47 protein-coding genes, 6 tRNA genes and 1 pseudogene (1 of these 54 cut by a window edge) are annotated in these 51,860 nt (G+C 58.5%); 1 reads left to right on the top strand and 53 read right to left on the bottom strand.

Annotated elements, in window-relative coordinates; genetic code table 11:
- Positions 1-471: 471 nt before the first annotated feature.
- From ABCP74_RS04390 to ABCP74_RS04135, 53 genes and pseudogenes are all read right to left on the bottom strand, one after another.
- A tRNA-Pro gene (locus ABCP74_RS04390) sits at positions 472-548 on the bottom strand.
- 80 nt (positions 549-628) lie between these two features.
- The gene (gene coaBC, locus ABCP74_RS04385; RefSeq protein ID WP_343000775.1) at positions 629-1,843 is read right to left on the bottom strand and encodes a bifunctional phosphopantothenoylcysteine decarboxylase/phosphopantothenate--cysteine ligase CoaBC; all 1,215 of its coding nucleotides are present in this window, start codon (positions 1,841-1,843) and stop codon (positions 629-631) included.
- A gap of 2 nt (positions 1,844-1,845) precedes the next feature.
- A complete protein-coding gene (locus tag ABCP74_RS04380; RefSeq protein ID WP_161154700.1) occupies positions 1,846-2,565 on the bottom strand; it encodes a zinc ribbon domain-containing protein in 720 nt (239 codons plus the stop codon).
- Positions 2,562-3,371 carry a Nif3-like dinuclear metal center hexameric protein gene (locus ABCP74_RS04375; RefSeq protein ID WP_343000776.1) on the bottom strand — a complete coding sequence of 270 codons (810 nt, stop codon included), beginning with the start codon at positions 3,369-3,371 and terminating at the stop codon, positions 2,562-2,564. Before ABCP74_RS04375 ends, ABCP74_RS04380 begins: the two co-directional genes overlap by 4 nt.
- Positions 3,368-4,546 (bottom strand): cysteine desulfurase family protein, encoded by a 1,179-nt coding sequence (locus tag ABCP74_RS04370; protein WP_343000777.1) that lies wholly within the window; start codon positions 4,544-4,546, stop codon positions 3,368-3,370. The genes ABCP74_RS04375 and ABCP74_RS04370 overlap by 4 nt, the downstream gene beginning before the upstream one ends.
- A 6-nt stretch (positions 4,547-4,552) precedes the next feature.
- Positions 4,553-5,224: a ribulose-phosphate 3-epimerase gene (gene rpe, locus ABCP74_RS04365; RefSeq protein ID WP_055250140.1), complete on the bottom strand. Its 672-nt coding sequence runs from the start codon at positions 5,222-5,224 to the stop codon at positions 4,553-4,555.
- Between the two features lie 18 nt (positions 5,225-5,242).
- Positions 5,243-6,250 carry an NAD(P)H-dependent glycerol-3-phosphate dehydrogenase gene (locus ABCP74_RS04360; RefSeq protein WP_055250142.1) on the bottom strand — a complete coding sequence of 336 codons (1,008 nt, stop codon included), beginning with the start codon at positions 6,248-6,250 and terminating at the stop codon, positions 5,243-5,245.
- Between the two features lie 9 nt (positions 6,251-6,259).
- Positions 6,260-6,943 (bottom strand): glycerol-3-phosphate 1-O-acyltransferase PlsY, encoded by a 684-nt coding sequence (gene plsY, locus ABCP74_RS04355; RefSeq protein ID WP_055250144.1) that lies wholly within the window; start codon positions 6,941-6,943, stop codon positions 6,260-6,262.
- Positions 6,936-8,270: a ribosome biogenesis GTPase Der gene (gene der / locus ABCP74_RS04350; RefSeq protein WP_117776260.1), complete on the bottom strand. Its 1,335-nt coding sequence runs from the start codon at positions 8,268-8,270 to the stop codon at positions 6,936-6,938. The genes plsY and der overlap by 8 nt, the downstream gene beginning before the upstream one ends.
- Positions 8,271-8,280: 10 nt before the next feature.
- On the bottom strand, positions 8,281-9,723 hold the full coding sequence (locus ABCP74_RS04345) for a DUF512 domain-containing protein (protein ID WP_343000778.1): 1,443 nt from the start codon (positions 9,721-9,723) through the stop codon (positions 8,281-8,283).
- A gap of 2 nt (positions 9,724-9,725) precedes the next feature.
- Positions 9,726-10,625 (bottom strand): 4-hydroxy-3-methylbut-2-enyl diphosphate reductase, encoded by a 900-nt coding sequence (locus tag ABCP74_RS04340; protein WP_343000779.1) that lies wholly within the window; start codon positions 10,623-10,625, stop codon positions 9,726-9,728.
- A gap of 2 nt (positions 10,626-10,627) precedes the next feature.
- The gene (locus ABCP74_RS04335; RefSeq protein WP_343000780.1) at positions 10,628-11,356 is read right to left on the bottom strand and encodes a lysophospholipid acyltransferase family protein; all 729 of its coding nucleotides are present in this window, start codon (positions 11,354-11,356) and stop codon (positions 10,628-10,630) included.
- A gap of 3 nt (positions 11,357-11,359) precedes the next feature.
- Complete coding sequence (gene cmk / locus ABCP74_RS04330) at positions 11,360-12,046, bottom strand: (d)CMP kinase (RefSeq protein WP_343000781.1); 687 nt, start codon at positions 12,044-12,046, stop codon at positions 11,360-11,362.
- 66 nt (positions 12,047-12,112) lie between these two features.
- A complete protein-coding gene (locus tag ABCP74_RS04325) occupies positions 12,113-13,081 on the bottom strand; it encodes a pseudouridine synthase (RefSeq protein WP_343000782.1) in 969 nt (322 codons plus the stop codon).
- A complete protein-coding gene (scpB, locus tag ABCP74_RS04320) occupies positions 13,068-13,787 on the bottom strand; it encodes an SMC-Scp complex subunit ScpB (protein ID WP_343000783.1) in 720 nt (239 codons plus the stop codon). Before scpB ends, ABCP74_RS04325 begins: the two co-directional genes overlap by 14 nt.
- 11 nt (positions 13,788-13,798) lie before the next feature.
- The gene (locus ABCP74_RS04315) at positions 13,799-14,608 is read right to left on the bottom strand and encodes a segregation and condensation protein A (RefSeq protein WP_343000784.1); all 810 of its coding nucleotides are present in this window, start codon (positions 14,606-14,608) and stop codon (positions 13,799-13,801) included.
- A gap of 84 nt (positions 14,609-14,692) precedes the next feature.
- Positions 14,693-15,376 (bottom strand): site-2 protease family protein, encoded by a 684-nt coding sequence (locus ABCP74_RS04310; protein WP_343000785.1) that lies wholly within the window; start codon positions 15,374-15,376, stop codon positions 14,693-14,695.
- A 9-nt stretch (positions 15,377-15,385) separates the two neighbouring features.
- Positions 15,386-15,682: a hypothetical protein gene (locus ABCP74_RS04305; RefSeq protein WP_343000786.1), complete on the bottom strand. Its 297-nt coding sequence runs from the start codon at positions 15,680-15,682 to the stop codon at positions 15,386-15,388.
- Entirely contained in the window at positions 15,669-17,702 is a 2,034-nt protein-coding gene (locus ABCP74_RS04300; protein ID WP_343000787.1) for an ABC-F family ATP-binding cassette domain-containing protein, read from the bottom strand. Before ABCP74_RS04300 ends, ABCP74_RS04305 begins: the two co-directional genes overlap by 14 nt.
- A 75-nt stretch (positions 17,703-17,777) precedes the next feature.
- Positions 17,778-17,850, bottom strand: a tRNA-Ala gene (locus ABCP74_RS04295).
- 447 nt (positions 17,851-18,297) lie between these two features.
- Positions 18,298-18,373, bottom strand: a tRNA-Ile gene (locus ABCP74_RS04290).
- Positions 18,374-18,570: 197 nt separating this feature from the next.
- A tRNA-Ala gene (locus tag ABCP74_RS04285) sits at positions 18,571-18,643 on the bottom strand.
- Between the two features lie 367 nt (positions 18,644-19,010).
- Positions 19,011-20,168 (bottom strand): hypothetical protein, encoded by a 1,158-nt coding sequence (locus ABCP74_RS04280; RefSeq protein ID WP_138340976.1) that lies wholly within the window; start codon positions 20,166-20,168, stop codon positions 19,011-19,013.
- A gap of 379 nt (positions 20,169-20,547) precedes the next feature.
- Positions 20,548-20,622: transfer RNA gene (locus ABCP74_RS04275), tRNA-Val, on the bottom strand.
- Between the two features lie 138 nt (positions 20,623-20,760).
- Positions 20,761-21,549, bottom strand: coding sequence for a DUF3825 domain-containing protein (locus ABCP74_RS04270; protein ID WP_343000789.1), 789 nt, complete (start codon positions 21,547-21,549; stop codon positions 20,761-20,763).
- 753 nt (positions 21,550-22,302) lie between these two features.
- On the bottom strand, positions 22,303-22,602 hold the full coding sequence (locus tag ABCP74_RS04265) for a nucleotidyltransferase family protein (protein ID WP_343000790.1): 300 nt from the start codon (positions 22,600-22,602) through the stop codon (positions 22,303-22,305).
- 28 nt (positions 22,603-22,630) lie between these two features.
- Entirely contained in the window at positions 22,631-23,011 is a 381-nt protein-coding gene (locus tag ABCP74_RS04260) for a hypothetical protein (RefSeq protein ID WP_343011780.1), read from the bottom strand.
- 195 nt (positions 23,012-23,206) lie between these two features.
- A complete protein-coding gene (locus tag ABCP74_RS04255) occupies positions 23,207-24,070 on the bottom strand; it encodes a hypothetical protein (protein WP_343000792.1) in 864 nt (287 codons plus the stop codon).
- Positions 24,071-24,509: 439 nt separating this feature from the next.
- The gene (locus ABCP74_RS04250; RefSeq protein WP_343000793.1) at positions 24,510-25,652 is read right to left on the bottom strand and encodes a hypothetical protein; all 1,143 of its coding nucleotides are present in this window, start codon (positions 25,650-25,652) and stop codon (positions 24,510-24,512) included.
- A 170-nt stretch (positions 25,653-25,822) separates the two neighbouring features.
- Positions 25,823-26,584: a TIR domain-containing protein gene (locus tag ABCP74_RS04245; RefSeq protein WP_343000794.1), complete on the bottom strand. Its 762-nt coding sequence runs from the start codon at positions 26,582-26,584 to the stop codon at positions 25,823-25,825.
- Between the two features lie 1,689 nt (positions 26,585-28,273).
- Positions 28,274-28,909, bottom strand: a complete 636-nt coding sequence (locus ABCP74_RS04240; protein ID WP_055287434.1) for a HEPN domain-containing protein — start codon at positions 28,907-28,909, stop codon at positions 28,274-28,276.
- 762 nt (positions 28,910-29,671) lie between these two features.
- Positions 29,672-31,126, bottom strand: a complete 1,455-nt coding sequence (locus ABCP74_RS04235) for a sugar nucleotide-binding protein (RefSeq protein ID WP_343000795.1) — start codon at positions 31,124-31,126, stop codon at positions 29,672-29,674.
- Between the two features lie 14 nt (positions 31,127-31,140).
- Complete coding sequence (gene rfbB, locus ABCP74_RS04230; protein ID WP_271755818.1) at positions 31,141-32,160, bottom strand: dTDP-glucose 4,6-dehydratase; 1,020 nt, start codon at positions 32,158-32,160, stop codon at positions 31,141-31,143.
- Positions 32,161-32,172: 12 nt separating this feature from the next.
- The gene (gene rfbA, locus ABCP74_RS04225; protein ID WP_195503351.1) at positions 32,173-33,072 is read right to left on the bottom strand and encodes a glucose-1-phosphate thymidylyltransferase RfbA; all 900 of its coding nucleotides are present in this window, start codon (positions 33,070-33,072) and stop codon (positions 32,173-32,175) included.
- 341 nt (positions 33,073-33,413) lie between these two features.
- Positions 33,414-33,830, bottom strand: a complete 417-nt coding sequence (locus ABCP74_RS04220; RefSeq protein ID WP_343000870.1) for an acyltransferase family protein — start codon at positions 33,828-33,830, stop codon at positions 33,414-33,416.
- 151 nt (positions 33,831-33,981) lie between these two features.
- Positions 33,982-34,368, bottom strand: a complete 387-nt coding sequence (locus ABCP74_RS04215) for a hypothetical protein (protein WP_195503353.1) — start codon at positions 34,366-34,368, stop codon at positions 33,982-33,984.
- Positions 34,369-35,586 carry a Coenzyme F420 hydrogenase/dehydrogenase, beta subunit C-terminal domain gene (locus tag ABCP74_RS04210; protein ID WP_343011726.1) on the bottom strand — a complete coding sequence of 406 codons (1,218 nt, stop codon included), beginning with the start codon at positions 35,584-35,586 and terminating at the stop codon, positions 34,369-34,371. It abuts the gene before it with no gap.
- Positions 35,587-35,594: 8 nt separating this feature from the next.
- Positions 35,595-37,100, bottom strand: a complete 1,506-nt coding sequence (locus ABCP74_RS04205) for a lipopolysaccharide biosynthesis protein (protein WP_052044164.1) — start codon at positions 37,098-37,100, stop codon at positions 35,595-35,597.
- Positions 37,093-38,166, bottom strand: a complete 1,074-nt coding sequence (locus ABCP74_RS04200) for a polysaccharide pyruvyl transferase family protein (protein WP_117774364.1) — start codon at positions 38,164-38,166, stop codon at positions 37,093-37,095. Before ABCP74_RS04200 ends, ABCP74_RS04205 begins: the two co-directional genes overlap by 8 nt.
- 2 nt (positions 38,167-38,168) lie before the next feature.
- Positions 38,169-39,443, bottom strand: a complete 1,275-nt coding sequence (locus ABCP74_RS04195) for a hypothetical protein (RefSeq protein WP_343000797.1) — start codon at positions 39,441-39,443, stop codon at positions 38,169-38,171.
- 94 nt (positions 39,444-39,537) lie between these two features.
- Positions 39,538-40,815 carry a glycosyltransferase family protein gene (locus ABCP74_RS04190; RefSeq protein WP_343000798.1) on the bottom strand — a complete coding sequence of 426 codons (1,278 nt, stop codon included), beginning with the start codon at positions 40,813-40,815 and terminating at the stop codon, positions 39,538-39,540.
- A 1-nt stretch (position 40,816) separates the two neighbouring features.
- The gene (locus tag ABCP74_RS04185) at positions 40,817-41,755 is read right to left on the bottom strand and encodes a glycosyltransferase (RefSeq protein ID WP_082421944.1); all 939 of its coding nucleotides are present in this window, start codon (positions 41,753-41,755) and stop codon (positions 40,817-40,819) included.
- Positions 41,756-41,801: 46 nt separating this feature from the next.
- On the bottom strand, positions 41,802-42,632 hold the full coding sequence (locus ABCP74_RS04180) for a Coenzyme F420 hydrogenase/dehydrogenase, beta subunit C-terminal domain (protein WP_231501640.1): 831 nt from the start codon (positions 42,630-42,632) through the stop codon (positions 41,802-41,804).
- A gap of 117 nt (positions 42,633-42,749) precedes the next feature.
- Positions 42,750-42,875: pseudogene (locus ABCP74_RS09460) on the bottom strand (4Fe-4S binding protein); the annotation flags it as partial.
- A gap of 58 nt (positions 42,876-42,933) precedes the next feature.
- Positions 42,934-44,037 (bottom strand): polysaccharide pyruvyl transferase family protein, encoded by a 1,104-nt coding sequence (locus ABCP74_RS04175; protein ID WP_343000799.1) that lies wholly within the window; start codon positions 44,035-44,037, stop codon positions 42,934-42,936.
- A 72-nt stretch (positions 44,038-44,109) separates the two neighbouring features.
- Positions 44,110-45,246, bottom strand: coding sequence for a radical SAM protein (locus ABCP74_RS04170; protein WP_035138273.1), 1,137 nt, complete (start codon positions 45,244-45,246; stop codon positions 44,110-44,112).
- Positions 45,247-45,249: 3 nt separating this feature from the next.
- Positions 45,250-46,533, bottom strand: a complete 1,284-nt coding sequence (locus tag ABCP74_RS04165; protein WP_343000800.1) for a glycosyltransferase family 4 protein — start codon at positions 46,531-46,533, stop codon at positions 45,250-45,252.
- The gene (locus ABCP74_RS04160) at positions 46,533-47,636 is read right to left on the bottom strand and encodes a glycosyltransferase family 4 protein (RefSeq protein ID WP_195503356.1); all 1,104 of its coding nucleotides are present in this window, start codon (positions 47,634-47,636) and stop codon (positions 46,533-46,535) included. Before ABCP74_RS04160 ends, ABCP74_RS04165 begins: the two co-directional genes overlap by 1 nt.
- Before the next feature lies 1 nt (position 47,637).
- Positions 47,638-48,432, bottom strand: coding sequence for a sugar transferase (locus ABCP74_RS04155; protein WP_198019959.1), 795 nt, complete (start codon positions 48,430-48,432; stop codon positions 47,638-47,640).
- A 53-nt stretch (positions 48,433-48,485) separates the two neighbouring features.
- Positions 48,486-49,031 carry an antiterminator LoaP gene (gene loaP / locus ABCP74_RS04150; RefSeq protein ID WP_343000801.1) on the bottom strand — a complete coding sequence of 182 codons (546 nt, stop codon included), beginning with the start codon at positions 49,029-49,031 and terminating at the stop codon, positions 48,486-48,488.
- 785 nt (positions 49,032-49,816) lie between these two features.
- Positions 49,817-49,892: transfer RNA gene (locus ABCP74_RS04145), tRNA-Ala, on the bottom strand.
- Positions 49,893-50,007: 115 nt separating this feature from the next.
- A complete protein-coding gene (locus ABCP74_RS04140; RefSeq protein ID WP_343000802.1) occupies positions 50,008-50,649 on the bottom strand; it encodes a thiamine diphosphokinase in 642 nt (213 codons plus the stop codon).
- 9 nt (positions 50,650-50,658) lie between these two features.
- On the bottom strand, positions 50,659-51,348 hold the full coding sequence (locus ABCP74_RS04135) for an HAD family hydrolase (protein WP_343000803.1): 690 nt from the start codon (positions 51,346-51,348) through the stop codon (positions 50,659-50,661).
- 331 nt (positions 51,349-51,679) lie between these two features.
- On the opposite strand from ABCP74_RS04135, the gene glgB reads away from it, so the two are divergent.
- Positions 51,680-51,860: the 5' end (the start) of a 1,4-alpha-glucan branching protein GlgB gene (gene glgB, locus ABCP74_RS04130; RefSeq protein WP_343000872.1), read on the top strand. 2,081 nt of this gene lie beyond the right edge of the window; the window shows 181 of its 2,262 coding nt (coding positions 1-181); the start codon lies at positions 51,680-51,682; the stop codon falls past the right edge of the window.

The raw sequence follows: 51,860 nt of genomic DNA, 5'->3' as shown, positions 1-51,860 counted from the left end.
CGCAACCGGTGAAACCGCCTTTGCGCGAACGGCGCGCCTGTTTAGCGAAACTGGTGAAAAATAGATTGACGCTAACATGGCTCTCAGAGCGTCTGCCACACTCCCCCGCCATTACCTCTGCGGGGTCCTCGTGTAGAGCTCATCCTGCTTGGCATTTCGCTGCAACAGCCCACTTGTCCACCGATCAAGTGAACTACTGGAATAAATACAGCGACACGCTTGTCCGTTATAGTCGCTATATCTGTGTTAATCGCCGCGATAAATACAGCCTGTACTCGGCTGCATACCAGCTACGCGTATGTAGATTCATATTGCGTTAATAAATCGGCTCAAGCGTGTGCAAAACGCGCAAGTAGCCGCAAAAGGCGATTATCGCGCAGGTAGATTTTTGGCACCCTGTTGCTTAAACAAAATTAAGCAATTGCATAAAACAAAAAAGGTCAGGCACAAGGTGCCTGACCTGCAAACTTCTGGTCGGGACGACTGGATTCGAACCAGCGACCCCTTGACCCCCAGTCAAGTGCGCTACCAAGCTGCGCCACGTCCCGAAGCTTTTGTTTGTTGCTCTGCTCTCGCTCGCAACAGGGAGTATATTAACCCGAAACTTTGTCCTTGTGCAAGAACTTTTTTACAAATTTTGAAGCAAGTCCAAAATTGTATCTGCGAGCTGGGGTTTTGTTAGAACGGGAAGTTCTTGCGTACCCGTTGTGCTCACGATCCAAGCCTTGTTGGTGTCGGTTCCAAAGCCCGAATCGGCGCGTGAGACATCGTTGGCGATAATGGCATCGCAGCCTTTGCGGGTCAATTTGCGCTCGGCGTACTCGACGACGTTATCAGTCTCGGCTGCAAAGCCGATTACGAGGCGATCGCCCTTTTGGCGTGAAAGTTCGGCCAAGATGTCAACGGTCTCGACGAGCTCGATTCGATCCAGGCGCTCGTTGGCCTTTTTGAGCTTATGGTCCGCCGGGGCCGCCGGCGTGTAGTCGGCGACGGCGGCGGCGCAAATGGCCGCGTCGGCCGTCTGGAAGGCGCTCAGCGCTGCCTTGAGCATTTCTGAGGCGGTCTGTACGTGCACGCACTCCACACCGCGGGGAACGTCGAGCGATGTCGGTCCCAGCACGAGCGTGACGGCGGCACCGCGACGTGCGGCCTCCCCCGCCAGGGCGATACCCATCTTGCCCGAAGAACGGTTGCCAATGAATCGCACCGGGTCGATCGGCTCGTGCGTGGGGCCGGCGGTGATGACGATGCGCTTGCCCGTCAGGTCTTGCGGCACGGGGTTGAGCACCTCACAGACAGCCTCGACGATGTCCTCGGGCTCGCTCATGCGGCCCGTGTCCACGTCGCCGCACGCAAGGTAGCCGCTGCCGGGTCCCACCACGTGAACGCCGCGGTCGCGCAACGTGGCCATGTTGGCCTGCGTCGCCGGCGCCTTCCACATGCCATTGTTCATGGCCGGCGCGATCACGACGGGCCGCGGCGTCGCAAGCAGCGTGGTGGAGATGAGGTCGTCGGCGATGCCGTTGGCCATCTTGGCGATGATATTGGCCGTCGCGGGCGCCACGACCACCAAGTCGGGCTCCTGCGCAAGCGAGATATGGTGGATGGGGTCAGACGGGTCGTCGAATAGCCCAACCGCGACCGGCTCATTGGTGAGCGCGCGGAAGGTGAGCGGACCCACAAACTCGGTAGCATGCTCGCTCATAACGACTTTGACACGTGCGCCGCGCTTTTGCAGCAGGCGCACGATATTGCACGACTTATAGGCGGCGATCCCGCCGGTAATGCCCAGCAGGATCGTTTTTCCCTCAAGTTGCATTGAATTGTTGGATGCTGCCGTCATCGCTAGGCTTCCTTGCTCGGGAGCACCAGGAGGCGGTGGCAGTACGGACAGTGCGTAATCTCGCTACCGTCGTGGTTGAGGTCGCTCATGGACGATGCCTGCAGCGCGGTGTGGCAGACCGTGGGGATGTTGCCCTTGATGGTCTCGACGGCCAGGCCGCGGAACTGCTTGAGCAGGCGCTCGTAGTCGCTGAGCACGTCGGTGGGCAGCGTAGCGGCCAGCGCGGTGCGCTCCTTGGTGGCGGCATCGATCTGGGCCTGGAGGTCGGCTGCCTTGGCGCGGGCGGCCTTGGTGTCGGCCTTCACGCCCTCCTCGAACTTGGCGATGATTGCCTGTGCGCGAGCCTCGCGGTCGAGTGCCTCCTTGTGGGCGACTACGACGTCCTTGCGGGTGTGCTCGATCTTGTCCAGGCGCTTGGCCAGGGTGGCGAGCTCGTTTTCCAGGTCCTGTACCTCGCGGTAGTCAGAGCCGTCGACGTGGCGCTTCTTAGCGGCCTCAATGGCGTTATTGGTCTGGATCTCGGTGGTGTTGAGATCGTCGAGCTCAATATCCAGGTCCTTGCGCTGAGCGTAGAGCTTGGTCATTTCGGACTTGAGCTTTACATAGGTCTTGCGCTTGGAAGCGAGCTCCTTGAGCTCCGGCATATTGGCAAGTTCGCTCTTGTTGCGGGCGAGCTCCAAATCGATCTGTTGCAGCTTGAGTAGCGTAGCGCCGGCGCTCATAAGTTCTCTCCTTTTGTCACAGTCCACCATTGGCAAGGGTTCAGTATTTTAATCGCATGACGGGGGTCAACTCCGGCGTCAACTGCAGAGTTCATCAATATATCAACGAACGGCTCCTCGGAGCGGTCGTGGCCGAGCAAGATCACCGGCAGCCCGCGCAAGGCAAGGTCTTGCGCCACGTGGTAGCCCGCCTCGCCCGTCACGACAACATCTGCGCCCGCGGCGATGGCGAGCTCTCCGAAGTCGCCCAGGGAGCCGCCCAAAATGGCGACGGTGCGGCACGGGCGATCAGCTTTGCCCCACACACGCGGGTCGCTGCCAAAGGCCGTGGCAGCACGGGTGGCAAGATCGCGCAGCGTGCACGGGTCGTTGAGCGTTGCAAGTGCGCCCAGGCCGGTGGCCTCGGGGTCGTCCACGTGCTCCAGTGAGCTCACGGGTGCGGCACCCAGCAGCTTGCTCAGGCAGATACGTGCCTCGTGCGAGCGGTCCAGGTTGGTGTGGAGCGAGATAATGCTCACGCCGCAACGGGCTGCCTCGTAGAGCGCCGCGCTGCATTGGGGGCGCGTCGCGCCGGGCGGGCAAAACGCCTCGGGCGCCTTGATATAGATGGGATGATGCGTTAGCAGCACGTTGGCGCCGGCCTCCTGGGCGCAGTGCACATTGGCTTCGGTCGCATCGAGTGCGCAGGCAACACCGGTAATCTCCGCGGCAGGGTCGCCGACGGAGAGTCCTACATGGTCCCAACTCTCGGCATTGGTCTTGGGATAGCGTGCCAGCAGCGCGCGCTCAAGCTCGGCGACGATCATGCGGCGCCTACGATCGAGAGCAGCGTCTGGGCAAACTCGTCCAGATCGTCCGGATTCACGCGGTCGTCGAAGGAGATGCGCAAGGCACCCAGCGCCTGTTCGCGGCCGATGCCCATCGCGCTGAGCACGTGGCTCGGGTCCATGCTGCCACTCGAGCATGCCGAGCCTGCCGACACCTCAAAGCCGGCGGCGTCGAGCTTGATGATGAGCTCCTCGGAGTCCATGCCGTCAATGTAGATCGATACCATGCCGGGCAGACGGTCGGCTTGCGCGTAGTCACCCATGGTGGCGTGAATGCGCGGGTGGGCCGTAAGCGTGGCGTAGAGCTTGTCGGAAAGGGTTTGCAGCTTCGCGCGCTCCTGAGCCACATGGGGCGTCAGAGACGAGGCGGCAGCGGCAAAGGCGAGCTGCGTGCGCAGGTCTTGCGTGCCGGCACGACGACCGGCCTCCTGTCCGCCGCCGAAGATGCGCGGGCGCAGCGGCGTGCGGCTCTTAAGGTAGAGTGCGCCAGATGCCACGGGGCCACCGATCTTGTGCGCGGCAACGGTCATGGCGTCAACTCCCAGCTCGGTGACATCGAGTGGAATATGCAAGTAGCCCTGGATGGCATCGGTGTGGAACAGGGCACCTGCGGTGTGCGCAGCTGCGGCAAGCTCGCGGATGGGCTGCACCACGCCGGTTTCGTTGTTGGCGACCATAATGCTCACGAGCGCCACGTCGTCGCCTAGCAGCTCGACAAGCGTGGCAGGCTCAACGTAGCCCGCGCGGCAGGGCTGCACCAGGTCGACGGTAAAGCCGGCGGCACGCAGCAGCGGCAGGTTGTCCAGAATCGAATCGTGCTCGATGGCCGAAACGATTACGCGACCGCGCTTGCGATCGCGCTGACGAGCGCCCTCGGCAAGACCGAGCAGCGCCAGCTGGTTGGCTTCGGTGCCGCCGTTGGTCAGTACAATCTCGGACGGGCGGACGTGCGCGCCAAAGCTGCGGGCGATCTCGCGACGTGCAACCTCCAGACGCGCGGCAGCCTTGCGGCCGAGCGAATGCAGCGAGTTGGGGTTGACGCCGGCAAGCTCGCTGTCGTCGTACTCGCGCTGCGCAAGGAGCGCCTCGGCGCGCATTGGCGTCGAGGCGGCATAGTCAAGATTCACGGGTATGCGGTTTTGACCTGCGGTCATAAGGGTTTATGCCTCCTGTGCGGCCTCGTTGCCCAGCTTCTGCAGCAGCGCAACCTCGGCAGCGGGATCTTCGGACTTAAATACGGCGGAGCCGGCCACGAGCACGTTGGCGCCGGCCTTGACGACCTCGGCGATGTTCTTGGAAGAGATACCGCCGTCGACCTCGATCAGGGGCGACACGCCGTGGCGCTCGCACATGGCCTTGAGCTCGTGAAGCTTTGCGATGGTGCCCGGGATAAAGCTCTGGCCGCCAAAGCCCGGGTTCACGCTCATGAGCAGCACCATATCGACGACGTCGATGATGCTCTCGAGCACGCACACGGGGGTGGCGGGGTTGAGCACCACGCCGGCCTTGACGCCGCGCTGCTGCAGATGCGTGAGCGTGCGGTGCAGGTGCGTGGAAGCCTCGTAGTGCACGGTGATCATGTCGGCACCGGCGTCGGCGTACCAATCGACCGTCTCGTCGGGGTTCGTCACCATGAGGTGCGCGTCGACCGGTACATCGGTGGAGCGCTTGACGGCCTTAAGGATGTCAACGCCAAAGGTGAGGTTGCCGGTAAAGTGACCGTCCATAACGTCGAAGTGCACGTAGTCGGCACCGGCGATCTTGTCGAGTTCGCCCTTGAGGTTGGCCATGTCGGCCGAAAGGACAGACGGAGCGATTTTGATGGAACCCATGGTAGAAGCCTTTCTGCGCTAGTCGGTGAGTCCGTAGAACTCTTGAGAAGGGACGCGATCTGTGAGAATCTCGAGCGCCCTATCCAAAGTAACACCGTTGTAGAGCGTTTGCTCCACGGCAAAGGTGAGCGGAATGTCTACGCCCAGTGAACGGGCAAGCTCACTGACGCTGCGGGCCGCGACGGCGCCCTCGACCACCATATGCGTACGTGCCTGGTACTCGTCGAGCGAGATGCCGTGGGCAAACTCGTAGCCAAAGGTGCGGTTGCGCGAATGCTCGGAGGTGCAGGTGGCAATGAGGTCACCCATGCCGGCAAGACCCATGCAGGTCATGGCTTGACCGCCGCGGGCGTGCACCAGACGGCTGATCTCGGCCAGGCCGCGCGTCATGATAAGGGCAAGCGTGTTGTCGCCCGCACCAGAACCGGCGGAAATGCCGCACACGATGGCGATGACATTTTTCATGGCGCCGCAAACCTCGACGCCGGTCATGTCCTGCGACAGGTAGATGCGGAAGGCCGTGGATAGGAGCAGGTCCTTAAAGGTCTCCCCTACCTGTGGATCATTGCTGGCGATGACGGCGGCAGAAAGCCCGCCGCGGCAGATCTCCTCGGCATGGTTGGGGCCCGAGAGCGCCGCGACACGCGACTCGTTGCCGATCTCACTGGCGATTACCTCACTCATAAGCAGGCCGGATTCGGGCTCAATACCCTTGGTGAGGCAGAGTGCCGGGGTGTCGGCGGCGATGAAGGGTGCTGCCTGATGGCATACGCTGCGCAGGTGCGTGGAGGGCACGGCAAAGATGATGGCCTCGGCGCCGTCGAGCGCCTGCGACAGGTCCGTGGCGGCGACAACGTTGCCGGGCAGCTCGTAGTCCACCAGATACCGGGGATTGCGGTGCTCGGCATTGATGCCGGTGGCCGTCTGCTCGCTATGGGCCCACATGGTCACGCGCTCGGCTCGCTCGGCGGCGAGGCCGGCGACGGCGGTTCCCCAGGAGCCGGAGCCAATCAGCGCAACATTCATGACTCTCTCCTACTTATCGTCGGGCTCGGTGACGCGCTTGGTAAACGAGAGCTTGGACTCCTTACCGGCCATGAGCTTTTGGATATTCGAGCGATGGGCCCACACCACGGTGATGCCGATCATCGCCATGCAGAACTTGAGGCCCAGGCTGCTGTACGGAAAGACCGCGCAAGCAGCGATAGGAAGTCCGATGGCCGCGGCAAGCGAACCCACTGACACATACTTGGTGATGGCGACGGCTACGATAAACATGCCCAGCAGCGACAGGCCAATAGGCCAGTACCAGGCGAGGATGACACCCAGACCAACTGCGATACCCTTGCCGCCGTGGAAGTTGAGATAGGGCGAGAAGATATGGCCCCACACGGCTGCCAGGCAAATGACACCGAGCATCCAGTCGCCGGGGGCTCCGGGCGCCATGATGTTCGGCGGAAATCCATAGCCCACGCTCGCGATGAACGGACGGGCGATGACAACGCAGATGGCGCCCTTAAGGCAGTCGAGCAGCAGCGTGAGCGCGGCCACCTTGGGGCCGGCTACGCGCAGGGCGTTGGTGGTGCCGATGTTACCGGAGCCCGCCTTGCGAATGTCGGTGTGGTTAAACACGCGGCCCAAGATCAGGCCAAACGGAATCGCTCCGATAAAGAACGAGACCACGGCGCAGATGGCGGTCAGCAGAATCGGATTATGCATCCTTTTGCTCCTTCTTCCTAAAGAAGAGTCGAATGGGCGTGCCGGCAAAGTCGAAGGTCGAGCGCATGCGGTTCTCCACGTAGCGCTGGTAGGTGTCGTTGACCAGGTCACTGTGGTTGACGAAGAACGTGAACGTCGGCGGGTTGACGCCCGTCTGGGTCACGTAGTGCATGCGCAGGCGGCGCTTGCCGTCCACCACGGTATGACCGAACTCGCGCAGGTCGGTGAGGAACGCGTTGAGGCGCGAGGTGCTAATCTTCTGCGAGCGCGTCTTTTCGGCGGCGTCTACCATCGCCCAGATCTTCTCGACGCTGCGGCCGGTGAGAGCAGAGATGCGCAGGTACTGGGCCCAGGGAGCCATGACGCCCAGACGGCGGTCGATGGTCTCCATGCAGGCCTCGCGCTTACGGTCGTCGTCGAGCAGATCCCACTTGTTGAGCAGCACAACGATGGCGCAGCCGCGCTCGATGGCAAGACCCATGACCTTCTGGTCCTGCTCGGTAACGCCCACGGAGGCGTCGACGACGAGCAGCGCCACGTCGGCGCGGTCGATGGCGCGCAGGCCGCGGACCATGGAGTAGTACTCGATGTTCTCGTACACGGTGCTCTTCTTGCGAATGCCCGCGGTGTCGACCATGCGGTAGTGCTTGCCGTTACGCTCGACGACAGTGTCGATGGCGTCGCGCGTCGTGCCGGCAATGTTGGACACGATAGAACGGTCGGCGCCCAGGATGCGGTTGAACAGCGACGACTTGCCGGCGTTGGGGCGGCCGATGATGGCCACGTTCAGCGCGTCGGGGAACTCATCGGCGACCTCGTCTTCTTCCTCGGGAAGCAGGGCCACGATATCGTCGAGCAGGTCGCCCGTGCCATGGCCATGCAGGGCCGAGAGCGGCGTGGGCTCGCCGATACCGAGCGAATAGAACTCCCAGATGCTGTCGTTTTCGCGATCGGGGTTGTCGAGCTTGTTCACCAGCAGAAAGACCGGCTTGTCGCAGCGCTTGAGCATGCGGGCGACCGACTCGTCCTCTTCGGTGACGCCGGTGCGGCCATCGACTACAAACAGGATGACTGCGGCTTCCTCGGCGGCGGCGAGCGCCTGGTCGCGGATGGACGTGGCAAAGACGTCGTCGCTCTTGAGCGGCTCGATACCGCCCGTGTCGACGATGGTGAACTCGCGGCCGTTCCAATCGGCCGTGTGATACGAGCGGTCGCGCGTGACGCCGCGAGACTCGTGGACGATGGCGTCCGAGGTCTGGGCCAGGCGGTTAACGAGCGTGGATTTGCCCACGTTGGGGCGTCCGACGACGGCGACGATAGGTTTCATCTGCTCTCCTTTAATGGGTAGGTTCAGTGGAAGTGTTAGAGTCGGCAGGCACAATGCCAAGGATATGCTCCAGGGTATCGAGCAGCTCATGCGGCATGGTTGACACCACATGAACCTCGGCGCCGCGACTGGTAAGGCTTGCGAGTAAATCGTCACGATGATACTCGTCAAGCGTCATGCCGTCAGCGTTGAACATGAGCTTAGGCACAAAGAGCATAACCCCCGACAGATCTTGGGGCAGCTGCTCCAAGATGTCACACGCGACGATGAGGCCGGTCACGTCCACGTTGCCGCCAAAGTAGCGGTTCTTGATGGCCGTGACAGTGCCGGCGAGTCCCTGGGGCGACTCCACAAAGCGGGCCACCGTGTCGCGTGCGCTGGCGCCCGAGAGGCACAGCAGATGCTGGCTGCGGGCGGCGATGGCCTCGCGGACGCGGGCCAGACGCTCGGTATAGGCGGCAAGCACGTCGTCGGTCTCGTCTAGATACGAGCGGATCATGCCGATGCCGTCGTAGTACTGCGGGTAACCGTCGTAAAAGTCTGCCTCTGGAGGATCGATGCCGGCGTCCAGATAGAACTCGTCGCTCATCTGGAAGGTGTGGCGGCCAAAGCGCTCATAGGCGCGGTCCTGGAACGGTCGGATCATGGCAATGGTCTCGCGCGCCAGTTCGGGCTTGTCGCTGTATGACCAGCTAAAGCGGTTTTGGTGTTTGGTAAAACCGAGCGGCACAATGCCCAGGCTTGTGATTTGCTCGTGCTCCTCGCAAAAGCGCAGGGTCTTTTCCAGCTCCTCGCCGTCGTTCATGCCGGGGCACAACACGATCTGCGCGTGAATCTCGATGCCGGCGGCCATGATGGTCTCGAGTACGTCCATGCCTCGCTGGGCGTTACGGCCCATCATACGACGGCGGACGTCGGGGCTCACGGCATGGACCGACACGTTCATAGGGCTCATGTTGCGTTGGATGACGTTTTGCACGTCCTCGTCGGTGAGGTTCGTGAGCGTGACGAAGTTGCCCTGCAAAAAGCTCAGGCGGTAGTCGTCATCGCGAATATAGAGCGTTGAGCGGCCGCCCTTGGGGAGCATCGTCATAAAGCAGAACACGCAGGCGTTCACGCAGGTGCGCATGCCATCGAAGATGGGGCCATCGAACTCAAGGCCCCAGTCCTCTCCCGGGAAGCGGTCGAGCTCGACGGGGGTGACGGTGTTGTCGCGCGGGTCGAAAACCTCGAGGTCGACGGTATCATCGTCGGCCTCCCAGAGCCACACAATCATGTCGGTAAGCTGCTCACCGTTGACCGTGAGCACGCGCATGCCCGGCTCGATACCCACATCCCATGCGGGCGATTCGGGACGCACGTTCTTAACGAGCGCGCCCTCACCCGGCTCGGGGTCGCGGCTGCGCCCGTAATCGGCCACCTCGGCGGCGTATGCGGGTACGGTCTGGTCCATGATTAGCGGCAAAGCTCCTTGATGCGCGCGACGGCGCGTTCGATGTGTTCTTGCGGTGTGGAAGCGCCGGCGGTGATACCGATGTGGCGCGCGCCGGCAAACCACGCGGCCTGGAGCTCGGAAGCTTCCTCGATATGATACGTGCGCTCACAGGCGTCTGCGCAAATCTGCGCCAGGCGGCGGGTGTTGCCCGAGTTCTTGCCGCCCACCACGACCATGCAGTCGCAGCGGTTGGCAAGTGTGGCTGCTGCCTGTTGACGCTCACTCGTGGCGGCGCAGATGGTGTTGATCACACGCAGCTCCTGCACGCGCGGGGTTATGGCGGCCACGACCTCGGCGAGGTTCTGCGCGGTCTGGGTGGTCTGCACGACGAGGCCTACCTTGCCCTTGAGCGGCAGCGCGTCCGCATCGGCAGCGCAACTCACGACCTGCGCGTTATCACCAGCGTGGCCCAGGATGCCCTCCACCTCGGGATGGCCCGGCTCGCCCACGACGAGTACGCGGTAGCCTTCGCGCACCAGGCGCTCGGCCGCCACATGAACCTTCTTCACGTAGGGGCAGGTGGCGTCGACCACGTTGTGGCCGCGTTCACGAGCGGCATCGATGACCTGCGGCACCACGCCGTGGGCGCGGATGATCACGGTGCCGGTTGCGGCGTCGTCCAGGGTTTCGGCCAAGCCAACGCCTGCCTCAGCGAGCTCGCGTACCACGATGGGGTTATGGATGAGCGGCCCCAAGGTATGGACCTGAGCGCACTCACCTGCCTGCGGCGCGGCGGCCAGCGCCATATCGAGCGCACGCTGTACGCCGTAGCAAGTGCCGGCGTGGGCGGCGATCTCGATGGTAGGCGCGGTTGTCTGGTCGGACGTAGTCGCGGCGGTGTTCGTCACGTTCTCGCTCATGGCTAGAACCTGCCCGGATGCTCGGCGCACAGATCGTCTCGCATGGCGTAGACGCGGTTCATGGCCTCGGACTCAAACCAAGCCAGGCGCTCAGTGCGCTTAAGCCCGGCCGGTGCGTCGGAAAGCGAGACGGCCTTGCCGGCGCGGATCCAGCACTTCTTGGGACGCATGATCTTTTTGCCCGCGGGCGTGATGTCGGACCAGCCGCAGATGGCGAGCGGGTTCACAGGTGCCTTGCCCATCTGAGCGATGAGCGCAAAACCGCCGTGGACCTCGGGCTTGATCTCGCGCGAGCGGATGCGCGTGCCCTCGGGGAAGATCAGGACGTCCTCGCCGCGCTGCAGCGCATGTTGGGCGGCGCGCAGGCACTTCATATCGGCAGTACCACGCTCCACGGGGATGCCGCCAACGCGGCTAAAGGCCCAGCGCACAATCTTGCTCTTGGCGAACTCGGACTTAAAGATGGGACGAATGCGGCGCCCCCCAAAGAACAGCGCCGTCTCCACGGCCAAGAGCTCGGCCATCGAGGTGTGGTTGCAGATGACCACGCTTCCGCGGCCGTCCTGGCGCTCAAACAGCAGATTGGCATCCTCGACCTTCCAACGCCACATGAGCTTGGAGAAGGCCCAAAGAATAGCCATGACCACGACGACGGTGCCGCGGATGAGCGCCGGGAACTCGGCGTAGGGGGCGTTGTAGTAATCCTCGGGCGTCTGCTTAAACAGGCGCATGGGCTACCTCCTTTGGTTGATGAGGTCCTCGATAATGCGGACGACCTCGTCGATGGTGTGGGCGGTGGAGTCGACATGCACCGCGTCCTCGGCGGGAACGAGCGGCGCGACCTCGCGGCTGCTGTCGAGCTTATCGCGCTGCTTGAGGGCGTCGAGGGTCTCGTCGACCTCGGCTTCGAGCTGCTCTTCGGAGAGCGGCTGAGCGTCGTTTTGGTGACGCTGCAGCACACGGCGACGGGCACGCTCGCGCGGGTCGGCGGTTAGGAATACCTTGACCTGTGCGTTGGGGAACACGACGGTGCCGATGTCGCGACCCTCGGCCACGATATCGCGGTCTTCGGCTGCGCGGCGCTGATGGATGAGCATGGCGGCGCGTACGCCCGGGTAGGCCGAGACCTTGGAGACGTTGGCGTCCACCTGCGGGGTGCGGATGGCAGCCGATGCGTCCTGACCGTCGATGGTCAGGCGCGTGTCCTCGCCGGTGCCGTTGGTAAAGCGAATCTCGATCTGCTCGGCGAGAGCGTCGATGGCCGCCTCGTCGTCCAGATCGATGCCGCGGTCGAGCGCGGCGAAGGTGACAGCGCGATACATGGCGCCCGTGTCGAGCTTGTTAAAGCCCAGCTGGCGGGCGATCTCCTTGGCGATGGTGGACTTGCCGGAACCGGCAGGGCCGTCGATGGCGACGATCATGTAATGCTTCCTTTCGGTGGTTGACGTGCTGGTATGGGACGCGGGCGCTAGGGCTTGGCGAGTTGCCTAGCCCGTGTAGCGCTCGCGGTAGGTGTTACGCTTGGGTGCGGAACCGTGGCTGCCGTGGTGGCGGGTGCGGCTCGCGGTGTTGGTCGCGGGCACGGCGCGCTTAGAGGCGGCCTGCTTGGGCGGGATGCCGCCGGCCTTGAGGATCTGTACCTCGCGATCGGTGAGCTCACGCCACGAGCCCTTAGCCACGTCTTTGAGCTCCAGGCCGGCAAAGTTGCAGCGGTGCAGGCGTATCACCGGATGGTGGATCTTGCTCAGCATGCGCTTGACCTGGTTCTTGCGTCCCTCGCGGATGATGACCTCCACGGCGGTGGTGCCGGGCTTTACGCCTTGCGGAGCCACGGCCTCGGCCTCGCGCGCGGTAATAACGCGGCAGATCGCCGGCTGGCACAGGCCGTCGTCGAGCTCGATGCCGCGACGGAGTGGTTCCAAGTCGCGATCGGTCAGGTGGCCGTCCACGAGCGCCTGATAGGTCTTATAGACGTGCTTGCTGGGGTGCAGCAGATCCTGCGACAGGTCGCCGTCGGTGGTAAAGAGCAAAAGGCCCGTGGTGTCACGGTCCAGGCGGCCCACCGGGAAGAGCCCCGGAAAGCGGTCGCGCGGGACCAGGTCGGCCACGCAAGGGCGCTCCTGCGGATCGCTCATGGTGGTGAGGTAGCCGGTCGGCTTGTAGAGCATCAGGTACACAGCGCCTTGGTTGAGCTTGACGGGCATGCCGTCGACCTCGATATGGTCGCGATCGACGTCGACCTTGGTGCCCAGTTCGGTCGCGACCTGGCCGTTGACGGTCACGCGGCCGGCGATCATCAGGTCCTCTGAGCCGCGGCGGCTCGCCACGCCCGCGCGCGCCAAAAAGCGCTGCAGGCGCATGGTGTGCGGGTAGACGGGTTGGGCGCCGCCTGTGGGCGCCGTAGCACCCGCGACGCGTGCGGTGCACGTCTCCTCTACTTCGTTAGTCCTCGTCATGCATGTCCTCCGAGGTATCGCCAGTGGGCAGAAGCTCATCGCCATCGGTGTCCTCAACATCGGTATCGAGCAGTTCGCGCTCTTCGTCAAGGTCCTCGGCCTGCTCCTCGAGCGTGGACTGAATGCTGCGGCCGCTCAGGCGCTCGCGGATAAACTGGCGCGACTGCTCGTCGGGGGCAAACTGCTCCAGATCGGGCAGGTCGAGGGTGGAGCGCAGGCCGAACTTTTCCAAAAAGGCGTTGGTCGTGCCGTAGATGATGGCCTGACCGCGCTCGGGGTCGCGGCCGAGCTCGCGCACCAGACCCTTGTCCACGAGCGACGCGATGACGCCGTCGGAATTGACGCCGCGGATGCCCTTGACCACCTCGCGCGTGACGGGTTGGTGGTAGGCGATCACGGCCAGGGTCTCGAGCGCCGCCTGCGACAGCTTTTGCGTATCCCAGCTCAGCACGTAGGCCTCGACCACGTCGTGGTAGGCGGGGTGCGTGAACAGGCGCCAGCCGCCGGCGACCTCGCGCAGCTGAAAGCCGCGGTTGGCCTCCTCATACTCAACTTTGAGCTCGGCCAACAGCGATGCGCACTCGCCGGGGGCGATGTCGAGCGCACCTGCCAGCGCGGGTGCGCTCACGGGGTCGCTCGACACCAGCAGCAGCGCCTCGAGGGCGCCTTTGAGGCTGTTTGCCTCCAACGTGGAAAGGGTTGACATGGTAGCCGCTCCTATTCGGTGAGCTCGGGGCCCTCGCCGGGAACGTATGCCTCGGCGCCCTCGACGCGGTTGATTTGAATGGTTCCAAAGATCTCATCTTGGCTCAGCGTGAGCGAGCCGCGTTTGGCGAGCTCGAGCATGGCCAGGAAGGTAACGACGAGCTGCTCGGTGGTGGCGTCGCCGTCCAACAGCTCGCGGAAGGTGCAGGTTTGGTGCGCCATGGTAAAGCGGTCGACCGAGGCCACCGTCAGGTCGAGCGGCACGCGATGTGGTGCCACGTGCTCGGCCTCCAGCAGGAAGGTCTGACGCTTGCCGTCCAGGTCGGCGCAGATGACGGCGAGGCCGCGCAGGGTGATGCCGGCCAGGTAGTCGGGCATAAGGCCCAGGAACTCGGGGTCGGGGCCGGCAACGCGCGGATGCATGCGGCTCTCGGCCTGCATGCGCGCACCGAGGGCGGCCGCCGCACCCTTAAACTGCTTGTAGGCGATCAGGCGCTGGATCAAGACCTCGCGCAGGGCGTCGCCGTCGAGGGCGCTGAGCTCCTCGAGGTCTTCGTCGTCCTCGTCATCGTCGACGGATTTGCTGGGGGCCTCCTGGGGTACCAGCGAGGCGGCCTTGATGTCCAAAAGGGTTGCCGCGACCAGCAAAAAGTCGCTCGCCACGTCCAGGTCCAGCGCCTCGATGCGCTCTACCTCGGCCAGGTACTGTTCGGCCACCTCGCTGATCGAGATGGCACCGATATCAACTTTTTGGCGGGTTACCAGCTGCAGCAGCAGGTCGAACGGTCCGCTGTAGACCTGCGTCGACACGCGATACGACATTTTCGACCTCCTTTGACGGCGCCTTCGCGGCGCGGTTTGGGTGCATGTTGCGACCGTTTTGCACGGTCGACCTGTAAGTTTACCCTAGATGCCGGCGATTGCGAAGTTGAGCAGCCGCTCAGCCAGCGGATACACGGTAACGTCGAAATAGCGGCCGATCACGTCGATGCCGGTCCACATGGGCAGCAAGTACAGCACGATGATAAGGATCGGCATGGCGTATTGCTGCAGACGGTAGTAGTTAGCGAGCGCCTTGCCCTTGAGGAACGGCACGATGATCGACGAGCCGTCGAGCGGCGGGATCGGGATGAGGTTAAAGAACGCGAGCGACAAGTTGACAACGATAAAGGTGGCGCCGAAGTTCATGATTTGGGATGCCACGGCAAAGGACATGCTGGCGTAGAGGTTGCCGTATGCCGCGTGCATGAGGGCCGCCGCCAGGCACGCGAGTGCGATGTTCGATGCGGGGCCGGCCGCGCTCACCAGGACCTCGTCGCGCTTGGGGTGCTTGAGGTTGTTGAGGTAGACGGGCACCGGCTTGGCAAAGGCGAACACCGGGCCGCCGGCGGCAAGCATAAGCAGCGGCAGGATGATGGTGCCAAACGGGTCGATGTGGTTGAGCGGGTTGAGCGAAACGCGGCCGCGCGAACGCGCCGTCTTGTCGCCGAGCGCCCAGGCCGCGGCGGCGTGTGCGCTCTCGTGGATCACGATGCCCACGATGACGGCGACGGCGCTGGCGAGCAGGTTCATGAGGTAGCTGCTGGACATGGCGCTCCCCTAGCGGACGCGGCGCGAGGCGCGCGTGAGCAGGTAGTCTGCCACAAACAGGATGACGGCCACGATGGCGTAATCCAGGCGGAACACACCGCCAAAGGGCGATGTGATGACGCCGTAGCCGGCGATAGCACTCGGCAGCGCGCGCGAAAGCTCAACGACAAAGCCTACGATCTGCAGCTTGGCGGTGAGGCCGCTAAAGCACAGCAGCACGGTCATCGCGCTCATAGAGATGCCGCAGATGCGACAGGCGATGGCGATGATGCTCATCGCCACGGCGGTGGCTTTACGAGAGTTCACGCGCGGTCTCCTCTTCGATCTGGGTGGAAAGCTCCAGCCATTCGTCCTCGAGCTTGGGCAGCTCTTGCTTAAGGCCGTTATATTCCCCCAGCGCGGCGTTGAACTTGTCCTGATCGGCATAAAGCTCTTCGCTTGCCATCAATTCCATAAGCTCGTCATAGCGGGCACGCTTTTTGTCGAGCTCCGCCTCGATCTTCTTAAGCTGGTTGCGCACGCCCTTGAGCTTTTTGTTGAGCGCGGCGCGGGCCTGGGCCTCGGCGCGCTTTTGCTCCTTGGTCTTTTTGCCCTCGGCCGGCTTAGGCGCCGCGGCGGGGGTGTCGACATGGGCGGCGCTGGCTTTGGTGGACTTGGCCGCGGCAGGCACGCTCTCCCCTGCCGCCTCGGCGGCGGCGCGGGCTGCGAGGTCTTCGCGCTTGTAGAGGTAATAGTCGTAGTCGCCGTCGTAGACCGTGACTTTGCCGTCGCGGATGTCGATGATGCGGTTTGCCACGGCGCGTACCAGGTGCTCGTCGTGGCTGATCAGCACGATGGTGCCGGGGAAGTTTTGCAGGGCGTTCTCGAGCATGTCCACCGAGTCGATATCCAGGTGGTTGGTGGGCTCGTCCAGGCACAGGAGCGCCTCGGGGGCCACAAGCATCTTGGCGAGCGCCAGGCGCGCCTTTTCGCCGCCGGAGAGGACGCGGACCTGCTTTTCGATGGAATCGTTATCGCTAAACAGGAAGGCGCCCAGCAGGCTGCGCTGCTGCGGCACGGTCCACTTGGGCGTGACGGTGTCGATTTCTTGCAGGACGGTGTTGGACTCGGTCATGCCTTCGAGCGCGTGCTGGGCATAGTAGGCCACGCCCACGTTGGTGCCCAGGTCGCGGGTGCCGGTGGTGGGCGGCTCAAGGCCGGCGAGGATCTTCATGAGGGTAGACTTACCGGCGCCGTTGGGGCCGACGAGCGCCACGTGCTCGCCGCGGTAGAGTTTGAGGTCAATATCGCTGTAGATGTGCTTGTTGCCGTAGGACTTGGACACGCCCTCGAGCCCTACGACCATGTCGCCTGAGCGCGGCGGATCGGGGAACTTAAAGTCGATGTGCTTGTGGCCCTCGGGCAGGATGACGAGCTCCTTTTTGATCTGCTCGATCTTGCGGATGCGCTCCTGCGCCTGGGCGGCCTTGGTGGGCTTGTAGCGAAACTTGTCGACGAAGACCTGCATGTGGGCGATATCGCGCTCCTGGGCGGCACGCTTGGCGCGCATCTGTTCCAGGTTGTCCTCGCGCTGCTTGAGATAGCTGCTGTAGTTGCCGGTGTAGGTGGTCACGCGGCGGTTCTCGAGCGCGGCGACGTGGTCGACGCAGGCGTCCATGAAAGCACGGTCGTGGCTGACGATAAGCACGGCGCCGTCGTAGTTCGCGATAAAGCCGCGCAGCCACTGGACGCTTTCGAGGTCCAGGTGGTTGGTGGGCTCGTCCAGAAGCAGCAGGTCGGGGTGGCGCAGGAAGAGTTTGGCGAGCGCGATGCGCATCTGCCAGCCGCCCGAGAACTCAGAACACGGGCGCTCAAAGTCGGTGACCTTAAAGCCCAGGCCGGACAGGATTTTGCGCGCGTTGCTCTCGAGCTCGTAGCCGCCCAAGTGCTCAAAGCGGTCCTGGACCTGGCCGTACTCGTTCAGGAGTGCGTCGACGTCCTTACCCTGCTCGGAGAGCTCGGTGATCTGGGCCTGCAGCTCGTTGGCGCGTTCGCCCATGCGGCGGATTTCCTTGGCCGCCGCCATTACCTCGGCGAGGATGGTGGTGTCCTTGTTCTCTAGGTTGGTTTCCTGCTCTAGGTAGCCCACCTGGCAGTCCTTGGCGTACTGGACCTGGCCGGCGTCAGGGCTGTCGATGCCCATGATGATTTTGAGCATGGTGGTTTTGCCGGCGCCGTTGGGTCCCACGAGCGCAAAGCGTTCGCCGGGGTTGATCTGGAAGGACGCGCCGCTAAAGAGGACGCGCGCGCCGAAGCTTTTTTCGATCTTGTCGACCAGGAGGATCATGGTGCCGCCTTTGACCTTGTGTGCCTATATGAAAAAAGGCCCCAACTTGCGTTGGAGCCTCATTCAATGCTCGGGTGGAGACGAGGGGGATCGAACCCCTGACCTCTTGACTGCCAGTCAAGCGCTCTCCCAGCTGAGCTACGCCCCCGTGCGAAGAAGTACTATACGGGAACTCCCCCGGCGATGCAAGGACAATTTTGGAAAATTTCGCAATCGCGGCGCGGGCCGCCATCCGCCCAACGGCCGTCTTGCCGGCGCCAGGCCCATTACCGGGGCCAATCGCGCTCCCGCCGACCCGGCGATTTCAAAACCATGCCGGTTTACGGGGCCAGGCCGGGAACCCCCGAGCATGCCGTCATCGGTAAAATCAAAACCGCAGGTAGACGGCTTGCGCATTCCGTGAAATGCAGGGTATGGACGGCCGGTCCGGGTCCAGCCCCGTAATCCGGCATAGTTTTGAAATGGTTCTTGTCAACCAGCATAATCTTTTACGTGGATTTGAACTGCAAACGTTTATCAAAGCAATTTGGCAGGCATATGGAGTGGGAACTATGGCAAAAAGAAGCCGGGCTATTTGCCCGGCCCCTTGATTCTCTGGTGGGCCCTCCGGGATTCGAACCCAGAACCCAGGGATTATGAGTCCCCTGCGCTAACCGTTGCGCCAAGAGCCCTTATAAAATGGCGTGTGCGATAGAGGCCAATAGAACAGATCCTTATCTTGAACCACGTCGTGAAATACTACCATGCACGCGGCGCCCGTTCAACGGACGATCTTGTCGGCCAGGAGGATCATGGTGCCGCCTTTGACCTTGTGTGCCTATATGAAAAAAGGCCCCAACTTGCGTTGGAGCCTCATTCAATGCTCGGGTGGAGACGAGGGGGATCGAACCCCTGACCTCTTGACTGCCAGTCAAGCGCTCTCCCAGCTGAGCTACGCCCCCGTGCGAAGAAGTACTATACGGGAACTCCCCCGGCGATGCAAGGACAATTTTGGAAAATTTCGCAATCGCGGCGCGGGCCGCCATCCGCCCAACGGCCGTCTTGCCGGCGCCAGGCCCATTACCGGGGCCAATCGCGCTCCCGCCGACCCGGCGATTTCAAAACCATGCCGGTTTACGGGGCCAGGCCGGGAACCCCCGAGCATGCCGTCATCGGTAAAATCAAAACCGCAGGTAGACGGCTTGCGCATTCCGTGAAATGCAGGGTATGGACGGCCGGTCCGGGTCCAGCCCCGTAATCCGGCATAGTTTTGAAATGGCAATAATTCGCTAGCAGGCAAACTAGATCTTTCTAGTTCCTTATCGCCGGCTAATTTCCGATTTCCAACCAGTTGCACAAAACATTTGCTCGCAGTCGCGTCTCGGCGCACTTCATTGCCTCGGATTTGGCTTTATATTGAATCCCCAAACGACTGCAGACGCTTTTGATTATGGTGTCTAACTGCTTTGAATCGTTGAGCATATCGTGAGTCACCAGGAATACATCGAATCCCATGCTCTGGAGCGCAGTCATGCGCTCCGCATCGTGATCAAGTACCGCGCCTGAGCCATGGATGACTTCACCTTGGATCTCGATAATTACTGCCTTCATTAGGATTGGGTTTACAATCACGATGTCGCCGTAGCAAACCTTTTGACCTGCGATGCTTTGGGCTGCCACGGATAGAGGGGTTAAATCGTTGAGGTACACGTATCTGAATCCTGCACCACCTAGACGTCGAGAACGACTTAGAAGCAGGACCCCGGCGACCTCGAGCGGAGACGCAGCAATGCCGATAACCTGCTGAGTGGCATCATAAAACTGCTTTCCCCACATTTGACTTTTGATCTTGTCGGCGAATCGATGCAGATCGCTTAGCTCGATGAGCGGCTTTCTCATCCAAAGAGAAGTACCTTTGAGTTTCGTAACCTCTCTTTCATCCTTACGCTTGCTCGTTTGGCCATCATTATCTGGGTCCTTTACGGTTGCGCGGGCATAAACTCGTTTCCATGGAACCTCGTCTTCGCCCTCTCCAAGTTCGAACAAATCCTGCGTGCTGGAATTGCGATTCTCCTCTACCGCCATTTTTAGCTGCATTTCGGCAGCGGGAGCCGGCTCGAATACAGAAAACCAGCCGCAAAGTTCGTACATAGCCAGTACGAGATCTATTTGGGACACAAAGCGCGTCATAGTAAATAACGTGTTAAGCGGATTGGTGACACAAAAGCCTAAATGAGTGTCGATTGTTGTGCTGACATCCGATGCCCCTTCCCAGCGAATAGTGGAGCGCAATCCCGAGTGGTGATTACAACAACCTGGCGAAGCAACAGCGATAATCGGGGTCTTGAGGACGTCGGTTACGAAAGGGGCTTGGGATAGAGCTCGCCAGCCTTCTTCGGAGTTGGGTAGGCACGGGTAGAGGTCGCGCACCTGCGGTGGGCAGCGCCAATAGCGGAATGCGGTGTTTGCGCAGACGATTTCGTCCATTTGCGCCTCCCCTGGTATCGGCCGTAGACCATGCGGTTGTGGTCGTGGACGATTATCTAACGGGGCATCATGCGGGTAAGTACGGGAGGCTGACCAAATACTGACCAAATACTTGACGAGTTCCGCCGAAAAACCTTCGTGTGATAGAAATCCGCTGGAAGGCGCTCTGGGCGTGTGATCTCTTTCTTCACATTTGCGCTTGGATCACACGGGGAATTCAATGAAAATACGCATGCATTTTATGCAAAACGTGCAATGGCGTCAGCAAAAAGGGTGGAATAAAAATCTCGCCTTAGACGACTGCGATTGGTTTTGGTGTCAGATTTAGTGTCAAAAAGAAAAAGGCCAGAGGCTTAACACCTCTGGCCTGCTCTTTTGATGGTGGGCGATACAAGATTCGAACTTGTGACCCCATCCGTGTGAAGGATATGCTCTACCCCTGAGCCAATCGCCCGTCGCCTTTCGGCAAAAGAGATACTAACATAGCCGCGCGAGGTTTTCCAAGAACTTTTTGCCCTCGATTTTAAATTCGTGGGTGCTAGCCAAGTCAAAACAACCAAAACAATCGGCAAAACCGCAGCTAAATCACCCTTTATCGTTTAATCCACGAGGTTTCGGGGCGGCAGATAAGTCGCGCGTTGTTGTAGGCCATGTCGAGCGTGAGACAGGTGCGCGCGGCGTAGAAACCGTCCTCGCGTTGGATGGTCAGCGCCAGCTCGGGCTTGTCGCCGGTCAGGCACAGCGGTAGGAGTAGCTGGATCCGGCCGCCGTAGAACTGCGGCACCGCGAGCGTATAGTTGGCTGCGGCGCGGCGGGCGGCCTCGACGACGGCGCCCTCAAAGGCACGGCGCAGCAGCAGCGAGTTGTCCTCCCCCATCAGGCTAGCAGGAATGCGCGTCAGGTTCTCCTCGTCGCCCAGAATGTGGTCGATGTTGGAGCGGATGGGCAGGCGGTAGTCAAAGACAAGCTCGGAGGGGTCCTCGGCAAAGCGCACGCGGCACGGCAGGTACTCAAACGAGACCAGCATGGGGTCGCTCTCCTTAAAGAAGCCCTTCAAAAACCAGCGCTGGCGCGCGTCGGGCTTGGTGTTGGGCTCAAACAGGCCGTAGATGGTCTCGTAGCGGCGCGTGTACAGGCCGGTGTTAAACAGGCATCGGTCGTCGTCGAACACCAGCGGCAGGTTGGACGGCGCGGTCTGGTCCACGTCGCGCTCGGTCAAAAATACTGCGCGGCTAAACGAAAACGACAGGTAGTTTTTGAGGATGCGGTTGCCGGGACCCCAGTCCTCGGGGTCGGCGAGGTCGGCCAAGCGGTCGTAGCAGGGCTCGGGGCAAAACGCGAAGTCGTACACATTGCTGCACAGGGTGCCTGGGATTTCCATGTGGTGTCCAATCCATTCAATAACTGGCGTGCGGATGGTTTGATTCTATACGGGTGACGGGTCGCCCGCGCCCACAATGCAACCGCGGCGCAACTCTTCGGCGAGTCCACTGGTCGTGCGGCTTCCGGAAACGAGGTCCTGGATCCAAGCGTAGTACTGGTTTCGTTAGAGCGATACCCGTTATCAGGCGCGTTCGACCGCCACCTTTGCTCCTGGCTCTCCGGCAGAGTAGATATCTCTTGGTATTAGAGGCGCCTCCAATCAATGCGATTGAAAGCGCCTTCTCCGCGAGCATTGTTTTGATTGCGTTGGTCGTGCTCTGCGACCAAGGTCTTCTCGGCAGGCTTTCTTTTGATTCCGTTGGTCGCGCCTTACGACCAAAATCAAAGTCAAGCATACAAATGAATGGGAAGAGCTGCAAGGCAAACCCAGAAGTCACACGGTCGCGCTCGTCGGCTCTCGGGCTATGCCAGAAGGCTGGATAGTACCGCTATCCGTCGAAGGACAAAAATGGCGAGGTACGTACCTCGCCGATCTGGCACCTCCAAGACGGCCGTCTCTTTGGTGATTGAGTTTTCTCACATTTCAGGGGCATTTAGAGCTGCATTGATAAGGTCGGCGGAGTTGTCGAAACGACCTAGTTCTCCACTGGCAAAGAACGCATCCCCTTCGCGGATGGCCTCTAGGCTTTCGGCGTTAGGTTCTTTGGGAGGACAGGGCTGTAGGGTTGTATCCGTAAGCTCATCGTTTCGTTTATGTTGAGACATAAAGGCGTATCTCTTCCTGCTTGATGCTTTTGCGGAATGCTGGGCGCATGTGCTCTGGTGGGTTGGCGACGATTTTAACCTTTCGCCCAAGTTCCCTCTCGAGCTCATGGGAGAGTTCGTAAAGCGTGCCGAACGTCATGGTGTTGCCGCAAACTAGGCGCAAGTCAATATCGCTATCGGGCGTTTGCTCGCCTCGGGCAAACGAATCAAATAAATAGGCTACGCTGACGTCGTATTGAGCCAGCACGCGGGTGACGGCAGTGGATATGTCGGTAGGCGAAATCATGAGTTAATTACCGTTCAACAGTAGAGCGTCAGAGGACCAGCGCCGATGCCGCCGGTCCGGCCTTTTGCCGTTCTGCAAGCTCAAAGACTAATGGGGCGTTTGATCTAACGAACTCGGTCAAAAAATCCAGATCGTCAATAGAAAATCCTTCGACATTGAACCAATTAACCGCAGGCAAGAAGCATTCTGCATGGTCAAAGCCAAGGTCAACCGGACGCTCGACGGCTACGCGAACGGTCCCGTCATCTCTTGTCTCTGAGTAGGCAAACTGAGTGCCGTCATCAAGCTGAACATAGCTCCAAAACACGTCTACCTCCTTAGTGTTTATATCCGAGTATAAAGAGCAGACTAGATGGTTTGGATGTTCTTTGTAGAACGAGTTTGTCAAAAAGACATTTTTAGAATTCATGCAGACTCTCCGAAAAAGAAAATGCCTCCAACCCAAAGAGATTGAAGACATCTTCTCAGTGGGCTTTCTTTTGATTTCGTTGGTCGCGCCCTACGACCAATTTCTGATTTAAGTATGCCCAAGTAATGAAGGAAATGAGTGAGATTTTGAAAATGAATTTGGCAGAGTCAAATAACGAATGCCTCGTGTTATTTCTTACCCCTCGTTCGGAAGCAGAAGCTTGGTATATATCTGGAAGACGGCAAGAAGAAATAGGTCTTCCATGGTCTCGATTCTCTCGCCATCGAAACCGCCGGGGCACCCGTAGTCCCTATCGTTGGTCTCGTCGCCAGAGCCGTAGGTTGCCGCGTAGAATGCAACGGTCGTCGCGAACCGGCAGGCCTCAATCTCGGAGCTCGCTTGGAATTGATATTCCTTTTTTAGATGGGAAATGGGGGTGAAGGAAGCGCCCCTCGACTCGAAGGCCTCGGAAAGGACCTTACGGATAAGGTAATCGTACTCCGGGGCACAGCCATCAGGGGACAGGAAGGAAGAATCCAAGCGCTCGGGAGGAAGGTCAACCCGAGGTGCTGGCAGTCTCTCCCCCGCATACCTTTCGAGGCTGCGAAGCACGTATTTCCCATCTTCATAAAGAATAGTTTTATCTTCTGGAAAGCGGTCACGGAGGGCGGCTTCGACTGCGGCGATGCAACGGACGAACAGGTCGTCCTCTCCCCTGACCCGCAAGTCAAGATCACAGTATTTAAGAATCAGATTCTGCACCTCCGGCACAAGGCAGCAGAATTCCCAATACATCTTACGTGAATAATGGAAAAGATCATTGTACATGGCGGCGACAGCGCAAAGCGGAATTAAGCCTCTGTCTGTGTAATACTTCGAGATAAACTCGACCGCCTGCGCCTTATTCCCTTCGGCGTGTCTGCGTTCGTCTCTTTCGTCCTGGCGACGCTCGAATTCTTCCATGCGCTTACTCTGGCAATACTGTTTCATGCCAATGATGGCTATTACAAGTAAAGAGATAACCGCGCATATTAATTCAGCCCATTCGTTAAACTTCACAAGATGCTCCCAGAATACTTAATGATGTTGCAATTCTATATACCAAGCAATTCTACGCATGGGACGTAGACTTTGACTGCATCAGCCGGGTATACGCAAAAGAGGGGCTATACCATACTGCTCGCACTAAAAATGAACTCAGCGAATTTAAATCCGCCTTGTGCCCGACCATGATCGCCGTATTGCGGAGCTCCGTGTACTGCCGATATTGTGCTTGGGCACCGGAGCCTACATAGGTCCCGGTGCCCTTATTGTTGCTTGTGGTATGCCCCACTTTATTGTTAATTCTTTTCTCGCGTATATTATCCCGGGTCTCGTTGTCACGATTCGGCCCATGGCTGCGTCCGTATGGCCTCTGCCTTCGATAATTGGACGCCTATACGCAAACAAACAAATAGCTATCCTTGTGGATGTCCCTTTCTTCCAAAAGGCAGCTATCTCAATAGCGACATGCGGCAGCTAGAAGCACTGCACCAAGCAGGAAACGCATCACGGAAGCGGGGGTCCAGCAGTTGTCGCCGGTCTTGGGGAGCGTCGCAGTGGTCGCGGTGGCGGCCTTGGGCCTGGAGGACGTGGACACCGTGGTCTTGGCTACTGTCGTTGTTGTCTTGGTTGTCGCGGCCGCGGGCTTCGGCGCGGGATTTGCCTTGGGCCCCGTGGTGGGCTCTCCGGCAGCGGGGTTAGCATCGATGGGAGACTTGTCCGCGCTATCGCCGGGCACGTCGTCTCCATCGGTCTCCCCCACCGGAGGTGTGGCCGCATCGGGCTCAACCACCACATGCGGTGCCACAGCATCGGAGGCATCCACCACGCCGCTAGCACCAAAAGCCCCACCGGCAGGCATCACAAGCCGCGCGGACACAAGCGACCCGCCCGTGCACGCAACACCGCCGTCGGCACCGGTCGCATCAAGCCACGAGGCGTTGACGGAAAGCCGGCAGCTGGCACCGGTCGCATCAAGCCACGAGGCGTTGACGGAAAGCCGGCAGCTGGCCGCACTATCGCCAAGGCCAGCATCTTGCAGATACACGCCATAGGCGTGCACGTCCGCTCCGCCATCGGCGCCCGCGGCAACGACGCGCCCGCCGCCGCGCACGGCCATGGCGCCTGCGATCACGCCGGCGACCGCCTCGTCCGTAATATCGGCCCCGTCCGCCCGGGCATCGACGGTGCAGCCGTCCACCGCGAGCGCCTGCGAGACGTGGATCCCGCACTGCGAGCCCGTCGCCGTCAGGGTCCCGGTGCCGCGAAGCGTCAGGTTGCCCCACACCTCCATGCCGCACAGCGTGATGTCCGCATCGGGCGCATGCGACTCCGTCACGGAGTTCTGCCCGGCAAGCGTCAGCACCAGGTCGCCCTCGGCGCCGATGGCCTCGCCCGCGTAGCCATTAAGCTCCAGGTGGTCGGCATCGGTCCAGACCCAGCCGGGGCCCGACGCGCCCGGCTCGTAGTACGTCGCGCCCGCGATGATGAGGCTCTCCGCGCCAGCGGCATAAGAAGGCCCGCCCAGCAAAACGCATAGGCAGGCCATGGCAACAATCGGAATGTAATGACGGCTGGTGTGGGACTTGGCAGCAAACATACCTGCTCCGATCTTCGCAGGAGCCAATAGAATGTGCACCAGAAAATGCCCTGGTAGCAGCAATTAATAGTTTAGCGAGATCAATGCGGGAGCAAAGAGAAATCGTGTGGGCAATGTCCACAATTAGGTGTAAATCGTTTTGCCAGTCGGTGAAAGGAGGGATCAACGGATTAGATACCCATCTTATTAAAGTCGATGGAATATCCCATGGACTTGAGTTCTTTCAAGAGGCCGAACTCCCAACTGTCTGTTCCGGTATAAACGACGCCCTGTAGATCGGAGGGAATCTCGATACCTTTGTCAACAAGAATTGCAACGTTTTCCCTGCCAAGCCGACCAATAAAGTATCCGGCTTCAAATACAACATTTTGTCTAGCCCTGGGCTTTTCCGACTGTTCTGCCTGGGCTCTTCCTTCGTCGTCCGCCGTAAAAAGGCATACCGCTCCTGCTGCATCGCCTTCAATTTCCAGCTTTTCGATGATTGTCTTGCCCTGATTTGACTGCTCGTTTAGGACAACCGCCGTCAGGCCCTGCCTTTCGATGATTCTCGCGACCCTTTCTCTAAGCTCTCCGTTGTGACCATGAACGATAAATACCTTCGAATAATCTCCAACATTTGCAGTCGATCCGGTTTCCCCTTCGTCTGAAAACTCATCAAGGTATGTCTCCAGCACAGCTTTTGCACTGCGCAGGCCGTCCGCACAGGCTTCAACGAAAGCCGAGTCGGGCGTACCGGAGGTGAAGAAAGACAACGAGTAGCTGATTTTGTTAAAGCTTTTAAATTCGTAGCTGTCTTTTCCAAATCGCCTAATTAAAAGCCTGTCCGCCCTTGTCTTCCATGCTTTAAAGTCAGGCGAACTAGAGCTGATGTATTTCTTTGAAAGTTCGTCTGCTGTTTCGCACAACTGCTGCAAAATTTCAAAATCAGACATTAAGCCTTCTTTCTATAACCAATAACGGAGCTAAGAAGCATCTTATTCCAATGAGCGGCCAAATCTCTTTACTGTTTCCTCGGTGCCCCTATCGGAGATGGACTTGCCCAGTGCGAACTCAATAGCGTCCAGCAAAGCCATGACGCGAGCTTTGAAATAGGCATCAAAGTCATCATTAATGAACGCATCCCAGTCAATGAGATTCGATTCGATGACGGAGTTCACAGTGTTCGATGTCAGCTTTCTTAACGAATTTCGCTGAGTAGACGCTGGGGGCCGCGCCTCCAATTTCTGTGCCCGAATAGGAGTACGAGCACGTCGGTCAAGATGCATTCGGTGGTCAACATGGCGGGATCTATCTGCGAGCGGAAAACAAGCGGCGCTGCTAATGGTAGCGCCGCTCGCATCATCAAAGAAGAATCGTTATCGATTGTCTCTGGGACTTTTCGTTCAAAACCAGAGCATGTCGACTACTGCTTATCGAAGTACATCCACCCTACAGGCTGCATTAGATCGTAATAATCGACGGGCGTTTTGAAGCGAATCCTGCCCAAATAACCACGCTTTTCAGCAACCAACTGCATCTGTCTGCGTCACGGCAAACTCTTTGAATTGGCGTCGCGGCAAGTTTGTCTTAAGAAAATAAGGCTGTTAAGACAAACCCATTTTGACGTTTACGTAACGTCGACCATCGATCAAGCCGTATTATTCGGAGTTAGAATTATCGCCCCACGACGCTGAGCCGGTGACCATCCAATGATTTTTGGCATCGATATAGACATCGCCAATCTGATTGTCCAAGCATTCATCGGATTCTTTACCTTGGGGACCTTGATTGCCGCATTGCGGCAAAGCAGCCAGAACAAAAGGAACAGGGAGGACGACATCAAGCGGTATCAGCCATCCCGCATATCGGCATGGTACGAAGGGGGTCGAAACCGAACCGATCAGCCCAAGGACAATCGATTCGTCTGGCAGTTAGTCGTGCTTCGAAACGAAAGCGAGTCCCCCGTCTACGACGTAATCGTCACCTGTGTCGGGATTAGCGGAGCCGGCCCCTCTTTCAAAGGAGAGGACAACCGTCCCGCTTTTCCCGACCGCGTCTGCGTCGGCACGCTTCCTCCTGGAGCATGGTACACATGGCTCCCGACGGAAGGGCACGGAATGGGAGTACGCACGGCACCCGAAACGGCTTTCACCGACGCAAACGGAACTTCGTGGGTTCGGCGAGGCAACGGAAGTCTCGAGGAGATCCCTATGGAGCCGACCTCGTTCTACAGGCTGCCCCTCCCCTTGACCTGGTACGGATGCAAGAAGCTGACCGAGTAGCCCCTTGGCATCGTCGCTTTAAGCATTGGGTTTTCCGGACTGAGACGCGAACTTTCCCGGCCGTTCCGGATAACGGGAAAGTCAGAATCATTCGGGTTTGCGGGGCGGGAACGCGAGAGCGACTCCGCCCTTATTTTTCGATACACCCATAAATTGAAGCGAGATCGGCATCATCATCTCGAAGCACTTACTCACAGATCCATATGGTAAAGGTAGCAATTCACTACCTTTTATGCATAAATTACAGGTATCTTAATTAAGCTGTTAAAAAATAATCAACAGCTGTTCTGATTAACCGGCTAATACAACCATGATTCCAACCAATGGTTTTACAAACGATAAAGAGCGGTCTCCAGCTGCTTATTTACCATTCTCGACAAGATAATCGAAGTCAATCAGCTGAAGCTGCTCTACGAACTTCTCCAAATACGAGACAACTTCCTCGTCATTCACGAATAGCGGCCTGTCCTGCGTCAGTCTGCCTGATTTGTCCTGCGGATAGCGGAGACTGATGCCGTTGTCATCGATTTCGGCAATGGCTTTTACAAAAGCACCCATGTTCTTGATGGTTGTATTGTCTTCACGGCACTTTTGCCCCGGAAACCTCGAGAGCAAGGAGTTCCACAGGTTTGTAAGGCTGTGGTCTTTCTTAGGCTTAGCCCCACATCTTTTTATCGCCCTCTTAATTGAAAGCTCAATACAGTGCCTTGTGAGGAACATCACCGGAATCGCGTAGGAATGTTCCAGCATCACATACATGCCCGGCCTGTCGGTCGCTCTCCTCCCGGCGGCCGCAAGCTCCTTGGCGGCATTGAGGAAGGATCTAATGAACTCATCGTCGAACCTGTCGGCTTTAAGCTCGTCTTTCACCAGGGCAGACGAGTCCAACAGCATGAAATTCCTCAAAGTGGGGTCATTGAAGCCATGCATCTGAGGCTTCATGACCTGTTGATCCTTGTATTTAGGGAACACATGGTCATTGAACACGCTATCCATCAGAGAATCCCTCCTGTCTTCGCGTCTATCCTCGCCCCGACTTCGAGTCGATGAACTCGTCCACAGCCTCGCCATAATAGACCAATAGATAGTACATCTGAGCTGATGCGGTGCCCACAGCGATGCCAGAAACTCAGACGCCCATGAATGGCGGGGAAACGTTACGAGATGGATAACGCTCCAGAGCGCATAAGGTCCGGCTACTTTGCTCGACCGGCGACGAAGCCCCATTACAGTCAGAAACGAGCTATTCGATACCCCGTTGATGCATTTCCCGGTGTCGCATACGATGCAAGCAAGCCCGTCTGGGCCGCCGATCGGGCGCCCGCGTACGGCCGTCTTTCCCTGCCCCGAAGAGGTCCCGGGGGGGTATTGCCGACGCAGGCGTCGCCGTTTCAGACGACTGATAGGAAACTGCCGGACCTCAGGGAAGATGGCCACGGCCAGGTAATGTGGGTGTCGCGGGAAACGGCTTCCGATCGACCGACGATTGGAGGATACCATGGCCAACAACGCAGCGCCCGCGAGGAGGGCCGTCCTCTAGCTCGATGTCGGGAAGTCCTTCCACTGGGCCTGCATGCTCACCCGGGACGGGCAGGTCGCCGTCAACCGCCCCGTCGCGAACTCCTAGCATGAGCTCGACAGGCTGTTCTCGCTTGGTGACCACCGCCGCACTTACCGGCACAGAGCTATACGCCAGGCACAAGAAAAGCCGCCGTTAAAGAACGGCGGCTTTGATTCTCGCATATTTATTAAGAGCGACTAGAGCGTCTTGAGGTACTCCCCCAGCTCTTCCTCCCAGTCGGGCATGTGGAAGCCTGCGGACTCCAGCTTGGACAGGTCGAGCGCGGAGTGGACCGGGCGCGGTGCGATGGGGCCGGCGGCGCCGGCGTAGTAGTCGGCCGTGGAGACCGGGACCACCTTGCCGCCGTTGCCGTTGGCGGCCTCGAAGACCTCACGCGCGATTTCGGCCCAGGAGGCGACGCGGCCGCTGCCGGTGCAGCCGTAGGTGCCGTAGGGGGCCTTGTTCTCCAGCACGTGGAAGATGGCCGCGGCCATGTCGCGCGTGAAGGTCAGGCGTCCCAGCTGGTCGTCAACGACGGTGATCTGGGTGAGCTTATCCCCCGGGTCGGCGACGCGGTCGGACAGCGCCTTCATGGTCTTGACGAAGTTGTGCCCCTCGCCGATGACCCAGCTCGAGCGCATGATGTAGTGGCGCGGGCAGCCGGCCACGGCGATGTCGCCTGCCGCCTTGGTCTGCCCGTAGACGGACAGTGGGCTGAGGGGCTCGTCCTCGTCATGGACCTCGGCGGTGCCGTCAAAGACGTAGTCGGAGGAGACGTGCACGAGCGTGATGCCGTGCTCGGCGCAGGTGCGGGCGAGGAGCGCCGGGCCGGTCGCGTTGGCCTTCCAGGCGATGACACGGCCCTCGGGGGTCTCCGCTTTATCCACGGCCGTGTAGGCACCGCAGTTGATCACGGTGCCGTAGAGCGACCAGTCGTATTTTGAGTAGGCGTCCGGGTCGGACATGTCGAAGGTGTCGATGTCGCAGAAGTCGAAGTCCTTGGCGACGCCGCGCTCCTCGGCGAGCTTGCGGACCGCATGCCCCAGCTGGCCGTTGCAGCCGGTGACGAGGGTGCGCCTGGGAGCCATCGGGACGACGTCCTTGAGGTACGGGTGGTTGAGGTCGGCCTCGGAGACGGTGGCCTGGTCGAGCGGGATCGGCCACTGGATGTCGAGCTCGGGGTCGGCGAGGTTCACGAAGGTGTAGGTCCTCTTGAGCTCCAGCGACCAGTGGGCGTCGACCAGGTAGGTGTAGGCGGTGCCGTCCTCGAGCGCCTGGAAGGAGTTGCCCACGCCGCGCGGGACGTAGATGGCCCTACTCGGGTCGAGCGTGCAGGTGAACACCTTGCCGAAGGTCTCGCTGCCCTCGCGCAGGTCCACCCATGCGCCGAAGACCGAGCCGCGGGCCACGGAGATGAACTTGTCCCAGGGCTCCGCGTGGATGCCGCGGGTGACGCCGCGGCTGTCGTTGTAGGAGATGTTGTTCTGGACGACCCTGAGGTCGGGGATGTCCAGGGCGGTCATCTTGGCGCGCTGCCAGTTCTCCTTGAACCAGCCGCGCGAGTCGCCGTGGACGGCGAGGTCGACGACCTTCAGGCCCTCGATGCCGGTCTCGGCGACGGAGAGGTCCTTCTCGAATGCGATGTCTGCCATGTCTCTCTCCCCTCCTACTGGCCCTGTGCGCGGTAACGGGCCTCGGTGGCCTCCTTGGCCGGGCGCCACCAAGACTCGTTGGCCACGTACCAGTCGATGGTGGCCTTCAGGCCCTCGGCGAAGTCGGTGTGGGCCGGCCTCCAGCCCAGCTCGCGCTGGAGCTTGGTCGAGTCGATGGCGTAGCGGCGATCGTGGCCGGGGCGGTCGGCGACCCAGTCGAAGTCCTCGGGGTCGCGTCCCATGGCCGCAAGGATCATGCGCAGCACGGTGATGTTGTTCTTCTCCCCGTCGGCGCCGATGAGGTAGGTCTCCCCCATGCGGCCCTTCGTGAGGATGTCCCAGACGGCCGAGGAGTGGTCCTCGGTGTGGATCCAGTCGCGGACGTTCTCGCCGCGGCCGTAGAGCTTGGGGCGGACTCCGTCGATGATGTTGGTGATCTGCCTGGGGATGAACTTCTCCACGTGCTGGTAGGGGCCGTAGTTGTTGGAGCAGTTGGAGATGGTGGTTCGCAGCCCGTAGGTGCGGGTCCAGGCGCGCACGAGCATGTCGGAGGACGCCTTGGTGGAGCTGTACGGCGAGGACGGGCGGTACGGCGTCTCCTCGGTGAACTTCGCCGGGTCGTCGAGCGCCAGGTCGCCGTATACCTCGTCGGTGGAGACGTGGTGGTAGCGGATGCCGTGCTTGCGGACGGCCTCCAGCAGGCGGAAGGTGCCCTCGACGTTGGTGCGCAGGAACGGCTCCGGGTCGGCGATGGAGTTGTCGTTGTGGCTCTCGGCGGCGTAGTGCACGATCGCGTCGTGACCGGGGACGATCCTATCGAGCAGCCCGGCGTCGCAGATGTCGCCGACGACGAGCTCCACGCGGTCCGACGGCAGCCCGGAGATGTTCTCGGGGTTGCCGGCGTAGGTCAGCTTGTCCAGGACGGTCACGTGGACGCCCGGGTGGTTGTTGACCACATAGTGCACGAAGTTGCTGCCGATGAAGCCGCAGCCGCCCGTGACGATGATGTTCTTGGGTTCGAAGATCTCAGACATGAGGGGTTCCTCCTAGTACTCGCGCGGGCTGTTGACGATCTCGCCGGCGGCGACCTTCTTCAGGTGCCGACCGTAGACCGACTTGCCGTAGGCCTTGGCCGCCTCCTCCAGCTCGGCGGTCGTGATCCAGCCGTTCTCCCAGGCGATCTCCTCGGGCACCGAGACCGGTAGGTCCTGGGAGTGCTCGACGGCGCGGACGAACTCCGCCGCCTCGTGGAGCGACTCCATGGTGCCGGTGTCCAGCCACGCGTAGCCGCGGCCGAGGGTCACCACGGAGAGCGTCCCCTCCTCCAGATACATCTGGTTGAGCGTGGTGATCTCCAGCTCGCCGCGTGCGGAGGGCTTCACCTCGGCGGCGCGGGAGGACACGTCGCCCGGGTAGAAGTACAGGCCGGTGACGGCGTAGGAGCTCTTGGGCTCGGCGGGCTTCTCCTCGATGGAGACGGCCCTCCCCTCGCCGTCGAACTCCACGACGCCGAAGCGCTCGGGGTCGTCCACGTGGTAGCCGAAGACCGTGGCGCGGCCCGACTCGGCGTTCTGGACGGCGCGCGTCAGGTGGCGCGACAGGCCGTTGCCGTAGAAGATGTTGTCGCCCAGCACGAGCGCGCAGGGCTCGCCGCCGATGAACTCCTCGCCGATGGTGAAGGCCTGCGCCAGGCCGTCCGGCGAGGGCTGCTCGGCGTAGGAGAGGTTCACGCCGAAGCGCGAGCCGTCGCCCAGCAGGCGCTGGAAGTTGGGCAGGTCGGTCGGCGTGGAGATGACCAGGATGTCCTTGATGCCCGCCAGCATGAGCGTGGACAGCGGGTAGTAGATCATGGGCTTGTCGTAGACCGGCAGCAGCTGCTTGGAGGTCACGAGAGTGAGCGGGTACAGTCGCGTGCCGGACCCGCCCGCGAGGATGATGCCTTTCATTTAATCTGTCCTCTACAATCGAAATGCGCTTTAGATCGAGTGATAAATAAGACTTGGGTATCCTATTTTGCTAAACCCCCTCATTCTTAACGAAATAGGCAAGGTAATGACTGCGGAATATGGCTACCTGAATTGCCCCTTCCATTTTTCGATGCTCGACCAAGGGAGATTGATTCCGGTTATTTCAGGTTGGTTAATCCAATCAGCCATTTTGAGTAAAAAGTCATCTTCTCGTTCGAAAACAGGAAGTCCGGTATCTTCACCGATGATCGCGTGCCAAATGTTGGTAATGGACTCACTTTGCTTCAACGCTATGAAAAGCGCCAGTATCGAAAATCAATTTATAATCCCACAATGATGTGAATTCGTTCGGGCAAATAACGACCGCAAAGTGATACAAGCGAATAAGATCCGGCAAGAGTTAGCGCCCAAACAGCAAATGTCGAAACACCAAGTGGAATGACGAATAATCCAAGCAGTTTCCAAACGGCCTTGAGAACAAGTATATGGCAGAGGTAGATTCCAAAAGAGGCGTTCCCAAGGTCAACAAGCAAAGTAGAAGATAATCGCGACTTGAATGATCCCGGAACCGCCATAAGAAGCGCGATCACAGCTAAAGAGGTCGCGGCAGAACCGAGCTTAAGCTGAGTTGTGGCCATATTGAAATCGCCAGTCAAATACCACCAGAAGCCTGCGACCTCCTGAATTATTAAAAATATAAAGAGCACTGCAACAAGCTGAGTGGTTCGTCCTTCAATGAGCGCAGCCCAACGCCTTCAGTCGAGACCGAAAACATAAAAGATGAGCCACATGGGGCAGAAAACCTGTATTAGAGGCAATGCGATACCGGCAACGGCAGCGAGCTCCCTTAGAAGCAAGCAAGCCGGTGTCACACAATAGACAAAGAACCTATACCGTGAAAGGAGCCTGAACAGTACCGGAGTAAGCAGCACAAGCTGTGAATAGACCAATAGATAGTACATCTGAGCCGATACGGAGCCCACGGCGAACGCCAGAAACCCAGACGCCCATGAAGGGCGGGAAACGCCGCAAGATAGATAACGCTCCAGAACGCATAAGGTCCGGCAACCTTGCTAATGCGGCGTCGAAGACCCCCCCCGCATTAAATTTGCGCTCGTCGGTAAGAACACCGGATAAAAACAAGAACAACGCAACAGAAAAGTTGAGGAATGGGCGAATGGCGACCGACGCGGCACATTGAGGAAGACAGTGGATAAGCACCACTGCGGAAATCGCAAGCCCACGAAGAGCTTGAAGGTAGCGATCCTTGGCCATCTAGGCTCTCCTTCCAACGAGTCTCTTTAGTCGTCGTTTAATACCACCAAGCTTGCCGCGGACACGCTGCCAGAGAGTGGGACGGAAATCCCACTTGTCCATGAGATCTGGGATGGAAAGCCCGGCAGACACGTCGTTCAAGAACTCGTCGCGCTTTGGATAAGGCGTGACAGAATGGACGAGGCTAGGGTTGCCCGCGATTACCCCATCAAGCGTCACCGGACCGTTTGCAGTAAGCCCAGAAATAGCCTCGAATGCCCGCACGCCCTTCTCGGTATTGCATAGGACGGCAGATACGCCCTTGGAGTTGTCGACCTCGGGATGGGTATTCTGGAACCCCCAGAAATCACCGAGCGTGATATCGGCGCCGCTGGAGCGCTTTGCTGGACATGCCAGACAGGACGAACGAAGGCTCGCATTGGCCAGAAACGCTTTCATGTACCAGTCTTTGCCGAATATCTGGGACTCGGTGTCCCCGGTGTTGTCTTTCTCCGCTATGTGCTTGTACATAGCGGAGAAAGACAACCATCCGGTTGTCTTACTCCGCATATTGACGTCGCAGACGTCCGACCCGAAGGCCTCACCACGGTAGTCGACCCAGCGCGACCAGAGCTCTGGAGACGGAACACCGTGGCAGATGACGTCGACGCCGAGGAAGAGGTCAGAGTCGGCGAGTTTCCCCAGGTATGAGCGCATGCCAGCCACCTGGCATGCAGTACCGGCAAAGAGCGCCGGCCTGCCTTCACGCAGGGCAGCGCGGACGCCCTCGAAGACGCCGCGGCCAACCGCGCTCTGAACGTATTTCGAGCGCATAACGGCGCCGAGCGCCGGCCTGTCCTCCACGAGCACGTGACGAAGCTCGCGGCAACCGTCCGTCCACGCGGCGCCCGCCACAACACCGCCGCGCGAGAGAGCGTCACCGGCGAGTAGACCGAACACGCCGCCCGACGACGATCTATCGAGTAAGCCGACGTCATGAGCCTTCGCCCAGAGGGCGAACTCGCACCCGTCCTCCCCAGGGGCGTTGAGCGCCGGGCATACGGCGTCGCACGCCCCGCAGCCTACGCACCCGGAGGCGTCGACGGTGGGGTGTAGGAAGCCACAATCATCGGGTTCCATGGAGATGCATGACTTGGGGCAGCGGGCAGCGCACGCGCCGCAGCCGCAGCAACGGTCGCCAAGCGAGACGACCCTCGGGGATTTCTCGGAATCATTCATGATGGACCCTATCTAAGGAACGGGAGACGAGAGACGACCGCGATACGTTCGTCCTTCGTTAGGACGGCGAGCCAAAGGGCTATGGCGAAAAGCGCGCTGTAAACGGCGCCCCACTCGAGGAACGCGGGCCATCCGTTGACGGGCAGGACCGCCGTGCCAGCGAGGCAGGCGACGGTGACGGCAGCCCAGGCGAGCAGCACCGGCAGGTTCCGCTTCCAGAAAAAGAGCATGTCGAGACCGACCCGCTTCTGGTAGTACCAGTTCATCCACAGTCCGTTGCCGAGCACGATGCTGACGACATAGGCGATCGCGGGGGCCCACGGCCCCAGCGCCGGGGCGGCCGCGGCGGTGAAGGCAACGTTCCCGACCGCCATCGCAAGGTAGACGAGACTCCTGGCGTGGTGCATGTTCTTGGCCCTCTGGATCTCGATGCCGACGTTCTGACAGAGGGGCACCATGACGGGTAGCGTCATGGCGAGCACGAGCCAGTAGGCCTCGGCGAAGCCCGGGCCCGCCCACCTCGTCACGAAAAACTTCCCGAGAATAGCGAAACCTCCGTACACCCAGCAAAACAGTACCATCTGGTAGCGGCCCACGCGCGTCATAAGGCGAGTGAGCTCGGCGTTGTCGTCCGAGGTGGCGACGATGCGGTTGACCTTCGGAATGAAGACGTTCGACATCGTGGTGGAGAGCGAGTAGAAGACCTGGCGGATGTTCACGGCCACCGCGAACAGAGATACCGCAGTCGCGCCCGAGATGGCCCCCAGCATGATGTTGGGCACGCTCTGATTGACCATCTCGCAGACCTGGTTACCGAAGATCCAGGCACTGAAGGCGGCGATGCCGCGCATGACGCCCCAGTCGGCACCCCTGAGCTCGAAGCGCATGCCCAGCACGACGATGGCGTAGCGCGCGTTGAGGGCGAGCAGGACGAGGTTCACCGCGAGCTGTGCTAGGGCAACGCCCACGGGCCCCATACCGGCGGCCAGCAGGGCCCAGGCGCACAGCGGCGTCGCAAGCGTGGTGACGAGCTGCCTGGTCTGCTGGTAGACGAAGCGCTCGTGCGCCGTGATGTAGGAATTGAACACGACGGTGAACAACGTCGAGGCGACGTTGAGCGTCATGATGGCGAGCAGCTCCCGGGCGAGCGAGACCTGCGCCTCGGTGAACCCGGCCGAGAACACCGCGCCGGCGTTTGCGGAGAAGCCCATGCCGAGGGCGACCGCCGCGGCTGTGACGGCGACGTAAAGCGTGAGGTACATGCCGTTCAGGTGCCGGATGTCGCGCTCGCCGCCGTGCGCCACCGTCTGCGTGTAGAAGCGCACGTAGGCCTCGGAGAAGCCGAAGGACAGGAGCGTCAGCGAGAAGACAAAGGAGTTCGAGCTCTGGAAGACGCCGTAGTCCGCCTGCCCCACGTAGGACAGTAGCATCGGCGTGTAGACGAGGTTGACGAGGTTCTTTGCGAGGATGTTGGCGTAGCCTAGGAGGGCGCCCGCCTTACGCTGGCTAGCCACGGGCGGCCTCCGAGGGAATGCTCAATCCACATCTATCGAGGAATTCAACAACGATCTTCCTCTGAGCTGCCAACCTGTCATACGCCTTTGAATAGTCACTCTCGAGCAGTTCCGAATTACATACGGAAAGAATTGACCGCTCAACGAAAGAAACACCCAGCTCGCTGGCTAGCGTGTCGAATCGGCTGCTCATGTCTGGACCAGTGGACTCACGAGGGCAATAAATCAGCGGCTTCCCGAACAAGATCGAGAAAATTGATCCGTGATATGAATCTGTCGCTACAAGCTTTGCGTGACGGACGGCATAGAGGAACTCTGAAGGCCCGAGGGCGTAGTAGCGCGCATCCCCTAGTAAATCGACCCTCTTGCAGCTAAGTGAATCACAGATTTCGGCAACCCTCTCTTCGTAAGCTGCACTCCCGAGGAAGTACGTCAATACATAATCATTTGGAAGCCCGCAGTGCGGCTCTTTTTCATACCTTTCCCACCAGGAGCCGTCAAACATCAGTGTTGGGTCAATCAACACCTCGGCCTTTAAGCCGTACAGACTGTTTATAAGCTCGGCGCTCTTCTGCTCACGAACGGACAGCCTATCAAACCCGTCGAAATAGCCGTGGAACAGCTCACGCTTCTCCTCGGGAATCGTCGGAGCTGCCAAGCTTGGCGAAAAAGCAATGCGCTTTTCTCTTGGCGAAAACGTGAGAAACATAGTGGAGTTAGCGTCAGGGGAATACGGAGACCAAACTTGGTCGCTCCCAGCAACGAAAAAGTCATAGGATTTAATGTCACGTGGAGGGTTGGAATCAGATATAACCTCCCGGCTAAAGGAAATGTTACGGGAATTGAAATCCTCAAACGAACGATGCCTCTGGATGTGGGCAACGGCAAGCCCCTTTGGAATGAGCGAAGCCAAAGACTTGAGCTTGTATTTGGCAGATCTCGAGTCCTTCTGTCTGAACGTAAGGACATCTGCACCCGAGAGTTTGAGAGTTTCTTGGACAGCAAGGTTCTGGAGCCTCTGCCCATAGTTGTCCCCATGCGTAAATGTGGAAATGCCTATTTTCATGTTCAAACCTGTTCTTCGTCTCTATCAATAATCAAATAGTCTGCAGCCGAGGAATTCCACGACCAAGCCAGCGCTCCACAGAGCAGCAGTAGGCACAAGCAGCAGTTCACCCTTGTAAAGCACTGCGTATACAGAAAGGTAATAAGAATTGTTAGCAAAAGGAGCAAACGAACAATCCGGCCATTAGATCCTTTTTCCTGCTCCATAAACTCACTAACCACGGAGTGGAAAAACGCTACATACGCTGCCGTCTCCCAAACCCCCATGAGAATCAAGAAAGACCCCATATCCGCTTGACCAAAGTGGTTAAACGACATGAACCCGGACGCGTAGAAGCTTGAGGCTCCAAGACCCTCTCCGAGACTCCATGTAGCCGGTCTCAAGAGAGCGAAGCCGATGATAGCAATCCTCTCGTTACTGCCGTCGGCAGCAGTACCGACGGAAGCTGAACTGCCAACCATATCGAACAGACCAAACACTTGCGTATCCACGAGGATCTGGAACGCAGGCACCAAGGCGTATGCAATTGTCAGGATAAAATACAAGGCGACAAGCCAAAAGAAGGGACCCGAAACATCCGCTTCTCCTCTCATGACTGAAATAAGCCAGAACATCACTAAAACGAGAGGAAGGATTATGAAGAGCGCCTTATTATCGTTGAGTGTCGCAAGATAGAAGGACAGGACGATAAGGCAGACGTTGTAAGCGATGGCAAGGGATGGCCAGAGAGGACCCCGAAGCCTCCTAATCCAGACGAAGTTGTAGAGCACGACGAATGAAGTGTAAAGGGCCACCGCATGGACGGACGCATAAGAGAACAGGCCGGAGATATTGTCCTCGAAGTAACTGATGCCGTTCGTTGTCGCAGCGATCATCCCATGGGTAGAGTACTGGATAAACATGATCGCCATATTGAGAAGCAATATGGCGTTGAAGACCGGAAAACCTGCATCAAAGAGTCCAAGAAGAAAATCCCTCTTGTTAGTGACCAAAAGAAAGAAGTAAAGCGTATAGACAAACGGGTAGAGGAGCAGCAAAATATTCGCCCTAAACGTTTCCATATTGCCACCCAAGAGGGCACCAGACAGCCACCCTGCAACGGTAATCAGCCCAAGTAGTAGCGCTCTACCGCTATATTTCCATCCGGAGAAGAGCGCCCTCACGCAAATCATGCCGGTAATTACCCAGTTGAGGTATCGCCCCAGACCATAGTACTCAAGGAAGAAAACCTGCGCCAAGATACCTATAACGATCGTCGCATCCGCCAGGTCACCCATGCAAACGGTTAGAACGCCTTGCTTATTAGGGAGATACCAACGACCTCTTCGACCAGCCCGCTCCTCCGCTTTATTTATAACGAGCCTCGCATGCCTATGATCTTGCATTGAGTACCTCCAGCAGCACACGTTCAATCAGCCTCGTGTGCATGTGAACTCCCGTGTTGAGACCTACCGAGGAGCATGGAAGCAGGTCTACGATCTCATCTGAATCGACAAGATCGAGCGGACCAGGCTTTCCGCTCCTGAAACGATTGACATCCCTGATAAGCCGGCTCTTATCCCTAAACAGCCCGATTAGCTCCTCCTCGTTATTCAGCACCAAACCGGACCCATGCTCAACGACAAAGTCGGCGACATTGCCTGCACATGCACTCGAAATCGTATAAGCGTTTGCGGAGTAAGATTCCATACAGGTGTAGCTATAGGTCTCTGGGCAAGATGGCCACATGACAACGATGGCAATCTCGCACTCCCTGAGAGAGTCGGTCATGGCATTTGGGTGCTTCTCATCAAATTCGACAAACCGCTTGTTCATCCCTGGATACATATCGTTCGAGCTGTTGAAGACGAAGAACTCGTACTCTTGTTCATCGACCGCAGATACGAGGCGAAGCCAGGTCTCCCAGCCCTTTGTCTTCCTCGGCATCCCCAGAAAGGCAACCCTGATGCGCTCCCCTGCGTTCAGAGGACGTCTGTTGCCCAGATACTCTCCAAGCAGCTTTTGGTGCGGTATTACATCAACAAGGCCCTCGTATTGGGGCCTGAATGAGAGAAACCGATTCTTCGTATAGGTCGAAGGTGCAACAAAACGGAGATTTTTGATGGAGTCAAACAGCCCTTGGATCTTCGACTCCACACGAAGGCTGTTACTGAAGTGGGGGCATTTCTCGCAGGGAGCGTCGCCGAGCCTTGAGCTGTCACAAAAGCCGCTCCTATTTTGGAGGTTATAGCTTGTACAACACAGGTAATAGTCGTGGAGAAAGGCCCTGACCGGTGTTTTGCCTGTAACTTTTAGCAGTTCGGAGACTTTCTCAAGGCTCACGTACAGAAGGTGGTGGATATGAAGCTCAAGAAGGCTGAAGCCGCTTTTTTGCCAGCTGCAAAGGGCCTCGCACACCTGGGCAATACTGAAAACACCAGCCTCCACCCCGTCGACCGTAACCCCGAATTCGCAAAATAGCATCTGGTCGTCCCTGAACAGGGTCTTCTTAACCGAGTGGAGATAGACGTAACTTATGCCGTGCGACGCCATGGCCTGCTGACTCGCCATAATAGCCTTTGGGGTGCCGGTCTTGTCCTTGAGATAGTCGCAAAAGGCAAGCGCTAGGACGTACCCACTATTGTGCGGTTTGGGGATGCTTTTACTCATATCATCGCTTCCCAAACAAGAGGAGAGATCTATTGAAAAGGCCCTCTTGTAGACTGCCGAAATTCAGCCTCGAAGAGAAAGAAACCCTGCACCTAGCCATGAAAGAAGCGTCCATTTTCGATACCAACTCTCCAAGAGCACGCTCTGGAGGAAGAATGCAGTCGGAATAAGTTGAAAGAAGTCCAGTAACTTGCTTTGCAAGAGTAATCTCTCGCGGATGACAAAAACTATTGATTTTCTCAATCACTTTAGATGGTAAATCAGTACTCACACCGACCACATTACGACCATGCTGGCGATATCCCATATGAGGAGAAGCATCGAAAACAATCCGATAACCCAGCAGCACGCATAGATTAGCTATCAGCTTATCATGCATGATGACGGGATGGGGCAGCTCATGCAAGCAAACAACTTCCCAAATACGCCTATCAAATACTTGCGTACATCCCATAGGTGACCCAATGCAAAGCTGGTTGAGAGGGTCGTTATCTCGATAAGATATGCACCTTTGTTGCCCATAGGTTAACCGGCCCATCTCATTACCAGCTGAATCTACAAGTCTTGAATTGCAATGATAAAGAGCCAAATTCTCCTGCTTCTTAAGCTGTTTAATCGCAGTTATCAGTTTATCGCTATCCCAAATATCATCTTGGTCGGAAAACGCATAGTAATCAGCTTCGGGAGCATTCCGCAACAACGTCAAAAACCCTAAAGCAGGTCCTAGGTTTTCTCCTGTTAACAAAGTCAGACTGCCCTCATCTGCATAGCGCTGCAGAAGATCACGAGTACCATCAGATGACCCGTCATCACGGACAAAAAGACGTACGTCAACTTCAGCCTGCGAGAGAATGCTGTCAATTTGTTCTGAAATAAATGGGATGCCGTTGTATGACGCCATTAATACGACGCACTTTGGCACCTTGGAATTACTCAACATATGGATTACCTTATCATTAATGCCTAAAGCAAACGCTCTCGATGTGTTAACCCCTGAGCAAACCCAGTGCAAGCAGTATATCCTTGACCAAGTACTTGGCGCAGTCTTTTGGCCTCGCCCTGAGAACGAGTCGGTTAACCCGTACCCCGTTACGAAAGCCGTCCATAAAGGTATTTCTTTCTATAGGCTTCGTCGAAGGACGTTGAAGCTGTTCATTGTTGGCCACAGCTAGACCAGGATCAACCGGCAAAAGCTCAAGGTCCGTCATTTCTAACAGTTCTCGACCCTTGTCTGTCTGCACAAGTGCGAGGGATATCCCGTTCGCGACCTCATCAGAAAGCTCGCTACCCCATGAATCGCCAAGCGTAATATCGGAGACACGATCACCCTTGGCGTAGCGGCAGGAGTAGCAGCCTTCCGTATACGGTAAACCCGAGAGGAAAGCAATCGAGTAGCGATCGCGGACACCCGTCCTACCCACAGTTTCAGCTCCGCGATAGCGGAGCTGATACTGGACTTTCTTTCGAAAGTCCAGTATCAGCTCATTAGACAGGTTGTTACCTGTCTCTTCCAAGAATCGGCTCAGGACCTTGGGGGACGGTGAACCATGACAGATAAGGTCGATGGTGTAAAGGGAATCGGCTAAACGGCTTCCAACGAAGTTACGCATCGCAGCAACCTGACAAGGAAGACCGATAAAGAGAACCCTTTGACCACCTTGCAGGGCCTCCCTAACCTCGCGGTACGCACCAAGCGGATTGCTTTTGACGTATTTGGAGCCTTGGGCCCTCCTCAAGTAATCCGCATCAGAAGTGAGGTGGAACCGGAACTCACCGCCCTCCTGTGCACATGAACACACTAATCCATTTGACGCCACAAACGCCTCCGAGATGGCCGTAGCCAGACCCCCGGACGAAGATGACATTCTGAGCGATGTATCTTTCGCCCACCCCTGTAGCCACTCGAGAGGACGCAACGAAGATGGGGATACCATCTGGGGACACGTTTTCTCGCACAGTCCACATCCCACGCACCTTGTAGGATCAATACGGGCGTTATACGCCTCAATCGTATCCTCAATGGCAATCGCTCCATGTCGGCATGAATCGACGCAGGCCATACAGCCAGCGCACATATCCTTCTTGCATACCGTCCTAGTGCCAACGTTTGACAATGCCCTACTCCTCAATCATGCTCTTGAGCTGCGCTAGGGACTTCTCCCTCTCCGCACCCATCACGTCGTTGACCCGACCAAAGTCAATCTGCTTGGATGCTAACTCGACATCATCTAGATTCTGAAGCACTCTGTCCGTGAGGTCCGTGAGTCGCAGAATACTCACGTTCCTGCTCGAGGTTCCGTTCTTGGGCAGCACTTCTACCAGCGGCGTATTGAGATTTATGGCAAAAGCCGTACCGTGGAACGAGTCCGTGACTAGGCATGCTGCGTTGTCGACATACGAGAGAAACTCAGCAAGCGTCGGCAGCCACTTGAACTTGCCCTCGCGTGAGGCCTGGTGCAGGCTTGCGGAGATCCGTATCAGGGGCAAGCCAAGCTTTTTGGCAACCTTCACGGCGTACTGCCCCACCGTCGGGTCGCTGTGAATCTGGTAGACGAGGATGTATTCGCCCTTCGGGGCAGGTGCCGCCATCCTTCTCCACGCCTCGCCATCAAGCAGCAGCGTGGGATCGACAACCTGTCCGGCCTCTATGCCCCACGAGGCAAGCTGCTCGCGCGCGGCATCCTCGCGTACGAACACGACCTCATATGCTCGAAGGTCCTCGAGAAACCTGGGGCGCACGCTATCCGGGATATTCTTCTTACCAAAGCTTGCCGCATATGAGATGCGCCTTGCGCCCTCGGGAGCAAACTCAAGCGCGTATGACAGGTCGTATGCGCCCGAGCTGATGGGACCCCACACCTGATCGCTTCCAGTCATATAGACATCGGCCTTGGGCGGATTAGCCTTCAGCTCCTCCAGGGATGCATAGTGAGGGCTCATCTTAAGCAGCTGGGAACGCTCACGCGCAAACCGCTTGCCCGCCACCCTTGTCTCAGGCTCCATCAGAAGTCTGTAGACAGACTTCTTCAACGGGTTCCCGTTCCAGGACGGCTTTGTCGAAAGAAGCGTCCTCACCTGCTGGGATACGTCCTCACAAGCAGGTACATAGTCCATAATCTCGAACTCATGCCCCAAGCTCTCTACCGCTCGTTGTGTCGCATATGCCTGGAGCAGGGAGCCATAATTAGAGATTGCGTGCCTGGTTATGCAGGATACTTTCACGTGTTTCCTCCGATTGATATCGAGCAACCGCTATTTCTGAATTTTTGCATTCGATTTTTCCACCCGGCTGCACTACAGCGCCTCCTCAGTCTCGTACACGTGCGCGTCGGCTCGGCTTGCGTCGGAAAGGCCGTCGTTGATCGCGGCGTGCATGTCGCAGGTGGAAAGAGCGTCCAGCTCCTCCTTCGTCACCTTGCCCGACTCGTAGTCGCGCACGATGGGGAGCTCGTGCATGTCGAACTTCTTGCCGGGCTTGAGCTTGTGCGCCAGCACCCACGACGCGGGTTTCCAGATGTACTTGTGCATGGCAGGAGACACGGAGCCGATCATCCAGCAGTTGCGGTCGCAGTGGCGCACGCAGCCGCGCACTTTCTCGGCCTGGGCGCTCTCCCACAGCTCATCCCAAGACTCGTCGTTAAGGTTGCCCATAACGAGCTTCTCCTTGGTGCCGTTGCAGGGCATGACGTCGCCGTAGGGGTCGATGAAGAACGTGTCGAACGCCATATCGCACGGGAGCAGGCGCTTCTGCCCATAGATGTAGTTGATGAGGCCCATGTTGAAGTACGCGCGGAACCACTTCTTGGGCTCGTTGGACTTGAGGAGCTCGTTTACCAGGTCCTCGAAGTTCTGGGCCACCATGGGACGGTCCTTGATGATGTTCTTCGCCTCGACAAAGTAGAAGCTGTTGTGCAGGCTGGCGGTGGCGAACTCCATGCCGAGCTCGTCGGAAAGCTTGTACAGCGGCACCAAGTCCGCAGCGTTGCGATCCTGCACCGTCATGCCAAAGCCCACGTCCGGGTGCTTCATTTCCACGAGCTTCTTGAGCGTCTCGTAGCCGCGGTTGAAGCCGTTCTGGAGACCGCGGATCTCATCGTTGGTCTGCTGCAGACCCTCGATGGAGATGCGGATTCCCACCTGGGGGAATTCCTCGGCAAGGGCGATGATGCGGTCGGTGAAGAAGCCGTTGGTGGAGATGACGATGCGGTCGGACTTCTTGTACAGCTCGCGCACGATATCCGCAAGGTCGGTCCTGATGAAGGGCTCGCCACCGGTGATGTTGGTGAAGTACATGCGCGGGAGCTTCTTGATCACGTCGAGGGAGAGCTCCTCCTCCGGACGGCTGGGAGCCTTGTAGCGGTTGCACATGGTGCAGCGCGCGTTGCAGCGGTACGTTACGATTACGGTTCCGTTGAGTTTCTTCTCGGCCATGGGTTAGGCCACCACCTTCCGGTCAATTAGTTCTTGATACAGGGAGACGAGATTCCGGATGTATTCCTCTTGATTACAGTTCTCTGCCACGAATGAACGGCAATGCGCGCTCATCGCGGCGTAAGCCGCAGGATCGGCGGCCACCGCCGCACCCCTACGGATTGCATCTGCGAGTCCTGCCTCATCGTGGGCTTCAGCCAGGAAGCCCGTTTCACCCTCACGTACCAGCTCGGGTATTCCGCCCATGTTCGTACCGATAACGGGCTTGCCCGCGGCGAGTGCCTCGAGAACCGCATATGGCGCGTTCTCGAGCCACTCTGACGGCGCAGCCGCCAGAATGGCTCGATTCACAAGTCCGCGCAGGGCGTCACCGGTTTTATATCCAACCAGCTCAATCCTCGAGCTTATTTCGTTTGGCATTGCGGAAACTTTGACCTTCACAGCATCACATTCAGGGCCATCGCCTGCAATAACAAGACGCCAATCAGGGATCACCGGTGCCGCCTTCTCAAAAGCATGCACGAGCGTTAACACGCCTTTCTCGCGAGAAAGGCGTCCCAGATACAGCATGTAGGGATCTTCATTATTTTGGTTGGCAACTTCCCGTGACATCGAATCGGGATTCAGGAAATTCCGCATGAGGACAAGCTGACGCTCGGGAAGCCCCGCTTCAATAAACTTGTTCCGCATGAACTCACTCGGGCAGATGATACGATCGAGACGTGAATAGGTTTTGTGCCGTTTAAGCCACTCCGCCTCAGCCACCGCTAACGCGCTTTTTGCGATCGAACCCTTTACGCACTTCTTCTTAAGGCAATTGCCAAAATGACCCCCGAGACACGAATCGCAAACGTTGCCCTCGGAATCAAGCATAAGATAGCTCGGGCAAGCAAGAATCAAGTCGTGCGAGGTATACACAACCGGCGTTGGATGCTGCTTTAGCCAAGGAGCGTCCAAGATGGAAAACGTAATCTGCCTATGAGTGAGATTGAGATGGATTACATCGGGCTGGAATTCACGGCACAGCGCATCGAACTTCTCGCGCGCCTCTTTGGAATACACAAGTGACTGCGCGGCCTTCGCCTTATCGACAATAGAGCTCGGTCCGTTATAGTCGCGATTCGTTACAAAGTAACGCGACCACTCAGTCGGCTCATTACGCTCATCCTCCATGCTGAAGAAGGCAACTTCATGCCCAAGAGCGCGAAGACCATCGGCAAGAGCAAAGTAGTACGTCTCGCTTCCACCCTTGCGCCAATGAAACTTATTTACAAGAAGGATCTTCATTACGCAACACCCTCATACAAAGCAAGCGTCCTTTGGACGACGCTGTTCCAGTCATAGCCATTAATCGCGCGGTCACGTGCCATGGCGCCCAGCCTCTCCGCTTGGGCAGAATCCGCTATCAGGCCTTCAAGCACGTCGCGCAGCGCCCCCGCGTCTCCGTGTGGGAACGTGAGCCCGCAACCCTGCAGAACATCCGCGCACTCGGGAATATCCGAGGTAACGCATGCCGCACCGTGAGACATGGCCTCCAGCAAGCTCATGGGCAGGCCCTCAACGTCGGAGGGGAGCGCGTAGCAATACGCGTTGGAGTACAGCTCGGAGAGCAGGTTGCCCTCAACGTGGCCGGTAAAGAGCACGCGGGGGTCGGACGCGGCAGCCTCTTTGAGCGCCACGGCGTAGTCGTCCGTATCGGAGGAGTCGCCCGCGATAACCAGGCGCTTATCCGTCTTTACCTGCTTGTACGCCTCCACCAACAGTTCCGGTCGCTTCTCGGGCACAATGCGACCGAGGTAGAGGACATAGGAGCCCTGGGTGAGCCCCAAGCGCTCGGAGATCTCCTTCGCGGGAAGATCCGCCTCGGGAGTGATGCCGTTGGGAATGAGCGTAGCCTCGCGGCCGTAAGCCTCCTTGAAGTACTCCTGATTGCCCCGGGAAAGCACGATGAGCGCATCCGCGCACTTGGCCGCCGTCGCCTCGCCGAACTTGATGTACTTGGAAGCCAAGCCGCCCCATTTTGCACGCTGCCAGTCCAGGCCGTGGATCGTTGCCACGGTCCTGATGTCCGCGGAACGCGCAAAACGAAGGGGGACGCACGGCCCCTCTGCGTGATAGTGAATTACGTCTGTCCCGTCTTTGATGGCGGCCCTTGTTGCGGCAAAGCTGCTCGTGAGCGCAGAGAGCCCCTTGATGTCCAGAGCCTTTACGGGAACGATGCGGTAGCCATCCTTCTCGTAGGGCTCGGAAGGAGCTCCTTCGCCCATACGGTCGTAGCAGGTTACTTGGTGACCAAGGTCTGCCATACGGCGAGCAAGCTCGCCTACCACCACTTCTACGCCGCCCTCGCGCGAACCCGTTCTCTTTTGGCCTATCATGGCGATGCGCATGCTACACGGCACCTTCCCCAGAGAACATCGTCTTCAGCGTGCCGAATATCAACCGCAGGTCCTGGCGCAGGCTGCGATTCTCTATATAGTGAAGATCCAGCTCAACCATTTCGTTGAAGCCCAGGTGGCTGCGGCCCATTACCTGCCAAGGACCGCTGCAGCCGGGTTTTACCGCCAGGCGCTTCATGTCGTGCTCGCTGTACAGGGCAACCTCGCGCGGCAGGCCGGGGCGCGGGCCAATGAGGTTCATTTGGCCCAAGAACACGTTGATGAGCTGGGGCAGCTCGTCGATGCTGTGCTTGCGAATGAAGTTACCCACACCGGGAATAATGCGCGGGTCGTGCTTCATTTTAAACATGGGGCCAGTGGCCTCGTTTTGGGCCTGCAAGTCCTTGAGCATTTGGTCTGCGTTGGGAACCATGCTGCGGAACTTGTAGATCTTAAACAGGTAGAACGTGCCGTCTTTGCGCACGCGGCCCACGCGCCACTGTGAATATAGGGGGCTGGCGCCCGGGCTCTTTATGCAAATGACCACGCTCAGAATTACCCCGGGAATAAAGAGCAACACCAGGGCTCCGCCGGCGGCGACAATGTCCACCGTACGCTTAACAACGCGGTAGAGCCTGTGCCCAAGCTCGGGCTTCACGCCGGAGTTGGCACCGCGCAGCATCTTGTACGCTTCTTCGTTTGTAAGGTAATCCCCCGCAGCACCGGCTGCGGCAGTGACGGAATTCGCCGTGGCGGCCGTGCGCGTCTCCCGCGCGCCCTGTGCCATGGTCATCATCGTAGGCTCCAAGAGCCCCTCCCCCGATACTTTTTGCCTTCGGTCGTCCGCTTGCGAGCTTGCAGCTAGGCGATCGCTCTTCTGTGATTGCGCATAACGCGCTGCTCTTTTGAAAGCACCGCAAGGCCAACGCGGGTGGTTACGCGTCGGCCGCACAAGTCGAGCTCCAAAAAGGCAGTGCTCTTGCGTCTGTTAATGGTTTTTATTAGGCCTTCGTGGCCCAGCAGCGGACCAGCCGTCACTACAACCTGGTCGCCGTCCTTTAAGGCCTCGCTCATGGGCACTACCCTGTCTCCCTTATGGGTAAAGCGGCCAATGAGCTGGGTCTCTTCTTTTGCCAGCGGCACAAACTGACCGTCCTGGGCAAGCACCCGGGCAAAGTCGTCCATGCGCAGCAGACACTGTTGCACGGTGCGGGGATCTGCCGTATCGCAGATGAGATAACCGGGAAAGAGCGGCTTGGTCGTTCTGACCCATTTGCCGTGAACTTTGATCTCGGTTTGAAATTGGGGATAAAAGAGCTCCTGCATGGCGCTCGCCGGCACCATACGCTCTATGCGCTCGCGCATTACATCTTCGCGACCGTTAATGACCTGAATCACATACCACACGAGCACCACCCCCTTGCTGTCATACGTGTGGCTAACGGGGTTTGGGTATGGCTTCGCCAGGGCGCTTGTGCGCAAAGGCGCTCCATATTCAAACCCTGAGCCCAGTTAGACAAGCGCGTGGCTCTGCCCCACCGTGAACGGTATGTACAAATGCAGTTGCTAGAGACGCGGACGTGTATCGCAAAAAGACCGCATCCCCAGCTGGCTGCGTGCGAACCAGTCAAGCGGGAACAAAACTGGACCGCACGCAAACAGCTGTAGTACTGATGTGGTTTGCCATACCAACTTATTGCACGCGTAATGCGAACTTATAAATAGCCACAAAAACTAATGCAAAATCGGTTATGGCAATCGATATTGGAGCTCGTGGTGTTTCTGGCACCGCCGTTACGGCCGGATGCTGATCGACCCTGCGCTTTGCGACTTGCTGGAGCCGTGAGCGCAGTTGAACTCATGTAACATTAGGTATCCTAGCACAAGCTGGTAGCGAAACTGATTTGGGCTGCGTCGGACAACATATCGTTCATTTGGCGTGCTTAAGGGGGTTGTTTTGGGATGTTGTTCACATTGATGCAGGTTATTGGGGTGCTAGCGGTGATTAAGGGTGATCTTGAAGCACAAATGGAACGGCGAGCTGCACTGGTAATTGCGTTTGTCTAACAAACTATGTACAGAGATGGGAAATAAATTGTGCAACTTTTTGTTGGCGTAGGTGGGGTTTGCGGCGCGAGATATTTTGGCATGAAAAAAGGCCTTCGGGATACCGAAGGCCTTTGAATTCACGATGGTGGAGACGAGGGGAATCGAACCCCTGACCTCTTGACTGCCAGTCAAGCGCTCTCCCAGCTGAGCTACGCCCCCGTGACGAGGTAATACTATAGGGGAAGATCTTCGGGGATGCAAGGGGAATTTTGGATTGATTTACCGCCTTACGCGTTTTCCTTGGACGGTGGATAAAACCCTGATGCGATAGACCTTACTTGTAGAGGTAAGCGATAGCGGTGCCGGCGTGAACTTGAATGGTTGCCGTGCCCCGGACGACGTTGCTGATGCCGGTGTCCGCTAGTAGAGCTAGCTGGGCGTGATCGAGTTCCCATTCTAGGCCGTGTTCGCTGACCTTGGTGTTAGGGGCGATTGCGATGATGGAGAAGGTCTTTCCTTCGGCGCCTTCGATGGTCCACGATTCGCCTGCGTGAAGGATACGGGCGATCACCTTGTCCTCGGCAATCCAGACAGGGGCATCTTCGTAGCCCACGAGCAGTCCCAGCACGGAAAGTGCCATATCGGGACGGCCGCCGGTGGCGCAGGTCGCAACCACTTCGGCACCCGGCCAGCGACGACGGACGGAATCGAGCGCCAGAGCCAGATCTGTATAGTCCTTGTAAGGGTCGTGGCGTTCCACCTCAAAGGCTTCGGCGGCATCGACCAACGTGTGACCTGCATCACTCACCGTGTCGGCATCCCCCACATACACGTCGCAACTCAATCCCGCGCCCAACAGCGCGTCGAGTCCGCGGTCCACGGCGACAACGTGGTCGCACTCCCCCGCTAGCCTTCGCAACAGATCCGCGCCCGCCACCACGGGCGAGCCGCAGACCACTAATACCTTGCAAGCCACAGCCCTCGCCTATCCCTCAAACGAAAGCACGCGGGCCAGGTCAAGCTCCTCGTAGCTGTCGATAAAGATATCGCAGTTGGCGCGCACGTCGTCGCGCTTCATGCGGCCGTGCGGGTCATAAATACCTACACGCTTAAAGCCGGCGGAGCCAGAGCTCTTTAGGCCAAAGACGGCGTCCTCAAACACCCAAGCGCGCTCAAACTTGTGCCCATGGCGCTCCTCCAGGCGGCGCAGCGCCAGCTCGTATACGTCGGGGAACTGTTTGGAGCGACCTGCCTCGCCCGTGGTGGTCACAAACTCCATGTAGGCATCGAGCCCGGCGCCCGCAAGCGCAGACTTAACCAGCTCGGCTGGCGTGGACGTGGCAACGCACATGGCAATACCGGCCTCCTGCGCCTGCTTCAAAAATGCAAGCAGACCATCGCGCGGCGGCACCTTGGAGTAGCCATCGATCAGGATGTCGCTCAGCTCACGGTAGAGTTCCTCGCCATTCGCGCCAATGCCCCATGTGTCGTGGTAGGCCTGGCACTCGTCCTCCAGCGACAGGTGCTCAAATTGGGCAAAGTCATCCACGGTCACGTCAATCCCGTGGCGGTGCAATAACTCTGGCTGAGCATAAGCCCAAACGGGGGTGCTATTAACCAGCGTGCCGTCGCAATCGAAAATTAAAGCAACCTTGGGAGCGGCGGTATGGGACATAAACGAACCTTTCAATATCAAATGGTAAACATCCTGCTAAAAACGTTTTACCAAACGTCAACCAAACAATTTTGATACCCTAATTGGTAAAACTGTCAAGAGTTTTACCACGGCAATTCTGCCAGTGGTATAAACATGTCGCTTACCGATTAAACGCCCCCGCAAATCCGCTTTCGTCCATAAAACTAACGCACAGGTGTTATCGTAGTTTCTGCCGAAAGTTCCACCGAGCACGCGAGGTGGAACGAATCACAGAAACTTCGCCGTCCCTTCGATTCGTGCAGCCTTGGACCTTTCGCATCTAGTCACCAAGGCAACACGCTGCCGCGTCATGATGGGATCAAACGTGAGCGATACAAAGCTAAAGCCAACGGCTAAAAAGCCCGCAACCCGCAAACCGGCTCCGCACGCACCGGAGCTCTCCAAGGACGATGTCTACCTGTTTGGCATTGGAATGTGGGAGCGCAGTTGGGAAAAGATGGGCGCGCATCCCGACACGCAGCAGCGCACGC

Source organism: Collinsella aerofaciens (assembly GCF_039062315.1).
Taxonomy (GTDB): domain Bacteria; phylum Actinomycetota; class Coriobacteriia; order Coriobacteriales; family Coriobacteriaceae; genus Collinsella; species Collinsella aerofaciens_BG.
The sequence above is the reverse complement of the archived record's forward strand: the minus strand, read 5'-3'. Positions and strand labels throughout refer to the sequence as shown.

Bases quoted from the DNA above. Each gene is read 5' to 3' on its own strand.
- coaBC (WP_343000775.1), bottom strand. From the start codon at position 1,843: ATGACGGCAGCATCCAACAATTCAATGCAACTTGAGGGAAAAACGATC.
- ABCP74_RS04380 (WP_161154700.1), bottom strand. From the start codon at position 2,565: ATGAGCGCCGGCGCTACGCTACTCAAGCTGCAACAGATCGATTTGGAG.
- ABCP74_RS04375 (WP_343000776.1), bottom strand. From the start codon at position 3,371: ATGATCGTCGCCGAGCTTGAGCGCGCGCTGCTGGCACGCTATCCCAAG.
- ABCP74_RS04370 (WP_343000777.1), bottom strand. From the start codon at position 4,546: ATGACCGCAGGTCAAAACCGCATACCCGTGAATCTTGACTATGCCGCC.
- rpe (WP_055250140.1), bottom strand. From the start codon at position 5,224: ATGGGTTCCATCAAAATCGCTCCGTCTGTCCTTTCGGCCGACATGGCC.
- ABCP74_RS04360 (WP_055250142.1), bottom strand. From the start codon at position 6,250: ATGAATGTTGCGCTGATTGGCTCCGGCTCCTGGGGAACCGCCGTCGCC.
- plsY (WP_055250144.1), bottom strand. From the start codon at position 6,943: ATGCATAATCCGATTCTGCTGACCGCCATCTGCGCCGTGGTCTCGTTC.
- der (WP_117776260.1), bottom strand. From the start codon at position 8,270: ATGAAACCTATCGTCGCCGTCGTCGGACGCCCCAACGTGGGCAAATCC.
- ABCP74_RS04345 (WP_343000778.1), bottom strand. From the start codon at position 9,723: ATGGACCAGACCGTACCCGCATACGCCGCCGAGGTGGCCGATTACGGG.
- ABCP74_RS04340 (WP_343000779.1), bottom strand. From the start codon at position 10,625: ATGAGCGAGAACGTGACGAACACCGCCGCGACTACGTCCGACCAGACA.
- ABCP74_RS04335 (WP_343000780.1), bottom strand. From the start codon at position 11,356: ATGCGCCTGTTTAAGCAGACGCCCGAGGATTACTACAACGCCCCCTAC.
- cmk (WP_343000781.1), bottom strand. From the start codon at position 12,046: ATGATCGTCGCCATCGACGGCCCTGCCGGTTCCGGCAAGTCCACCATC.
- ABCP74_RS04325 (WP_343000782.1), bottom strand. From the start codon at position 13,081: ATGACGAGGACTAACGAAGTAGAGGAGACGTGCACCGCACGCGTCGCG.
- scpB (WP_343000783.1), bottom strand. From the start codon at position 13,787: ATGTCAACCCTTTCCACGTTGGAGGCAAACAGCCTCAAAGGCGCCCTC.
- ABCP74_RS04315 (WP_343000784.1), bottom strand. From the start codon at position 14,608: ATGTCGTATCGCGTGTCGACGCAGGTCTACAGCGGACCGTTCGACCTG.
- ABCP74_RS04310 (WP_343000785.1), bottom strand. From the start codon at position 15,376: ATGTCCAGCAGCTACCTCATGAACCTGCTCGCCAGCGCCGTCGCCGTC.
- ABCP74_RS04300 (WP_343000787.1), bottom strand. From the start codon at position 17,702: ATGATCCTCCTGGTCGACAAGATCGAAAAAAGCTTCGGCGCGCGCGTC.
- ABCP74_RS04280 (WP_138340976.1), bottom strand. From the start codon at position 20,168: ATGGACGAAATCGTCTGCGCAAACACCGCATTCCGCTATTGGCGCTGC.
- ABCP74_RS04270 (WP_343000789.1), bottom strand. From the start codon at position 21,549: ATGGAAATCCCAGGCACCCTGTGCAGCAATGTGTACGACTTCGCGTTT.
- ABCP74_RS04265 (WP_343000790.1), bottom strand. From the start codon at position 22,602: ATGATTTCGCCTACCGACATATCCACTGCCGTCACCCGCGTGCTGGCT.
- ABCP74_RS04260 (WP_343011780.1), bottom strand. From the start codon at position 23,011: ATGAATTCTAAAAATGTCTTTTTGACAAACTCGTTCTACAAAGAACAT.
- ABCP74_RS04250 (WP_343000793.1), bottom strand. From the start codon at position 25,652: ATGTTTGCTGCCAAGTCCCACACCAGCCGTCATTACATTCCGATTGTT.
- ABCP74_RS04245 (WP_343000794.1), bottom strand. From the start codon at position 26,584: ATGTCTGATTTTGAAATTTTGCAGCAGTTGTGCGAAACAGCAGACGAA.
- ABCP74_RS04240 (WP_055287434.1), bottom strand. From the start codon at position 28,909: ATGGATAGCGTGTTCAATGACCATGTGTTCCCTAAATACAAGGATCAA.
- ABCP74_RS04235 (WP_343000795.1), bottom strand. From the start codon at position 31,126: ATGGCAGACATCGCATTCGAGAAGGACCTCTCCGTCGCCGAGACCGGC.
- rfbB (WP_271755818.1), bottom strand. From the start codon at position 32,160: ATGTCTGAGATCTTCGAACCCAAGAACATCATCGTCACGGGCGGCTGC.
- rfbA (WP_195503351.1), bottom strand. From the start codon at position 33,072: ATGAAAGGCATCATCCTCGCGGGCGGGTCCGGCACGCGACTGTACCCG.
- ABCP74_RS04215 (WP_195503353.1), bottom strand. From the start codon at position 34,368: ATGGCCAAGGATCGCTACCTTCAAGCTCTTCGTGGGCTTGCGATTTCC.
- ABCP74_RS04210 (WP_343011726.1), bottom strand. From the start codon at position 35,586: ATGAATGATTCCGAGAAATCCCCGAGGGTCGTCTCGCTTGGCGACCGT.
- ABCP74_RS04200 (WP_117774364.1), bottom strand. From the start codon at position 38,166: ATGAAAATAGGCATTTCCACATTTACGCATGGGGACAACTATGGGCAG.
- ABCP74_RS04195 (WP_343000797.1), bottom strand. From the start codon at position 39,443: ATGGGTGACCTGGCGGATGCGACGATCGTTATAGGTATCTTGGCGCAG.
- ABCP74_RS04190 (WP_343000798.1), bottom strand. From the start codon at position 40,815: ATGAGTAAAAGCATCCCCAAACCGCACAATAGTGGGTACGTCCTAGCG.
- ABCP74_RS04185 (WP_082421944.1), bottom strand. From the start codon at position 41,755: ATGTTGAGTAATTCCAAGGTGCCAAAGTGCGTCGTATTAATGGCGTCA.
- ABCP74_RS04170 (WP_035138273.1), bottom strand. From the start codon at position 45,246: ATGGCCGAGAAGAAACTCAACGGAACCGTAATCGTAACGTACCGCTGC.
- ABCP74_RS04165 (WP_343000800.1), bottom strand. From the start codon at position 46,533: ATGAAGATCCTTCTTGTAAATAAGTTTCATTGGCGCAAGGGTGGAAGC.
- ABCP74_RS04160 (WP_195503356.1), bottom strand. From the start codon at position 47,636: ATGCGCATCGCCATGATAGGCCAAAAGAGAACGGGTTCGCGCGAGGGC.
- ABCP74_RS04135 (WP_343000803.1), bottom strand. From the start codon at position 51,348: ATGTCCCATACCGCCGCTCCCAAGGTTGCTTTAATTTTCGATTGCGAC.